62 protein-coding genes, 1 tRNA gene, 1 other RNA gene and 2 pseudogenes (2 of these 66 only partly in view) are annotated in these 54231 nt (G+C 51.9%); 46 read left to right on the top strand and 20 right to left on the bottom strand.

All coding sequences use genetic code 11. The features are described from left to right. From pepP to EP25_RS0110915, 4 genes are all read left to right on the top strand, one after another. Window positions 1–148 carry the end of a Xaa-Pro aminopeptidase gene (gene pepP / locus EP25_RS0110930; RefSeq protein ID WP_031433917.1) on the top strand. It extends 1172 nt beyond the left edge of the window, so only the last 148 of its 1320 coding nucleotides appear in the window; its start codon lies off the left edge, out of view; its stop codon occupies window positions 146–148. After that, window positions 138–1352, top strand: a complete 1215-nt coding sequence (ubiH, locus tag EP25_RS0110925) for a 2-octaprenyl-6-methoxyphenyl hydroxylase (protein WP_031433916.1) — start codon at window positions 138–140, stop codon at window positions 1350–1352. Before pepP ends, ubiH begins: the two co-directional genes overlap by 11 nt. 1 nt (window position 1353) lies before the next feature. Further along, window positions 1354–2571, top strand: coding sequence for a UbiH/UbiF/VisC/COQ6 family ubiquinone biosynthesis hydroxylase (locus EP25_RS0110920; protein WP_031433915.1), 1218 nt, complete (start codon window positions 1354–1356; stop codon window positions 2569–2571). Between the two features lie 230 nt (window positions 2572–2801). After that, window positions 2802–3263 (top strand): hypothetical protein, encoded by a 462-nt coding sequence (locus EP25_RS0110915; protein ID WP_031433914.1) that lies wholly within the window; start codon window positions 2802–2804, stop codon window positions 3261–3263. Window positions 3264–3646: 383 nt separating this feature from the next. On the opposite strand, the gene EP25_RS0110910 is transcribed toward EP25_RS0110915, so the two are convergent. Then, window positions 3647–4591: a homoserine kinase gene (locus EP25_RS0110910; protein ID WP_031433913.1), complete on the bottom strand. Its 945-nt coding sequence runs from the start codon at window positions 4589–4591 to the stop codon at window positions 3647–3649. 7 nt (window positions 4592–4598) lie between these two features. Next, entirely contained in the window at window positions 4599–4931 is a 333-nt protein-coding gene (locus EP25_RS0110905; RefSeq protein WP_031433912.1) for a DUF2782 domain-containing protein, read from the bottom strand. 85 nt (window positions 4932–5016) lie between these two features. On the opposite strand from EP25_RS0110905, the gene EP25_RS0110900 reads away from it, so the two are divergent. From EP25_RS0110900 to EP25_RS0110890, 3 genes are read left to right on the top strand one after another with little or no spacing between them, the layout of a single operon-like run. Beyond that, on the top strand, window positions 5017–5907 hold the full coding sequence (locus tag EP25_RS0110900; RefSeq protein ID WP_051906573.1) for an SPFH domain-containing protein: 891 nt from the start codon (window positions 5017–5019) through the stop codon (window positions 5905–5907). A gap of 15 nt (window positions 5908–5922) precedes the next feature. Further along, complete coding sequence (locus EP25_RS0110895) at window positions 5923–7224, top strand: NAD(P)/FAD-dependent oxidoreductase (protein ID WP_031433910.1); 1302 nt, start codon at window positions 5923–5925, stop codon at window positions 7222–7224. 48 nt (window positions 7225–7272) lie between these two features. Then, window positions 7273–7794: a YcxB family protein gene (locus tag EP25_RS0110890; protein ID WP_031433909.1), complete on the top strand. Its 522-nt coding sequence runs from the start codon at window positions 7273–7275 to the stop codon at window positions 7792–7794. Window positions 7795–7901: 107 nt separating this feature from the next. On the opposite strand, the gene EP25_RS0110885 is transcribed toward EP25_RS0110890, so the two are convergent. Then, entirely contained in the window at window positions 7902–8126 is a 225-nt protein-coding gene (locus EP25_RS0110885; RefSeq protein ID WP_031433908.1) for a hypothetical protein, read from the bottom strand. Window positions 8127–8144: 18 nt separating this feature from the next. Between EP25_RS0110885 and EP25_RS0110880 the strand changes: the two genes are divergently transcribed. The 10 genes and pseudogenes from EP25_RS0110880 (at window position 8145) to EP25_RS0110830 (ending at window position 15036) form a co-directional block, all read left to right on the top strand. Further along, entirely contained in the window at window positions 8145–10031 is a 1887-nt protein-coding gene (locus EP25_RS0110880) for an ATP-binding cassette domain-containing protein (protein WP_031433907.1), read from the top strand. Between the two features lie 2 nt (window positions 10032–10033). Further along, a complete protein-coding gene (locus EP25_RS0110875; protein WP_031433906.1) occupies window positions 10034–10543 on the top strand; it encodes a hypothetical protein in 510 nt (169 codons plus the stop codon). A gap of 12 nt (window positions 10544–10555) precedes the next feature. Next, the gene (locus tag EP25_RS0110870) at window positions 10556–10999 is read left to right on the top strand and encodes a universal stress protein (RefSeq protein ID WP_031433905.1); all 444 of its coding nucleotides are present in this window, start codon (window positions 10556–10558) and stop codon (window positions 10997–10999) included. Beyond that, on the top strand, window positions 10992–11531 hold the full coding sequence (cobU, locus tag EP25_RS0110865) for a bifunctional adenosylcobinamide kinase/adenosylcobinamide-phosphate guanylyltransferase (protein WP_031433904.1): 540 nt from the start codon (window positions 10992–10994) through the stop codon (window positions 11529–11531). Before EP25_RS0110870 ends, cobU begins: the two co-directional genes overlap by 8 nt. Before the next feature lie 4 nt (window positions 11532–11535). Further along, window positions 11536–12582, top strand: coding sequence for a nicotinate-nucleotide--dimethylbenzimidazole phosphoribosyltransferase (gene cobT / locus EP25_RS0110860; protein ID WP_031433903.1), 1047 nt, complete (start codon window positions 11536–11538; stop codon window positions 12580–12582). Window positions 12583–12618: 36 nt separating this feature from the next. Continuing rightward, the gene (locus EP25_RS0110855; RefSeq protein WP_031433902.1) at window positions 12619–13035 is read left to right on the top strand and encodes a TM2 domain-containing protein; all 417 of its coding nucleotides are present in this window, start codon (window positions 12619–12621) and stop codon (window positions 13033–13035) included. A gap of 25 nt (window positions 13036–13060) precedes the next feature. Beyond that, complete coding sequence (locus EP25_RS0110850) at window positions 13061–13771, top strand: adenosylcobinamide-GDP ribazoletransferase (protein ID WP_235185883.1); 711 nt, start codon at window positions 13061–13063, stop codon at window positions 13769–13771. Further along, a complete protein-coding gene (gene bluB / locus EP25_RS0110845; RefSeq protein ID WP_031433900.1) occupies window positions 13764–14411 on the top strand; it encodes a 5,6-dimethylbenzimidazole synthase in 648 nt (215 codons plus the stop codon). The genes EP25_RS0110850 and bluB overlap by 8 nt, the downstream gene beginning before the upstream one ends. Before the next feature lie 36 nt (window positions 14412–14447). After that, a pseudogene (locus EP25_RS23900) lies at window positions 14448–14888 on the top strand (cytochrome P450). Between the two features lie 71 nt (window positions 14889–14959). Further along, window positions 14960–15036: transfer RNA gene (locus EP25_RS0110830), tRNA-Arg, on the top strand. Between the two features lie 203 nt (window positions 15037–15239). Here EP25_RS0110830 and EP25_RS0110825 read toward each other — a convergent pair. The 4 genes from EP25_RS0110825 to EP25_RS23895 all read right to left on the bottom strand — a co-directional run bounded on the left by EP25_RS0110825 (window position 15240) and on the right by EP25_RS23895 (window position 16627). After that, complete coding sequence (locus EP25_RS0110825) at window positions 15240–15677, bottom strand: hypothetical protein (protein WP_152555633.1); 438 nt, start codon at window positions 15675–15677, stop codon at window positions 15240–15242. Next, entirely contained in the window at window positions 15643–15846 is a 204-nt protein-coding gene (locus EP25_RS23260) for a hypothetical protein (RefSeq protein WP_152555632.1), read from the bottom strand. Before EP25_RS23260 ends, EP25_RS0110825 begins: the two co-directional genes overlap by 35 nt. Window positions 15847–16089: 243 nt before the next feature. Continuing rightward, window positions 16090–16320 (bottom strand): DUF1902 domain-containing protein, encoded by a 231-nt coding sequence (locus EP25_RS0110820; RefSeq protein WP_031433896.1) that lies wholly within the window; start codon window positions 16318–16320, stop codon window positions 16090–16092. Window positions 16321–16495: 175 nt separating this feature from the next. Continuing rightward, on the bottom strand, window positions 16496–16627 hold the full coding sequence (locus EP25_RS23895) for a JAB domain-containing protein (protein WP_407661360.1): 132 nt from the start codon (window positions 16625–16627) through the stop codon (window positions 16496–16498). A 220-nt stretch (window positions 16628–16847) separates the two neighbouring features. Here EP25_RS23895 and EP25_RS0110810 point away from each other — a divergent pair, with 220 nt between their 5' ends. The 3 genes from EP25_RS0110810 (at window position 16848) to EP25_RS0110800 (ending at window position 19670) form a co-directional block, all read left to right on the top strand. After that, window positions 16848–17303, top strand: a complete 456-nt coding sequence (locus tag EP25_RS0110810) for a helix-turn-helix domain-containing protein (RefSeq protein WP_031433895.1) — start codon at window positions 16848–16850, stop codon at window positions 17301–17303. Continuing rightward, window positions 17303–17869: a PIN domain-containing protein gene (locus EP25_RS0110805; protein WP_031433894.1), complete on the top strand. Its 567-nt coding sequence runs from the start codon at window positions 17303–17305 to the stop codon at window positions 17867–17869. The genes EP25_RS0110810 and EP25_RS0110805 overlap by 1 nt, the downstream gene beginning before the upstream one ends. Before the next feature lie 586 nt (window positions 17870–18455). Next, the gene (locus EP25_RS0110800) at window positions 18456–19670 is read left to right on the top strand and encodes a M20 aminoacylase family protein (protein ID WP_051906569.1); all 1215 of its coding nucleotides are present in this window, start codon (window positions 18456–18458) and stop codon (window positions 19668–19670) included. Here the strand turns inward: EP25_RS0110800 and EP25_RS22955 are convergent. The 5 genes from EP25_RS22955 to EP25_RS0110775 are packed head-to-tail and all read right to left on the bottom strand — an operon-like array spanning window position 19663 to window position 23326. After that, the gene (locus EP25_RS22955; protein ID WP_084191015.1) at window positions 19663–19830 is read right to left on the bottom strand and encodes a DUF3012 domain-containing protein; all 168 of its coding nucleotides are present in this window, start codon (window positions 19828–19830) and stop codon (window positions 19663–19665) included. The genes EP25_RS0110800 and EP25_RS22955 overlap by 8 nt on opposite strands. Before the next feature lie 56 nt (window positions 19831–19886). Next, on the bottom strand, window positions 19887–20465 hold the full coding sequence (locus tag EP25_RS0110790) for a BON domain-containing protein (RefSeq protein WP_031433892.1): 579 nt from the start codon (window positions 20463–20465) through the stop codon (window positions 19887–19889). A gap of 1 nt (window position 20466) precedes the next feature. Next, window positions 20467–21054 (bottom strand): phosphoheptose isomerase, encoded by a 588-nt coding sequence (locus EP25_RS0110785; protein ID WP_031433891.1) that lies wholly within the window; start codon window positions 21052–21054, stop codon window positions 20467–20469. 3 nt (window positions 21055–21057) lie between these two features. Then, window positions 21058–21420: a YraN family protein gene (locus tag EP25_RS0110780; RefSeq protein ID WP_031433890.1), complete on the bottom strand. Its 363-nt coding sequence runs from the start codon at window positions 21418–21420 to the stop codon at window positions 21058–21060. Then, window positions 21410–23326: a penicillin-binding protein activator gene (locus EP25_RS0110775; protein ID WP_235185882.1), complete on the bottom strand. Its 1917-nt coding sequence runs from the start codon at window positions 23324–23326 to the stop codon at window positions 21410–21412. The genes EP25_RS0110780 and EP25_RS0110775 overlap by 11 nt, the downstream gene beginning before the upstream one ends. 49 nt (window positions 23327–23375) lie before the next feature. On the opposite strand from EP25_RS0110775, the gene rsmI reads away from it, so the two are divergent. Both rsmI and rnpB read left to right on the top strand, forming a co-directional pair. Next, the gene (rsmI, locus tag EP25_RS0110770; RefSeq protein WP_031433888.1) at window positions 23376–24221 is read left to right on the top strand and encodes a 16S rRNA (cytidine(1402)-2'-O)-methyltransferase; all 846 of its coding nucleotides are present in this window, start codon (window positions 23376–23378) and stop codon (window positions 24219–24221) included. A gap of 76 nt (window positions 24222–24297) precedes the next feature. Then, window positions 24298–24654, top strand: an RNA gene (gene rnpB / locus EP25_RS22740) — RNase P RNA component class A. A 283-nt stretch (window positions 24655–24937) separates the two neighbouring features. Here rnpB and EP25_RS23890 read toward each other — a convergent pair. Both EP25_RS23890 and EP25_RS23885 read right to left on the bottom strand, forming a co-directional pair. Next, on the bottom strand, window positions 24938–25354 hold the full coding sequence (locus EP25_RS23890) for a GGDEF domain-containing protein (RefSeq protein WP_051906567.1): 417 nt from the start codon (window positions 25352–25354) through the stop codon (window positions 24938–24940). Further along, window positions 25284–25676 (bottom strand): annotated as a pseudogene (locus tag EP25_RS23885) (protoglobin domain-containing protein). Before EP25_RS23885 ends, EP25_RS23890 begins: the two are co-directional and overlap by 71 nt. A 466-nt stretch (window positions 25677–26142) precedes the next feature. Between EP25_RS23885 and mraZ the strand changes: the two are divergent. The 17 genes from mraZ (at window position 26143) to lpxC (ending at window position 44496) form a co-directional block, all read left to right on the top strand. Beyond that, the gene (gene mraZ, locus EP25_RS0110760; RefSeq protein ID WP_031433887.1) at window positions 26143–26610 is read left to right on the top strand and encodes a division/cell wall cluster transcriptional repressor MraZ; all 468 of its coding nucleotides are present in this window, start codon (window positions 26143–26145) and stop codon (window positions 26608–26610) included. Window positions 26611–26621: 11 nt separating this feature from the next. After that, window positions 26622–27548, top strand: a complete 927-nt coding sequence (gene rsmH / locus EP25_RS0110755) for a 16S rRNA (cytosine(1402)-N(4))-methyltransferase RsmH (protein ID WP_031433886.1) — start codon at window positions 26622–26624, stop codon at window positions 27546–27548. Beyond that, complete coding sequence (ftsL, locus tag EP25_RS0110750) at window positions 27549–27821, top strand: cell division protein FtsL (RefSeq protein ID WP_031433885.1); 273 nt, start codon at window positions 27549–27551, stop codon at window positions 27819–27821. After that, a complete protein-coding gene (locus tag EP25_RS0110745; RefSeq protein WP_031433884.1) occupies window positions 27822–29543 on the top strand; it encodes a peptidoglycan D,D-transpeptidase FtsI family protein in 1722 nt (573 codons plus the stop codon). Between the two features lie 36 nt (window positions 29544–29579). Further along, window positions 29580–31052, top strand: coding sequence for a UDP-N-acetylmuramoyl-L-alanyl-D-glutamate--2,6-diaminopimelate ligase (locus EP25_RS0110740; protein WP_031433883.1), 1473 nt, complete (start codon window positions 29580–29582; stop codon window positions 31050–31052). After that, entirely contained in the window at window positions 31049–32410 is a 1362-nt protein-coding gene (locus tag EP25_RS0110735) for a UDP-N-acetylmuramoyl-tripeptide--D-alanyl-D-alanine ligase (protein ID WP_031433882.1), read from the top strand. The genes EP25_RS0110740 and EP25_RS0110735 overlap by 4 nt, the downstream gene beginning before the upstream one ends. A 2-nt stretch (window positions 32411–32412) precedes the next feature. Next, window positions 32413–33495: a phospho-N-acetylmuramoyl-pentapeptide-transferase gene (mraY, locus tag EP25_RS0110730; RefSeq protein WP_031433881.1), complete on the top strand. Its 1083-nt coding sequence runs from the start codon at window positions 32413–32415 to the stop codon at window positions 33493–33495. Window positions 33496–33497: 2 nt separating this feature from the next. Then, window positions 33498–34862 carry a UDP-N-acetylmuramoyl-L-alanine--D-glutamate ligase gene (gene murD, locus EP25_RS0110725; RefSeq protein ID WP_031433880.1) on the top strand — a complete coding sequence of 455 codons (1365 nt, stop codon included), beginning with the start codon at window positions 33498–33500 and terminating at the stop codon, window positions 34860–34862. Continuing rightward, a complete protein-coding gene (ftsW, locus tag EP25_RS0110720) occupies window positions 34859–36040 on the top strand; it encodes a putative lipid II flippase FtsW (RefSeq protein WP_031433879.1) in 1182 nt (393 codons plus the stop codon). Before murD ends, ftsW begins: the two co-directional genes overlap by 4 nt. Further along, window positions 36022–37077 (top strand): undecaprenyldiphospho-muramoylpentapeptide beta-N-acetylglucosaminyltransferase, encoded by a 1056-nt coding sequence (gene murG / locus EP25_RS0110715; protein WP_031433878.1) that lies wholly within the window; start codon window positions 36022–36024, stop codon window positions 37075–37077. Before ftsW ends, murG begins: the two co-directional genes overlap by 19 nt. Beyond that, a complete protein-coding gene (gene murC, locus EP25_RS0110710) occupies window positions 37074–38507 on the top strand; it encodes a UDP-N-acetylmuramate--L-alanine ligase (protein ID WP_031433877.1) in 1434 nt (477 codons plus the stop codon). The genes murG and murC overlap by 4 nt, the downstream gene beginning before the upstream one ends. Further along, window positions 38504–39394 (top strand): UDP-N-acetylmuramate dehydrogenase, encoded by an 891-nt coding sequence (murB, locus tag EP25_RS0110705; protein WP_031433876.1) that lies wholly within the window; start codon window positions 38504–38506, stop codon window positions 39392–39394. Before murC ends, murB begins: the two co-directional genes overlap by 4 nt. Continuing rightward, window positions 39391–40326, top strand: coding sequence for a D-alanine--D-alanine ligase (locus EP25_RS0110700; protein WP_031433875.1), 936 nt, complete (start codon window positions 39391–39393; stop codon window positions 40324–40326). Before murB ends, EP25_RS0110700 begins: the two co-directional genes overlap by 4 nt. Continuing rightward, window positions 40319–41071 carry a cell division protein FtsQ/DivIB gene (locus EP25_RS0110695; protein ID WP_031433874.1) on the top strand — a complete coding sequence of 251 codons (753 nt, stop codon included), beginning with the start codon at window positions 40319–40321 and terminating at the stop codon, window positions 41069–41071. The genes EP25_RS0110700 and EP25_RS0110695 overlap by 8 nt, the downstream gene beginning before the upstream one ends. Before the next feature lie 12 nt (window positions 41072–41083). After that, a complete protein-coding gene (ftsA, locus tag EP25_RS0110690; RefSeq protein WP_031433873.1) occupies window positions 41084–42310 on the top strand; it encodes a cell division protein FtsA in 1227 nt (408 codons plus the stop codon). A 30-nt stretch (window positions 42311–42340) separates the two neighbouring features. Beyond that, a complete protein-coding gene (gene ftsZ / locus EP25_RS0110685) occupies window positions 42341–43495 on the top strand; it encodes a cell division protein FtsZ (RefSeq protein WP_031433872.1) in 1155 nt (384 codons plus the stop codon). 71 nt (window positions 43496–43566) lie between these two features. After that, a complete protein-coding gene (gene lpxC, locus EP25_RS0110680) occupies window positions 43567–44496 on the top strand; it encodes a UDP-3-O-acyl-N-acetylglucosamine deacetylase (protein ID WP_031433871.1) in 930 nt (309 codons plus the stop codon). Between the two features lie 82 nt (window positions 44497–44578). On the opposite strand, the gene EP25_RS22470 is transcribed toward lpxC, so the two are convergent. Continuing rightward, the gene (locus EP25_RS22470; protein WP_051906563.1) at window positions 44579–45037 is read right to left on the bottom strand and encodes a DciA family protein; all 459 of its coding nucleotides are present in this window, start codon (window positions 45035–45037) and stop codon (window positions 44579–44581) included. 265 nt (window positions 45038–45302) lie between these two features. Here EP25_RS22470 and EP25_RS0110670 point away from each other — a divergent pair, with 265 nt between their 5' ends. From EP25_RS0110670 to EP25_RS0110650, 5 genes are read left to right on the top strand one after another with little or no spacing between them, the layout of a single operon-like run. After that, the gene (locus EP25_RS0110670; protein WP_031433869.1) at window positions 45303–47081 is read left to right on the top strand and encodes an NAD(P)H-dependent oxidoreductase subunit E; all 1779 of its coding nucleotides are present in this window, start codon (window positions 45303–45305) and stop codon (window positions 47079–47081) included. A 1-nt stretch (window position 47082) separates the two neighbouring features. Continuing rightward, window positions 47083–47802, top strand: a complete 720-nt coding sequence (locus tag EP25_RS0110665) for a 2Fe-2S iron-sulfur cluster-binding protein (RefSeq protein WP_031433868.1) — start codon at window positions 47083–47085, stop codon at window positions 47800–47802. Beyond that, a complete protein-coding gene (locus EP25_RS0110660; protein WP_031433867.1) occupies window positions 47792–48331 on the top strand; it encodes an NADH-quinone oxidoreductase subunit B family protein in 540 nt (179 codons plus the stop codon). Before EP25_RS0110665 ends, EP25_RS0110660 begins: the two co-directional genes overlap by 11 nt. Window positions 48332–48386: 55 nt before the next feature. Then, window positions 48387–49883 carry a Ni/Fe hydrogenase subunit alpha gene (locus EP25_RS0110655; protein ID WP_031433866.1) on the top strand — a complete coding sequence of 499 codons (1497 nt, stop codon included), beginning with the start codon at window positions 48387–48389 and terminating at the stop codon, window positions 49881–49883. Beyond that, window positions 49883–50383 carry a hydrogenase maturation protease gene (locus EP25_RS0110650; protein ID WP_031433865.1) on the top strand — a complete coding sequence of 167 codons (501 nt, stop codon included), beginning with the start codon at window positions 49883–49885 and terminating at the stop codon, window positions 50381–50383. The genes EP25_RS0110655 and EP25_RS0110650 overlap by 1 nt, the downstream gene beginning before the upstream one ends. A gap of 92 nt (window positions 50384–50475) precedes the next feature. On the opposite strand, the gene EP25_RS0110645 is transcribed toward EP25_RS0110650, so the two are convergent. The 5 genes from EP25_RS0110645 to EP25_RS0110625 all read right to left on the bottom strand — a co-directional run bounded on the left by EP25_RS0110645 (window position 50476) and on the right by EP25_RS0110625 (window position 53419). Next, a complete protein-coding gene (locus tag EP25_RS0110645; protein WP_031433864.1) occupies window positions 50476–50766 on the bottom strand; it encodes a DsrH/TusB family sulfur metabolism protein in 291 nt (96 codons plus the stop codon). A 245-nt stretch (window positions 50767–51011) separates the two neighbouring features. Then, window positions 51012–52013 carry an NAD(P)H-dependent glycerol-3-phosphate dehydrogenase gene (locus EP25_RS0110640; protein ID WP_031433863.1) on the bottom strand — a complete coding sequence of 334 codons (1002 nt, stop codon included), beginning with the start codon at window positions 52011–52013 and terminating at the stop codon, window positions 51012–51014. Between the two features lie 3 nt (window positions 52014–52016). After that, on the bottom strand, window positions 52017–52490 hold the full coding sequence (gene secB / locus EP25_RS0110635; RefSeq protein WP_031433862.1) for a protein-export chaperone SecB: 474 nt from the start codon (window positions 52488–52490) through the stop codon (window positions 52017–52019). 139 nt (window positions 52491–52629) lie between these two features. Then, entirely contained in the window at window positions 52630–53070 is a 441-nt protein-coding gene (locus EP25_RS0110630; RefSeq protein ID WP_031433861.1) for a rhodanese-like domain-containing protein, read from the bottom strand. 37 nt (window positions 53071–53107) lie between these two features. After that, window positions 53108–53419 carry an ArsR/SmtB family transcription factor gene (locus EP25_RS0110625; protein WP_031433860.1) on the bottom strand — a complete coding sequence of 104 codons (312 nt, stop codon included), beginning with the start codon at window positions 53417–53419 and terminating at the stop codon, window positions 53108–53110. A gap of 437 nt (window positions 53420–53856) precedes the next feature. On the opposite strand from EP25_RS0110625, the gene EP25_RS23450 reads away from it, so the two are divergent. Next, window positions 53857–54024, top strand: a complete 168-nt coding sequence (locus EP25_RS23450; protein WP_160172719.1) for a hypothetical protein — start codon at window positions 53857–53859, stop codon at window positions 54022–54024. A gap of 59 nt (window positions 54025–54083) precedes the next feature. Then, a protein-coding gene (locus tag EP25_RS0110615) for a murein hydrolase activator EnvC family protein (protein ID WP_235185881.1) crosses the window boundary here: on the top strand, window positions 54084–54231 show its 5' portion. The gene runs 980 nt beyond the window's last position; the window shows 148 of its 1128 coding nt (coding positions 1–148); its start codon is at window positions 54084–54086; its stop codon lies beyond the right edge, outside the window.

Here is a 54231-nt window from a genome sequence, read left to right as displayed (position 1 = left end):
AACGGTCGATGAAAAGTGGCGCGGAATCGGCATTCGTATCGAGGACGATGTATTGGTGACGCGCGATGGGCATGAAATACTGACCGGCGGCGTGCCGAAGAGCATCGAAGACATAGAATTGTTAATGCGGGAAAGCCATGCAGCATGATTACGATATCTTGATTGCCGGGGCCGGCTTGGCGGGCAATTGTTTGGCGCTGGCGCTAAAGGATTCGGGGCTGAAAGTCGCTATCGTCGAAACCTTTAGTCGCGAACAGGTGTATGTCTCGCCGGCCGGCGACCGGGCCTTGGCGCTGGCGGCGGGAACCGTTCACATGCTGGAGGCGTTGAATGTTTGGCAGGGCGTCGCCGATCGGGCGACCGCGATCACCGATATCCACATTTCCGATCGCGGCCATTTCGGCAAGGCCCGCCTGTCCGCGCAACGACAGGGTGTCGATGCGCTTGGTTATGTCATTCGTGCCCGCGATATCGAGGATCATGTCGCGGCATTGGTGGAGCAAGCCGATATCGAGCAATTTCGTCCAGCCCGGGTCGCCGGCCTGATGTCCGGGCTGCAGTCCGTCAATGTCAGTTTGAAGCAGGACGGCCATTCGGTGAATTTGGCGGCGGCGTTGCTGGTTGGCGCCGACGGCGGAAATTCATCGGTGCGTAAATTGCTCGACATTCCCCAACAGGTTACCGAATACGGCCAGACCGCCTTGGTGACGACAGTGCGCTCGTCACTCCCGCATCACAATACGGCTTACGAGCGTTTTACCGCTTCCGGCCCGTTGGCCTTGTTGCCGCAGGCGGACAATTTGTCGGCGGTGGTCTGGACGCGCAAGCATGAGGAAGCCGAAGCTTTGATGGCCGGCGGCGAGGCGGAATTCATCGAACAATTGCAGGACTGTTTCGGTTATCGTCTCGGCGAATTGACATTGGCCGCCCCGCGCCGGGCTTTTCCGTTAAGCCTGATTCGGGCGCAGACCATGGTGTCCGGGCGCACGGTCATCATTGGCAATGCCGTCCATCAGCTGCATCCGGTCGCCGGCCAGGGCTTCAATCTGGGGCTGCGCGATGTCGTGCAATTGGCGGAAATGGTATTGGATCGTTGGGAGCAAGGGCTGGATATCGGCGGAAGCGACCTGCTCGGGCGTTATGCCGAGCTCAGGCAGCAAGATCACGACCACACCATTGCTTTCACCGACAATGTCGTCAAGATTTTTTCCAGCGATTGGTTGGCGTTGGCGGCGCTAAGAAACAGTGCGTTGACGGTATTGGACCACATTCCTTTCGCCAAGACGCTATTGGCCCGGCATGCCATGGGCTTGGCGCAACGTTTGCCCCGCGTGGGCAGCAAGAGAGGCTGACATGGAAAAATTCGACGTCATCATCGTCGGCGGCGGCATGGTCGGAGCGACCGCCGCCTGCGCGCTGGCGCATGGCGGCATTCGAGTCGCCTTATTGGACCGACACGAGCCGCCTAGGCAGTGGCCCCAAGACACGGTCGATCTGCGCGTTTCCGCATTGACCCGTGCGTCGCAGAATATCCTGGAATGTATTGGCGCCTGGCCGTTGATGGAGGAACGGGGCGTTTGCGCTTACCGTGACATGCGGGTCTGGGACGGCAAGGCCGATGGCGAATTGCATTTCGATTGCTCGGCGACCGAATACAACGAATTGGGCCATATCGTCGAAAATCGCGTGACGGTGGCTGCCTTGTGGGATGAGCTGGAAACGTTGTCCGAGGCTGCCTGCATAACCGGTGTCATGGTGGCCGATCTGCAACTGCTGGAGCGGAGCGGACAATTAGTATTGGAGGATGGCCGCCGCCTCGAAGCCGATTTGATTGTCGCCGCCGACGGTCGGGAATCGTTCCTGCGCAACCGCGCCGGCATCACTGTGACCGGCTGGCCGTATCACCAGGATGGACTGGTGGCGACGATCACCACCGAACATAGCCATCAAGCCACTGCCTGGCAACGTTTTCTCGACGAGGGGCCGCTGGCTTTTTTACCCTTGGCGAACGGGCAATGCTCCATCGTTTGGACTCTGAAAACGGCGACCGCGCAGGCTTATCTGCAATTACCGGAGGATGAGTTCTTGCACGAATTGGAGCAGGCTTCCGCCGGTATTTTGGGCAGGATGTTGGCGACCGGGCCTAGGGCGGCATTTCCGCTCAAATTCCAATACGCCGATCGTTACACCGATCAACACTTCGCCTTGATCGGGGACGCCGCCCATGCCATGCATCCATTGGCCGGTCAGGGGGCCAATGCCGGGCTGCTGGATGCCGCCGCGTTGGCGGAATTGGTTATCAAGACCAAACAGGCGGGACGGCCATTGGCCGGGCATAAATATCTTCGCCAATACGAACGCTGGCGGAAAGGGGACAACTTGTTGATGATGGCGGGCATGGATGTCTTGAACAAGACTTTTGCCGTGCGAGCCTTGCCGTTTGTGTCGTTGCGCTCGGTCGGCATGAATTGGGTCGAGCATAGCGATTTGGTGAAAAATTATTTCAACAACCACGCCATGGGGTTGCGCGATGATTTGCCTTTGTTGGCGAACCGGCAGGTTTGTTGGTAAGGCAAGAAGGCAGTGGGTTTACCGTGCGGCGCTGGTTCTGGTATAGTCGGCCTTGAGCGCCGCCCATTGACAGGGCGGAGGCTATCGGCAATCGTTGGCGGGTTAAAAGGCGATGAATGCGCAACGAACAGGTAACGGAACGGGATCAGGCAATACCGTTTGTACACGAAACAAGATAGGGACGATTGTTTTCGGATGCTAACTAAAAAAATAATTAAAGGGGAATGGAAATGGCTGAGGTGCTTTTTATTTTGACCACGGTGTTTGTGGCGTATGTGGTCTTTGTCGTAGTTGAGTGTGAGAAAAGGAAAATAGAAGAAGCCAAACAGAAGGCAAAGCCGGCGGCCTCCAAACCGGCAGCCGCGGCAAAAGCCGAATCGGCCGTTAAAGCCGAGTCTGCCGCTAAAACGCCGGCGCCGTCCGAAAAGAAGCCCGCCTCCGCAGCAGCGAAACCGCAATCGCAACCGGCCAGCGCTGCCGGTTCGCTACCCGATACCTTGAAAAACCCCGAGACCGGGGAAGAGGTCAAGGTGCCGAATAATTACCGGTTTACCAAGCGCTGGATCAAGGAGGCCCTGGTCGCCGAAGGATTGCTCGACAAAATCTACAAAAACAACGAATTGGATGAAGAAGCGACAGCCAAAATCAAGGCCGCGATGGATCAATTGAAAATGATGGACAAATATCATTGACGGACGCATGGCATCTGCATCCGCTTTTTTTCTGACTGTATCGACGCCCGTTTATGACGGGCGTTGTTTTTCCTGGCAAGTGGTCGTAAGGCCATTATCTTCCTTATTTCGGTCCGGGATTAGCAGATATTGAAAATGTCCGTGCCGTCTTATCTTCTCCTGGAAGCGGCGATTCAGGCAAATCCGGCCGCGCGAAAAATCATGTTCCGATGCGGCACCGGAGTTTATACTCAACTTTAGAGAAATTTCGGCACGGGAGCTCTATCAGAGGACGCCATACATCCTTCCGTGGAAGCTTTGCGACAGCATCCCTGTTGTCGAAACCACTGCTAATAAACCCTGTGCCGTCTTGTGTAAATGCCGAAATTCGAAAGGCGAACAGTTTAAAACATCGCTGCGACGGCTGGTTCTAGCGTGCTATGTTGTTCCAGGATCCGGCGGAATTCGCCGGGGTCCTTCTGTTGCGTGATACTTCCGCTTCTACCCTCGATCCGGTGGGCTAATCTCGATAACCAGAAACGTAACGCCGCCCGGCGCAGAAACACCGGTAATAACTGCGATTCCAATGGTTCCAGCGGCCTGAGCGATTGATAGCCGCTTAATAAACTTGCCGTCCTGTCGGCGCAAACCGACGCTTGTTCCCGGCACCAGTCGTTAATGACGATGGCGATATCGTATAGCAGAAAGTCGTTGCAACTGCCGTAAAAATCCAGGACCGCGCTGATTTTATTGCCTACAAACAAGACATTATCCCGAAACAGATCGGCGTGTATGACGCCGCGCGGTATTTCGGCATCGTCATAGCATTGTTGGTAGGCAAGCTCGGCGGAGATTTTATCTCGCTCTTGCCGGCTTAAATGCTCTTTACACGCGTAGAACAGGGTTCGACAGGCCTTGAGGTCTCTGGGGTTTCTGCGGTGAAAGCCGGAATGGCGCGAGGCAATATGTAATTGGGCAAGCAGGCGCCCGATCCGGTAACAATGTTGCCGCGTAGGATTAAAGATCGATGCGCCGGGAAGGCGGTTGAACAGGGCGGCGGATTTAGGGCCGAGTTTGATAAGTTTACGGCCTTGGCTGTCCGACAAAGGAGCGGGGACGGGTAATGCTTGGCGGCCTAAGGCTTCCAGCAGGTTGAAAATAGGCCGGATCTGGGCATCCTCGAGTTCTTCGAATAGCGTCAAAACATAGTGGCCACGGTTGGTCTGGATTCGGTAATTGGTATTTTCGATGCCGTTTTCGATGCCTGAAAACGCGATCAATTCTCCGAGTCGATAATATTGTAAAAATGCGCGTAATTGCGCCGCGTCGATAAGGGTATAAACTGACACGGTCCGATTATTTCCATTCAAACAGTTTCCATTGATTGATATGCAGGCCTTTGTCCAAATCGCTGCGCCTGACATCCATGTTGCCGTCACCATCGGTATCGATCAGATAATAGGCAGGCCCGATATCGGGTTTGATCCTGACCATATACAATTGCCCGTTCTTGCGGAATTCCTGAATAGTCTTCTTTCCCTTGCGAATGATGGTAATATCGGGCTCTAACACTTCGCCGTCTTGCACCGGCAAGGGCAATTCCGGCGGTTCAGGGACAGGGGCAAGTTCCTGCTCGGCATGGGACAATGCCGGCAGCAGTAGCAGGGGGATGGTAATAAATCGGCGCATGAAATCGGGATCTCTTGGTATTTATCATCGGGAAAACATCATAGTACAGATTGCATGTTGATGGGTAAAAAAAGCGAGGAAAGTGATGGGTAAATTCAAATATTTCGGCTGGCTGAGCGCGGCGCTGTTGCTACTGATCCTGGTATTCAATTCCTATACGACCGTGGAGGCCGGCCATAACAAGGTCGCGACCCTGTTCGGAAAGGTTCAGCCCGAACCCTATTCGGAAGGGTTGCATATCGTCAATCCGTTGTTGAATTTCATCAGCTTCGACCTGCGACAACAGACCTATACCTGGGAGAAAGTGCATGTACCGTCGCAGGACAAGCTGAAGACTTCGATGGACATTTCCGTCACCTTCAGGCTGGACGGCTCGCGGACGCCGACGATCCTGCAGGAAAGCGGAACGCTTGAGGACGTGGTGTCCAAACACATCACGCCGAAAGTCCGTTCCTTATTGCGGGAAGCGGGCAAGACGGTCGAACAGTCGCAGGATTTTTACCTCGATAGCGTGCAGCAGCAATTGCAAAGTTATATGGAAAACGGTTTGCGCGAATATCTCGACACGAAAGGCGTGATCGTTACCGCGGTACTGTTCCGCGACATTACCCTGCCGCAGGTTGTTACCGATGCGGTGATTCAGACCAAGGAAAGACAGGAACAATTGGAGCGGGAAAAAGCGCAGCTGAAAATCGTCGAACAGCAGGCCCAACAGCAGGTTAAGCAGGCCGAAGCCCGGCAGATGGCGGCGGTTGCCGATGCCAATGCGAAAAAAATCCAGGCCGATGCCGAGGCTTACCGAATCAGTAAGGAAGCGGAAGCACAGGCTAAGGCCAACGAGTTGCTGGCAAAATCGGTGACGCCGGCATTGATCAGATATAATGCCGTACACAAGTGGAATGGCGAATATCCACGAACCTTATTGGGCGGTAAAAACGAAGGGTTGATCTTAAGCCTGCCGACTACTGGCAAATAAACGTACCGTGGCGATATGACTGATAATAATAACCATAAAATAGTGATTGTAGGTGGAGGGGCCGGCGGTTTGGAGCTGGCCACCCGCCTGGGTAATAAACTGGGCAAGTCGGGAGCGGCCGATGTGATGCTGTTGGATGCCTCTTCGACGCATATCTGGAAACCGTTATTGCATGAAGTGGCGGCCGGAACCCTGGCGGAAGCCGAGGAAACCGAATATCTGGCTCAGGCGCACCGCAACCATTTCCGCTTTCGCTTGGGGCGCATGGAAGGCCTGGATCGCACTAAAAAGGAAATTTATGTCAGCCCGACCCTTAACGATGAGGGGATCGAGCTGATTCCGCGGCGGACTTTCCGCTACGATACCTTGGTGATGGCGGTGGGCAGTGTCAGCAATACCTTCAATATTGCCGGCGTCGACAAACACTGTATGTTTCTGGATACGACGGCGCAAGCATTCCGCTTCCAGAAACGGTTGGTGGAAACCTATATCCGCTCCCATGCGGATATCGATAAAGATCATGACGAGCCCTTGTCCATCGTCATCGTCGGCGCCGGCGCCACGGGCGTCGAACTGTCCGCCGAGCTGCACGAAGTGACCAAGTTATTGGCTGTCTATGGCCTGGATATGCCGGGCAATGTCAAAATTACGATTATCGAGGCCGCCGAGCAGTTGTTGCCCGCTTTGCCGAGAAGATTGTCCCTGGCGACGCAACAGCAACTGGTGAAATTGGGCATCGAGTTAAAATTGGGGCGCAGGGTCATTGAAGTGAGCGAACAGTCCATCAAAACCCATGATGGCGAGGTATTTCAGGCCGATCTGAAGGTCTGGGCGGCGGGAATCAAGGCGCCGGACTGGATGAAAAATTTGGGCGGTCTGGAAACCAACAATATCAATCAATTGGTCGTCGACCGATATTTGCGCACGGCCGATGAGAATGTTTTCGCGATCGGCGATTGCGCGGCATGCCAATGGCCGGGCCATCAGGCCAATGTGCCGCCCCGCGCGCAAGCGGCGCATCAGCAGGCTTCCTGCCTGGCCAAATCGATTATCAACAGATTGAGCGGCGCGCAGCCGGTGGCCTTCGTTTACCATGATTACGGCTCGCTGGTGTCATTGGGCAAATATACGACCGTCGGCAATTTGATGGGCAATTTGATTGGCAGTGTGACGATCGGTGGTTTCATCGCCCGGGTGGTCTATCTGTCCTTATATAAAATGCATCAAGTGGCCGTGCATGGTTATTTCAGGACGGCGATGCTGACCTTGTCTAATTTATTTAGGCGTAGCACCCATGCCAAGATCAAAATGCATTAAAATGGCGATAATCCATTAATACTAAAACCATAACCATAAGAAATAACAATGTTTGAAATAGAATACGAATTCCGGGAAGAAGACTTGCTGCATTTTAATGAAATGCGCCTCAAAGATGACGTGGAGATGCAAAAGAACATCCGTAAAAACCGTTTGCTCGTCCCTGGCGTCATGCTGTTTTTTGGCCTGTTTTATTACGTATATTACGTAGACATGACGACGACCGCTTATATTACGGTTCTGGCGCTGGTTTGGGGCATAGTCTCGCCTTGGGTCATGAAGATGGACATGCGCCGGCAGATCATGAATAACTATACCGAGGATGAGAAAAAAGCCATTTTCGGCGTGCATAAACTGACTATCGAGCCGGAACACCTGAAAGAAGTATCGCCCGGCGGGACCCATAAAACGCCATGGTCGGAAATGCTGCGGGTCGATAATCTGAAAGACTATGTTCATATTTATATCGCCTTCGATTCGGCGATCGTGATTCCGAGGGAGACAGTCAAATCGGGCGATCTGAAAAAATTCGCCAAACAAGCTGAGAGTATGATCGAACGGTTGTCTTGATAGGATAACCGAACGCTTGCTTAATTAACGGCGTCTTCTGGAGCAAGCGACTGATGGAAAAGCATTTTTATGCTGATTAGTTACGAATAATGGAAATAGCGGGTTAATCAATCTGCCTGTCTGCCGATCGGAGTCGAGTCCGGCGAGGACGGGAAATAAACCCCGTCGCGCCATTGAATATAGGTCCGGCAGGCGTCCACGCAGTCCGCCTTGCTCGGGTAAGGGCCGCTGATCATGTCGACGGTATAAAACCACCAGCCCCGTTCATTGACATAATAGCGGTCTTGCGGTTTGAACAGCGGGTGCTTGGGTTTGCGGGGTCTTTGAATCATCCAAGTATTTTAAATTGAATGCTGAATTTTAAAAATATCTCTTTACGCCGCGGCGCCCGGGTGCTGTTTAGCGGCGCATCCTTGACCATCCACAAAGGACAGAAAGTCGGTTTGACCGGCGCCAACGGCGTCGGCAAGTCCAGCCTGTTCGCGATGCTGCGCGGCGAACTGCATGCCGATGAGGGCGAGTTCAGCATGCCGCCCAATCTGGAAATTGCCCATGTCGCCCAGGAAACACCGGCGCTGGCATGTTCGGCGCTCGACTTTGTGATCGACGGCGACCGTGAACTGAGACGCTTGCAGCAACAACTGCAGCAGGCGGAACAAGAAAACGATGGACTAAAATTGGCCGAGCTGCATGGCATGCTGGAACATATCGGCGGCTATGCCGCGCAGGCGCGGGCTTCGCGTTTGCTAAACGGCTTAGGGTTTGCCGCCGGGCAGGAGATCATGCCGGTTAACTCTTTCTCCGGCGGTTGGCGGATGCGACTCAATCTGGCGCAGGCGTTGATGTGCCGTTCCGATGTGTTGCTGTTGGACGAGCCGACCAACCATTTGGACCTGGATGCGGTGATCTGGTTGCAGGAGTGGCTGTGCAAATATCCCGGCACGCTGTTGCTGATTTCGCATGACCGCGATTTTCTCGATGCGATTGCCGATCACATCGTCCATATCGAGCAGAACAAAGCCGAAATCTATACCGGCAATTATTCCGCTTTCGAGCGCATGCGCGCGGAAAAACTGGCGCAACAGCAGTCGGCCTTTGAGCGGCAGCAGCGCGAAATCGCCCATATCCAAAGTTTCATCGACCGCTTCAAGGCCAAGGCAACCAAGGCCAAGCAGGCGCAAAGCCGGATCAAATCGTTGGAGCGCATGGAATTGATCGCCCAGGCCCATGTCGACTCGCCGTTCGGTTTTACCTTCCCTAAGCCGGATAAACTGCCGAACCCCTTATTGAAAATAGACGAGGTTGCGATCGGTTACAGCGATAAAACCGTGATCGGCGAGGCTTCGTTATCGATCTCGCCGGGCGACCGCATCGGTCTGTTGGGTCCGAACGGGGCCGGCAAGTCCAGCCTGATCAAGGTGCTGGCCGGCGAAATGGCGCCGTTGAGCGGCAAGCTGCAGACCGCCGAGGCATTGCATATCGGTTATTTCGCCCAGCATCAATTGGAGCAGTTGCGGCTCGAAGAAAGTCCGTTATGGCATTTGCAGAAACTCGACCAACAAGCCACTGAAAAAGACCTGCGCAATTTCCTCGGCGGTTTCGATTTCCGCGGCGATAAGGTCAACGATCCGGTCGGGCCGTTTTCCGGTGGTGAAAAGGCGCGTCTGGTTTTGGCGTTATTGGTTTATCAGAATCCAAATCTATTATTGCTGGACGAACCGACCAATCATCTGGACCTGGAGATGCGGCATGCCTTGAGTGTGGCCCTGCAGGAATACGAAGGCGCGATCGTGCTGGTGTCGCATGACCGCCATTTGCTGCGCTCGGTCACCGATCAGCTGCTGTTGGTGGCCGATGGCTCGGTGCGACCGTTCGACGGCGATTTGGACGATTATCGAAATTGGTTGAGCGAACAAAAAAAGGACGCGGAAACGGCGGTTGCCAGCGAAGCGCAGTCCGCTCTCTCGCGCAAGGACCAGCGCAAGCTGGAGGCGGAACGGCGTAAGCGCCTGAAGCCATTGCTCGATGCCTTGAAAAAAGCGGAGCAACGGGTAGAACAATATCATGATGAGCAGCAACACTTGGAACGGCAACTGGCTGATCCCGACATTTATCAAGACGCCAATAAGGAACAGCTGAAGCAATTGTTGGCTCGCAAGGCGGAGGTCGACGCCGCGCTGGAACAGGCGGAAGCCGAGTGGATGGAGGCGGAAGAGCAACTGGAACAAGTCGAATAGACATGTATGAACTGATCAAACTGTTTTATCAGATCGTCATTTTTCAAAAAGGTCCGCAGGACGTGCCGGCATCGCGTTGGCTGCTGCGCCTGTTGATTCTGGTTTATATGGCGATTAATTTCCTGATTGTCAATATCAGCACCGATACCTTCAATGCATTGCTGCAGGTGGGTGTCGAAGTGTTGCTGATCATCGCTTTTGCCTGGGTGCTGCTGGCTATAGCCGGCAAACCGGAACGTTTTCGGCAAACCGCTATGGCGTTGCTGGGCAGCGATGCAATGATCAGCCTGTTCGCTTTGCCGGCCATTGCCTCGTTGATCGGACAAGGCAACGTCCTGGCCTTAGTGGTGGTTGTGGCGATGATGTTGTGGCATTGGTTGGTGACCGGCCATATCCTGAGGCACGCCTTGTCCCAGCCGTTCATTTTCGCGCTGGGGGTGGCATTTTTGTATATACTGGCGTCCTATCAGGTGATGGCTTTTTTGTTTCCTGAACTGGCGAACAATCAATAGAGGAGAGGCAGGATGAGTATTTACCGGCATGTATTATTGGCGGCGGATTTTTCCGAGCACGGCAAGGAGGTCGCGCGCAGAGCGAAACAATTGGCGGAGCTGAACCAGGCACAATTAAGCCTGGTGCATGTCGTCGATAATTTGCCGATTACCGATGCCTCTTACGGCCCAATCATTCCTTTCGATGTCGATTTAACCGAGGAATTGATGGCGGCCGCCAAAAAACGCCTGGCGGAACTGGGCGAGGAGTTGGGCGTACCGGCTGAGCGGCAATGGCTGGAAATTGGCAGTCCTAAGCTGGAGGTCGTCAGGATTGCGGAAGAAAACGCCGTGGATTTATTGGTGATCGGTTCGCATGGACGGCACGGGTTGGCCTTGTTATTAGGGTCGACGGCTAACGGCGTATTGCATTACGCCAAATGCGACGTCTTGGCGGTGCGATTGAAGGATGATTGAACTGGTTCTGGGCGGCGCCCGCTCCGGTAAAAGCCGTTATGCCGAACAGCAGGCACAAGCCTCGGGCAAAAGTGTCGTTTATATTGCCACCGCCGAGGCTGGCGATGACGAAATGCGGGCGAGAATCGAACGCCATCGCGCGGATCGGGCGGAATCCTGGCAAACCGTGGAGGAACCGATCAGATTGGGCGAAACGATAAAACAGCATGCCGGCGAAGGCCATTGCCTGCTGATCGATTGTTTGACCCTATGGCTTAGCAACGTGTTGTTCGATAAACAGGGGGTTTTGCAATTATCCAGGTTTCAGCAGGAAAAAGACGCCTTATTACAGGCGCTGTCCGCACGTCCCGGCCGCATCGTCATGGTTAGTAACGAAGTGGGGCAGGGCGTCGTTTCCGTCCATAAAACGACACGGCGTTTCGTCGACGAAGCCGGACGCTTACACCAGGAAATCGCCGCGATCAGCGATAAGGTGGTGCTGGTCACCGCCGGCTTGCCCATGGTATTAAAAAGGAACGGCGTAAGGCGTTGAACGAATGGAAATGGATTGGTTGTTTGTCGCCATAGCGGAACCTGACAATAGTATTTTGCAAAAAGCGCGCGACAGACAACTGCGGCTGACAAAGCCGCCCGGTTCGTTGGGCAGGCTGGAAGAGGCGGCCGTTCGTTTGGCGGCGCTGCAAGGTAGCAGCACGCCCTCGATCGACCGGATCTGGGTGTCGGTCTTCGCCGCCGACCATGGCATAGCCGCAGAAGGCGTGTCGGCTTTTCCACAAGTCGTCACGGCGGAAATGGTTAGGAATTTTGCCCGGGGAGGCGCCGCGGTCAATGTACTGGCGCGTTATAGTGCGGCCGAATTCGAGGTAGTCGATGTCGGTTTGCTCGAACCGCTCGCCCTCGAATCGGTCGTTTGCGATCGAGCGGGCCAGGGCACCGCCAATTTCAGTCAGCAACCGGCGATGGTCGAAGCCCAGTTAGAGTTGGCGCTGAATGCCGGGAAAAAAGCCGTTGCGAGGGCTTTGGCCGGCGGCGCCGATTTATTCGTCGGTGGCGAAATGGGGATCGCCAATACCGCCAGCGCCACCGCCGTCGCCAGTGCGCTATTGAACATCGATGCGGCCGAATTGACCGGCGCGGGGACGGGATTGGATGCGGTGCAAATTGAACATAAAAGCCGGGTCATCCGAATGGCTTTGGAAAAGCATCGCAACCGACTTGTCTCGCCGCTCAATATCTTGCAAACTCTGGGCGGCTTTGAAATAGCGGCGTTGGTTGGCGCCTATCTATCCGCCGCCCAGCGGCGTTTGCCGGTCATGGTGGATGGTTTCATTGCCAGCGTCGCAGCGTTGTGTGTCATACATCTGAATCCGGCGGCGAAAGAATGGCTGTTTTTTGCCCATTGTTCCCATGAAAAAGGCCACCGGCGGCTTTTGCGGGAAATGGACGTTCGGCCGTTATTGGATTTGGATATGCGCTTGGGCGAAGGTAGCGGTGCGCTGGCCGCCGTGCCCTTGCTGCAGATGGCGTGCCGATTACATAACGAAATGGCGACTTTTGCCGAGGCAGAAATAACCACTAACTAATGACAAGAGCTGTGAAGCTTACAAGGTAAAGAATTAATGATTGGACACATAGAAAGTTACGATAACAAGATTCAGACCGGCATCATCAAGTTCGAGGACAAGTTTTACGAGTTTTACATCGACCAGTGGGAGCTCGAATCGCCGCCCCAGCCCGGCGATGACGTCGATTTCGATATCGATGAGGAAGGTAAGGTGATTGATGTCAGTCCGGTCGGCGCCTATTTGCGGGATACGAAACCAGTTAAAAGGAAATGGGTAGCTGTCGTATTGGGCTTGTTATTCGGCGCGGTGGGTTTGCATCGAATTTATTTAGGGTTTTACGGTTTGGGCATTGCGCAGATTTTAGTCACGTTGATTACTGGAGGTTATGGCGTGATGTGGGGATTTATCGAAGGTGTTCTGCTGATGACCGGGCATATATATAAAGATGCGAAAGGGCGTTTCCTCAAATAAGCCGCTGTCGACGTACTCTTTTGTATTGGCACTACAATTCCTGACCCGTCTTCCCGTTCCCTTTTCATTTTCGGCTACCGACCAGCAATTGGGTCGGTCGGTGCTGTTTTATCCCTTGGTGGGGCTGATTATCGGTTTGCTGTTGTCGTCAGCGGCAATTTCATTGCCAGCCGTTCATCCACCGTTACAAACGGCGTTGATTTTAACCTTTTGGGTGCTATTGACCGGCGGTTTGCATCTCGACGGTTTGGCAGATTGCGCCGATGCCTGGGCCGGCGGCCTGGGCGACAGGGATAAGAGTCTGCGGATCATGAAAGACCCTTCGGCGGGGCCGATTGCGGTTATCGTGTTGTTATTGACGTTGATGTTGAAATGGTCGGCGCTGCAGGCGTTAATGGAGGGGCGAATAGGAATGGCATTGTTGATGGCGCCCGTACTGGGGCGCACCGCCATTCTTGGCTTGATGGTTTCTGCTTCGTATGTCAGCAAAGGCGGCCTGGCGGAAAACCTGCTGAAAAATCTGCCGCTGAGGGAATCGCAAGCAATGATCGTCTTTATTGCGTTGGCCGCCATGTTATCGATTGGCATTTTGCCGGTTCTGTTGGCGATCGCCATGGCCGTCTGGATCAGAATGACGGGGCTGCGGCGATTGGGAGGTATGACCGGAGATGTTTATGGCGCCGCGGTCGAACTGGTCGAGGTCGCCGTGCTAATGGGATGTATTTCCTATGACTAAACGCCGATTTAGCGAGGAAGAAATCGCCGGCGTATACCGGGCGATTGCCGAACGTCGCGACATGCGGCATTTTTTGCCCGATCCGGTCGATCCCACCGTGCTTAAACGGTTGCTGCAGGCCGCGCATCAGGCTGGCAGTGTAGGCTTGATGCAGCCTTGGCGGTTTATCCGAATTACCGATCAGGCGCTTAGAGAGCGAGTACACGAGTTAGTTGAGGAGGAACGTCTGGAAACGGCCAAAGCGTTGGGCGAACGCCATGACGAGTTCATGAAATTGAAAGTGGAAGGTATCCTCGAGTGTGGTGAATTGCTGGTCGTAGCCATGCCGGATAAACGCGAGCAACATGTATTCGGCCGCCGTACTTTACCGGAAATGGATCTAGCCTCCACAGCCTGCGCCATCCAGAATTTGTGGCTGTCCGCGCGCGCCGAAGGGCTTGGCATGGGTTGGGTTTCTTTGTTCGATCCACGGGCGTTAGCGCATTTATTGTCCATGCCGGATGGCAGCCGTCCGGTGGCGATATTATGCCTCGGACATGTCGAGTCGTTTTACGCCAAACCGATGCTGGAGATGGAAAACTGGGCCGAAGCGCAACCCTTGGAAGCATTCGTTTATGAAAATAGTTGGCGCGATGATTAAATGGCGAGGTGAAATGGGTTTAGGGAGTCTGTTTCGATGTTGCCGATTGCCGTCTTGCTCGAGGCCTTGCGCATGCGCCCGCCAGCGGGTTTTTTGATACCTAAAATTACGCAGGATACCGAGCTCGATGGTTATCCGCTGCAAGCCGGCGCATTGGCTTTGATGAACATCTACAATATTCACCATCATCCACAGCTTTGGGCAAATCCTGAGTAGTTCGACTCCAGCTGGTTTATCGAAAAAATGCCTGCCAGGGCGACTTTCCTGCCGTTCGGTATCGGTGTCAGATTTTGTATCGGCATGCATTTCGCCTTGACCGAAGCGACACTGTCGTTAAGTATGCTGCTGCAACACTTTCGGTTCGTTCATGAAGGGGTGCCGCCCGAAATGGATATGGCCGTGACGATAAGACCTAAAGGCGGTATGAGCTTGATAATTACGCCGGTTGAGGAAGGTCAGCATTCTCTGATAAGTTGAGGGGCTGGATCAATACAAAATGAGAAATCAATAAGCATAGCTAATTTTGCTTATGTTAAAATATTCGCATTGTCCCGATAGCTCAGTAGGATAGAGCGGCCCCCTCCTAAGGGGCAGGCCGGGGGTTCGAATCCTCCTCGGGACGCCATTAAATCAATGGCTTAGTTGTTTTTTTATTATCAGAAATGGTCTGTGGCACACTCCTGGCACAGTTTTAAAAAAATATTAGTTTTAACCGGCATTCATGGCAGTCTGAGTCGCTAAGTTAATTTGCCCGATTTTGGCTGATCTGCGACTAAATTACCTCCAGGCATAAAAAAACCCGCTTAAGCGGGCTTCGTTTGAAACTTTTTATTCTGATGGAGGTTTAGTAAGTTTACTTAGCGCCCCCTTTCCTAGCATATAAACGGCAATCCCTCCCAGCGCGGTTATTGACTTTTCAAGCAATATGGAAGCTGTTTCAGCTTGGCTTTCAGTCCCAAAAAAAGACATACAAAGAAGCAAAACTATTATTGCTGCTAAAAAGGCGCTGCCTCCATAAATCAAGCGTTTGGCAACTTTTATTTGCTCTGATTGAAACTCTGTTTCTTTATCTAGCCGCGACATGTGAAAATCAAACATTCGTTTATCCGCAGCGTCGTTAGCTTCTATTGCCCGTCTTGCAATATCCGTTCTTTTATCAGCGCTTTTTATGCGCTCCCTTTCAAGTTCAAGCATTTCCTTGCCAGATAAAAATTCCCCTTCTACTGGTTGTTTAGAAGCAGATTGCTGTTCCTCTTGATTTTCCATTTTGAGTTGTACCAGATAAGTTATCAATCATAAGGTCAATTGGTACTAATTTAAGACGAAAACCGCCGTAAGGAGATTTTTCTATTTTTACCATGATGCCGTCTGCCGCATATTGGTGCTTTAATTGTTGCGAAGCCTCATAGGCTTCCGCATATGTTTTATAAAGCATGTTCCTACTCCTAATTATTAATTACTAGGCTGCTCCGACAGCTCTTATTATAGCCACTAAATTCTTTCTACTATTCCAGCGCACGAAAAAACCCCAGTACCATAATTGTTACTGAGGCTATTCGGTAGTTTCACTGTATCACTCCACTTTTACACAAGTCAATGAAACAAAATAAACTATATTAATCAGCAAGAGTAGACAACGAAAGTTTACAATAGATAAAAACCGCCTGCTCATAACCAATCATGCAATTGCAATATGGTTTTTAATGATTAATTCGGCTAGGGTTTTGCGTTTCTTGACGTGGTTGTCATGGTTCAGCAAATTAAGGATTGCTTCTTCTATCTCTTTGCGTAAATCGTGGAAGCTTTCCGCCTCCAAAATCAAGCCGGGCACGTCTTTGCTTGTGGCAATGAATACATTGGCATCGTCATCATAAATGACATCGATGTCTATGGCTAATGTCGCGCCCATTGCCGAAAATAGCCCGGATAACGGGCATCTTTTTGGGTATCCCATATCAACTTCAATAACGCGCTTGCGCTGTTCGGATTAAAAAGTATATCAAACAGCAATAGACCGCAAAAAACAACGTTTGATTAATCGGGCGATAAAAACCGGCATGTAGCCGGTTTTTATCGCCCAACGGTTACAGCCTACAACACCCCCGCGTAGAAAATGAGTACTGATCCCCGCCGCCAATAATGAAATGATCGAGCGTCCTAATATCAACCATGCTCAACGCTTCTTTTAATTTGGCTGTTATGCATTTGTCCGCCATTGCTTGGTACGGCTTCTCCGTTCGAGTGATTGAGGGCAAATATCACAGCCGACGCGTTCAATCCTAGGTGTTAAGCCGGTTGGAATTTCTAAATAGAAAGCTAAATTTCTACGCAAAAACTGCGAGGGCGAAGAAGAGTGCTGCACACCTTTTTATCTTATTTGCTGTTTCGTTTATTTCGTTTATACTGAGTAATAAACTACTATAATCAGGAGGCGAGATGTCTGGATCAAATGTTGCGCATCTGCCAACGAAAGAAGAGGCAGAAGCAGCTAAAGTCACAAGTAGAACCCTATCGAAATACGCTAATAGCGATAGGTTAAACTTGAAAGTCACACTTAATGGGGGAGAGACCGAAGATTTAATTCTTCCCGGGTTTGCTATAAACATGTTGCTTGATGTTTTGACGGAAATGTCAAAAGGCAATGCCGTTACGTTGATGCCGATTAATGCCGAGTTGTCCACTCAGCAAGCGGCCGAACTATTGAACGTGAGCCGCCCACACCTGGTTAGCTTGCTGGAACAAGGGGAATTGCCATATAGGAAAGTAGGGACGCATCGAAGAGTCATGGCAAAGGATGTCTTTGAGTATAAACAGCGCATTGATGAGGCGCGACAAACAACACTGGATGAGTTGGCGGCCCAATCTCAAGAACTGGGCATGGGATATGAATAGTGGCGAAGTTTTCTGTTATCTATGATGCTTGCGTATTGTATCCCGCACCATTAAGGGATCTATTAATGCGCCTGGCTTTAACCGATCTGTTTAAAGCCAGGTGGACTGATCAGATCCACGAAGAATGGATCAACGCTTTATTAAGGCGTGGGCAATATGACACGACTATTTTAGAAAGAACAAGGGATTTAATGGATGCCAATGTCCGCGATGCAAAAATTATCGGTTATGAGGGCTTAATCGTGGGCATTGAATTGCCCGATCCTGATGATAGGCACGTTTTGGCGGCAGCAATTAAAGCTGGTGCCGATGCTATCATAACGACCAATCTGAAAGACTTTCCTGAACAAACTCTGTCACGGTATGGGATTGAAGCGATCCATCCTGACGATTTTATTTATTATCAAATCGATTTGGCTCCAGCCGTTGCATGCGCCGCGATAAAACGACAGCGCCAATCACTGAGGAATCCGCCAAAGAGTATTGATGAGTTTTTGGCTATTCTTCAAAAACAACAGCTTCCCCAAACCGTATCAGCACTTAAGAAGTATATTGAGCTTCTGTAATTGGTTTTTACAAAAAACGTGTTGTTGATGGTACAAGTGATGGATAAATCTGGTTGGTTTGATAAAAAATCATGTAAAACCAATACGTTACTAAGATAATAAGAATCCCTCTCGGGACGCCAAGGTTTTGACATTCCGATAAAAAGACTAGTGAGGCATTCTCGGAAAAGGTTCTAAGCTAGAACAATCTGATGGGTTGCTCAAATTAGCTAAACATTCCAGTGAAGCGGGATATGCCGTTAAAAATGCTGGTTATAAAGAAAACGCTGTTGAGTTGACTTTTGTTTCATTTTAGAACAAGCCGGTCACTTCCTCTTCGTGCTTGTGTCTTTCTTGTGCCATTTCGTCATAATTCTTCTTTTCTTGTGACGTTATTTCTTCAAAGTGTTTCACTTTTAATGTTTCCAGGTGCCATCATTCCTTTTTGTTTGAATTGTTGGTTTTGGCTGTTTTTGCCTTTCTCGATTTATTCGTTGTTTGGATTTGAATTTTCTGGGAATCTAACGCGAAATGAATCTATTTCGGTAAAACAGCGAGGCCAATTCACAAGTGATCTATGCTGTAGGCTAATAGTTAGGAGCACGGTATGAACATCTATCCTGATATCGCAATGTTACATGAGGAAATGCGACAGTGGCGACGGCATTTTCATCAATATCCGGAAACGGCTTATGAAGAGCAACAGACTGCCGACTTTATTTGTCGGCAGTTGCAAAGTTTCGGTTTGGAGGTCGAGTGCGGGCTGGGTGTGACCGGGGTGGTGGGGATCTTGTCGGTCGGTCAAAGCAAGCGCAAAATTGCACTGCGCGCCGATATGGATGCGCTGTTCATCGAGGAGCGTAACGACGTGGAATATAAATCGCGCCATCCTGGCAAGATGCATGCTTGCGGCCATGACGGGCATAGCGCGATGCTGTTGGGGGCGGCAAAATATCTGGCGGAAAATCGCCATTTCGACGGCACGGTGTATTTTATTTTCCAGCCGGCCGAGGAAGGGCGGGCCGGGGCCAAGCGCATGATCGACGATGGCTTGTTCGAGCGATTTCCGGCCCAAGCCGTGTTCGGGCTGCATAATTTTCCGGATATTCCGGCCGGACATTTCGCCGTCAAGCCGGGGGCGATGATGGCGTCCTTCGATTGTTTCGAGATTCGGCTATGCGGCACGGCGACTCACGCGGCCATGCCGCATCTAGGCGATGATGTGATGCTGGCCGCCGCGCAAACGGTGACAGCATTGCAAGCCATTGTCAGCCGGCATGTTAACCCGGTCGAGGCAGCGGTGGTCAGTGTCACGCAGATTCATGGCGGCAATACCTGGAATGCGATTCCGGACGAAGTGGTGTTGCGGGGGACTTATCGCTGTTTCAATACCAACGTACAGGCGCTGATCGAGAACAAAATTCGTCACATCGCCGAGTCGGTTGCGCAATGTTTCGGTTTGCGGGCCGACGTCAAGATTAATCCGGAAAATCCGGGGTACCCGGTGACTTGGAACAGTGACGCGGAAACGGCAGCGGCGATAGCGGCAGCCCAAGCTGTGGTGGGGAGCGAAGCGGTCGATCTGCAACCGGTCGCAAGCATGGGGTCGGAGGATTTCGCCTTCATGTTGCAACAAAAGCCAGGCTGTTATCTGTGGTTGGGTAACGGGCCGGGAGCCGGCGGTTGCCTGCTACATAATCCTCATTACGATTTCAATGACGATATTTTACCGGTCGGTGCCAGTTATTGGGTGAAGCTGGTGGAGATGCAGTTGGCGCCAGTATCCTGTTGGAATACAGGCGCCGTGACGAGCGTTATTTGAATAAGCAATGTTTGGCAAAATCGGCCGCCTCGTTCGCGGTCCAATCGGCCTTCGGTTTTTCTTTCATGTCTTCGCACCAAGCCTCGCTGCCGATTTCAGGCGCGCAGGCGGTTAGCAGGGCTAGCAATACGGGGATCAGGAATAATGACAATTTGTTCATGGCGGCGATAAGTTAAGAAAAATTGTGAGTCTATAAAACGGGGTGGTTGCGGTCAATCATTCGATATATTCGAATACTTTTACCACCTGTTTAACGCCATCTTCGCGTCTGGCGATTTCGGTGGCGACATTGCCCTCGTTGCGGTGAAGCAGCCCCATCAGGTAGACGACGCCATTTTCGGTAACGACCTTGACGCGGGTGGCGTCGAAGCCGGGCAAGTTTCTAACCTCGCTCAACGCAGCCTTAATTTTGGTGGTGATCAGGGTGTCTTTCGAGCGGCTGCCCAGCGAGGTTGGTTCGGCGATGGCCAGTTCATTATGCACCAATTTGACTCCGGAGATAACCCGCACGATCCCGACGATTTTATCGCGTAGCTCGGCAGTGGGCGCCTCGCCCGTGATCAATACTTTGCCGTTGTAGGCCGTGACATTGACATGACAACGGTCGCGAATATCGTCGTGGGCATTGAGTTCGATACCGGCGTTGATTTCAATGCGTTCGTCGACTAACATCACTTCGCTGGTGCGGCGGTCGTGCAGCAACGACAGGCCGGTTACTTCGGCGCCGCCGGTAGCAATTGCCGAACAGCCGTTGGTAAGCATTGGAATCAACAGCAAAGGAAAAATTCGTTTCATATCAGCCGCCAAATAATTGGTGATCGATCAAGTCGCATAAACAATGGGAAATCAATAAGTGGACTTCCTGGATACGGGCGGTGGAGTCCGATGGCACCCTGATTTCGATATCCGCTTCGTTGAGTACGCCAGCAAGAATGCCGCCGTCCTTACCTGTCAGGGCGATCACCAGCATGTCTTTTTCATGGGCAACATTGACCGCCTTGACGATATTGGCCGAATTGCCGCTGGTGCTGTATGCCAACAGAATATCGCCGCTTTGTCCCAAGGCGCGCAGCTGTTTGGCGAACACCTCGTCGAAGTGATAGTCGTTGGCGATCGAGGTTAAGGTCGAGGTGTCGGTGGTCAAGGCGACGGCGGGGAGCGATGGACGTTCGCGCTCGAAGCGATTGAGCATTTCAGAGGAAAAATGCTGGGCGTCGCCGGCCGAACCGCCGTTACCGCAAGTCAGTACTTTCTTGTCGTTGACCAGTGCGTCGACGATGCGTTGCGAAGCGAAAGCAATGAGCTCGCACAGCGAGGCCATCGCATCCTGTTTGGTTTGAATGCTGTCGGAAAAATGATTGATTATTCTGTCTTGTAGACTCATAGGTTAGCTTTGAAAGGCGTTTTGAATCCATTCGATGCGTCGGTCGCCCGTGATGGCGACGACATCGAAACGGATGGCGCTGTTAATCTTGTGCTTCATCATATAGTGTTGCGTTGTCGCTATTATACGTGATTGTTTTCGTGAGGTAATGCTTTCCACCGCGCCGCCGTATTGAGCGCTGGTGCGGAAACGAACTTCCACCACGACCAAGGTGTGAGCATGTTGCATGATCAAGTCCAGTTCGCCGTTTTTACAGCGGTAGTTTCTATCGACCAATTGCAGTCCTTGTTCGATCAGGAAATCCAAGGCTTGTTGTTCGGCCTGATCGCCGCGCTGCAAATGTAACCGGCGTAATTTATCGAGCATCGGAGGCGGGAGAATCAGAGGGTGATGGAGATGGTTCGTCGGTCGCGATGCTTTGATAGTCCTCGCTGGCCGGATCGGTAAAACCCGTTACGACTGGAATGCCGTCCGTGAATTTTGCACAGATTAATTGGCGTGTAATGCGGTTTTCACCATTCAACAACAGGTCGCCGGTCGCGCCGTGGTATTTTGCCGTATCGAGTTTGTCGAGGTGTGATACCAGGTTGTAAGCGTCGATGCCGAGGGCGATCAGGCGCAAATAAACATTGGGAAATTGCTGCCAACTGTTGCGCAGGGCTTCCTGGTTGAGTTCTCCTTGATAAGCGGAGGGAAACAGCCAAGGGATATCGCAAAAAGTGATGTTATTGAGATCGATGTCCTGGGAGGGATTGGGGACGCCGCTATATAATTGGGGCATGGCGTAAACCGGCACATCGACGGCATGATAGAAACGCAATTGAGGATTCAATGAGCGGGCCGTGACCGGGTAGGCGTTGATGAAGATGGCATCGACATCGTGGCGTCTTCTTGGGGTATATTTCAGGTTTCTTCCCAATAGGTTGCGTAATTGCCGGTAACGCCTTTCGCTTTCGTCCAGATTAAGAATGTGTTGGATCGGATAGGAAAAGTCATGTTCGTTGGCATTGAAGGATTGTGTTGCCAGTACTGTGCCGTCCGCCTGTAGCCAGGCCTCCGCTAGATAATTGGCGATGCGTTCGCCTTGTTCTCCTCGTGGCGTCAGGATCAGGATTTTTTGGTGGCCCTCCTGCCAGGCTTTGGCGGCAAGTTGTCGGGCTTCATCAATGGGGCTCAAGCCGAATTGGAAAAGATTGCTCTTGCTGAGATTGTCGACATGATTCAGCGCTAGCACCGGGACGTTCAATTCGCTGCCGGCAGCCAACGCGGCAATGTTGTCTTTTTCCAAGGGGCCGATGATGAGTTCGGCGCCGTTGGCGACGGCCTGGTCGTAAAGCGTGATGGGGTGGCCTTGATGGCTATCGTAAAAGCGGATCGTCGGCTGCGGTGCATTGTTTTGTTGCTGATAGTAAGCCGCCATGAAGCCTTCGCGTATGGCTTTGCCGGCTTGTGCATACGGCCCTGATTCCGGTAGCAGAATGGCAATGGCGGAGGGTTGTTTAAAAGCATGGTGTGGTTTTTGCAGATAGGCTTGCAGGAAACCGCTGTTAGCCGGGTGAGTGGGGAAATTACGCCGCCAGCGAAGCAATTCATCGGAGAATTCGACGTTGTCGCTGGGGCGCTGTTGCAACAAATTGGCCAATGCCATCCATCCGCCCAAAATGTCTGGGGCTGGGGGTTGGTTTAATATCAGTGCTTGTCGAGGCAATAAGCTGAGGGTTTCTAGAATGGCGGCGTTGTTTTCGTTGATTTCTTGGGGGGCAGTCAGTAATTCGCTTAATTGTATGCGGGCTTTGGCGCTGGCCAACAGGTCGCCGGTCAAAGAATAGGCAAACGCTTCCGATTGATAAAAGCCTTTGCGGTCTTCGCTGTGCAACAGGTCGGGACGGACCAGTTGTAGTCGGTGCAAAGCCTGTTCCGCGTTGCCATGGCTTAGGTTGATTTGGGCATACACCAGGTTCAGTTGTTGCCGTTGTTGTTCCGACAAGCCGGCCGGGTCGATGCTGTCGGCATATTGTTTTGCCTTGTCATGGTCTCCCGAGCGGACCAGTGCCCGCGCCGCGAGCAGGCGAAATTGGTTTTGCCTGGTCGGCTGGCTTTCCGCCAGATTCTGATACAATCGGGCTGCCTGTTTGTGTTGGCCGGCGGACATCAAATTGTCCGCTTCCGCCGCTTGTTCGAGAAACAACTGGTTCTGTGTTGGAACGGGGGTGCAGGCAGATAACAGGGCGAGGCCGAAAAAGCAGCACGTCAAGCGATGGCGGGTCATCATGATGGTCGAACCTTTAAAAGTTAATTCACACAAGAGGGCGAAAACACAGATGCCGGGTAAATTATATGTTGTCGCAACACCAATAGGTAATTTAGCAGATTTTAGCCACAGAGCTGTGGAAATTTTACAACAGGCCGATTTGATCGCGGCCGAAGATACACGTCACGTTAAATTATTGTTGCAGCATTACGGTATTTCAAATCGGGTCGTTTCTCTGCATCAGCATAATGAGGACAAAGTGGCGCCCATGCTTGTGGAAAAAATACAACAGAGAGAGGTCATTGCGCTGGTTTCGGATGCCGGTACGCCGTTGGTGAGCGACCCCGGTATGCCGCTGGTTAAGTTGGCGAGGGATCAGGGGATCGAGGTTTCACCCGTGCCGGGCGCTTGTGCCCTGATCGCGGCGTTGTCGGTATCGGGTTTACCGGTAACCCGGTTTCTTTTCGAAGGGTTTTTGCCGCGCACGGCAGGAGCCCGTAAGGCATTTTTTGAGGAAAAATTGCAGGAGACCGCGACCTGGGTTTTTTATGAGTCTAGTCATCGGATCTTGGCGTCGCTGGAGGATATGCTTGCTGTTCTGCCACCTGATCGTGAAATCGTGGTCGCCAGGGAGCTGACCAAATTACATGAAACCATCGTCAAGGATCGATTGATGAATGTCGTCGAGCGGGTCAAGGCCGACGAAAATATGCGCAAAGGGGAATTTGTCGTGATCGTCGAAGGCGCCAAACCGGAAACGAAGGGCGAAGGTATCAGTACGGAAGAGCGTAGAATTTTACGGGTATTGTTGGGCCAATGTTCGATCAAGACCGCCGTCGCAATGGCGGTGGAAATTACCGGGCAGCGAAAAAAACTTTTGTATCAGGCTGCGCTGGAAATGGGACAGGAACGCTAAATCTTGATGAAAGCGTCCGCAGAAGAAGGCTTAAAATAACTGAATGTCAATCGTCTGGTTGAGGTATAATGCACGCCGAGTTGGCCGAACAGTCGCTGTTTCACCGAAAGGTGGAGCGGAGGAAAGTCCGGGCTCCACAGGGCAGGGTGCCAGGTAACGCCTGGGGGGTGTGAGCCTACGGAAAGTGCCACAGAAAATATACCGCCAGATCACTTCCGAGTGGGCTGGTAAGGGTGAAATGGTGTCGGTAAGAGCGCACCGCGCCGCTGGTAACAGCGGTGGCAGGGTAAACCCCATCCGGAGCAAGATCAAATAGAGGAGCATACGCGTGGCCCGCGCGGTTCCTGGGTAGATTGCTAGAGCTGCGGGGTGACTTGCAGCCCAGATGAATGACTGTTCACGACAGAACCCGGCTTACAGGCCAACTCGTTCCAATTCCATCTTATTGCTCAAAAACTGACTTGGTTAGTTAGAATTGTGACGGGTTTCTCATTTTGATTGTCGCTAACTGAGAGCGATGATAATCCTTTTTTTTGGCTCGATAAGCCCGTTCAAGCGCATATCCGAAAGCCGGTTCCCTTTTTTGCAAGATACATATTGCTGTCGGCTCTTCTTAACAATATTTCTTTTTCGCTAAATTCTTCCGGTCCTGTTTCGGCGATACCGAAACTGAGCGTCAGTTCGGGGAATCTTTTGCTGAATTCGTCGATGATTCGCTAGCAAATTTTGCGGCTCCCTGGGATATCGCATTCCGGCAAGATAATGCAGAATTCATCGCCTTGCAAATGGCCCTCCTTGTCATTAATGGTCATGAAATCGTCCACATCGAAATAAATGATGAAGAGCTTGTTTTGCCGCCTCTTGGTAATCAGTAATTCCCGTTTCAGATGTCCCTGCATGGCTCGATGATTGAATAAATTGGTCAGTAGATCGAGTTTGGTCAATTGTTCTAGGTGTCGGGTTCTTTCGGCAGCTTTTTCCTCCAGGTTTTGCGCATAAAGTTCGGTACGTTTTTTTCGCTTTCGATTTCGCCGATCAAGCTGGTGATATAGGTATTGAATATCAGGGTGGTGTCGAAATACAGTAATTTGTCCAGGGGGCTTGGTCCCGGCTGTTCGAAGCCAGGGTATCATTGGGAATTTGCTTTAGCGACCTGACCGCCGAAAGATAAAGTTTGGGGCTGACTTCAATGCGTTTGTGGATGGTGCCGATGCGCAAGCGATTGTTAACATAGTCGCTTTTGCATGAGCCTGAAAATAAATCGAGAACATAGCGATGTTGAGCCTGGGATTAACGGGCTAAAGTGTTGGCATCTCCGATGACGAGGGACATTTCATCGATATCGGTTTGCTTGTCATAAAATTCCTTGACGATCCGGTCGATATTTTCCTTGATGAGGAGTTTATGGTTGACCAGTAGGTTCAGCGCACGGGTGTCCAGGTTAAGCAATACCATTCTGAGTTCAATTTCCGCTTCACTGATCTGCATTTGTTCGATTAATGTTTTATCGGTTCTTTTCACTTGTCATTCCAATGAGCTGAAACAAATGGTTGAAATATAGACGGAAAGGGTGAGTGGGAAATACAAAAGTAATCCACAGAGTGAGGTAGAAAGATCTTCCCATTTGTAAGTTGAGAGGCAGGGTAAGTAGGTGTCAATGAATTAGCAATTCATCATATTTGACTGTTGTTTTATTTATAAATGGCATCAATAACATCAATTAACCTTATGAAAGGAATAAGTTTTTGATGTTGTAATTTTGCACTAAAAGAAAGGAGGTAAAAATGACCCTAAGTCATTGTAGAGAAAAAGGAAATTAAAAGTTCCTCGGCCTTGACTAAAAATAGTTTGCTATCTATAGTGGAACATAAATGAGATAAAGTGGAAAAAAATGGAATTTTTTGGATAGTCGGGGTCAATTTTGTTTCGTGGTATCAGCACAATCAATTTAGATACGAAAGGTCGTATCACGATTCCGACTCGCTATCGGCCGGAATTGCAGGATTGTTGCGAGCGGCAAATGGTCGTGACCGTGGCGGTCGATGAAAAATGCGTCGGTGAGCAAGGGTGTTTGTGGCTTTATCCGTTGCCGGAATGGGAGCGGTTGGAACATACCATCAGCAAGTTGCCGACGCTAAATAAAATGGCGGGTAAATTGCGCCGCTTTGTCATCGGCAATGCCTCCGAATGTGAAATGGACAATCAAGGACGCCTGTTGTTGCCTGAGAAATTAAGAAAATTTGCTTCCATGGATAAACATATCGTGCTGGTTGGGCAACTGAATAAATTCGAAATCTGGAACGAAGAAGCCTGGCAAGCCAAGGAAGACGAGTGGTTGAGTGGCGATGACAGCGAAGGTTTGGAAGACTTGGATTCATTGTCGTTTTAAGCAGGGACGTTATGGAGCATTTGCCGGTCTTATTTGAAGAAGCGTTGCATTTTCTAAAAATAGAAGCCGATGGCTGGTATCTGGACTGCACCTTTGGGCGAGGCGGTCATAGCCGCGGGATTCTACAGCAATTGGACGAGTCCGGCCGTTTGCTGGCAATCGACCGTGACGTCGAGGCGATTGAGTCGGTTAATGCGCAAGAATTGCAGAAAGACAAACGATTCGTGCTGTACCATGGCCGTTTTTCCGAATTGACCAAGGCTGTCGAACTGTATGACGCCGTTGGCAAGGTGAGGGGCGTCTTGATGGACTTGGGAGTGTCCTCGCCGCAATTGGACACCGCCGATCGGGGATTTAGTTTTTTACAGGATGGGCCGTTGGACATGCGCATGGACGGGAGCGCCGGCATGACTGCCGCGCAATGGTTGGCCGAAGTCGAGGAAAATGAATTAAGTAAAGTGTTGTTCGAGTACGGCGAGGAAAGGTTCGCCCGAAAAATAGCCCGGACGATTGTCGAAAGAAGACAGCGGGAGGCGTTAAGGACGACCCTGCAGTTAGCTAGGTTGATCGAGGATGTCATTCCCTATCGGGAAAAGCATAAGCATCCGGCAACCCGCACGTTTCAAGCGATCAGAATAGCACTTAACCAAGAATTGCAGGAGATTGAAGAAGGCCTCGAGCAAGCGGTACAAGTGTTGGCGCCGGGAGGGCGCTTGGTGGTGATTTCTTTTCATTCGCTGGAAGACAGGATCGTCAAGCGCTTTATTCGAGCCGAATCCGGGCGAAAATTCAACCCCGGCAGACTACCGGTTTTGGAGCGGGATATCGAACAGGGGCGATTGAAAACGATAGACAAGGCAATCCGCGCCGGACAGGAAGAGTTGCGGCGCAATCCGCGGGCGCGCAGCGCGGTAATGCGGGTGGCAGAGAAGCGTTAAATGGCGGTATCGAAAAAGACTCTGTTAGCCGGTTTGAGTCTGATTTTGTTGATGTCCGCGCTAGCGGTGATCTTCAGCAAATACCAGTCGCGCCGGATATTTATCGAAATACAGAAAATGGAGCGGGAGCTGGACCGCTACGAGGTTGAATGGGGGCGTCTGCAACTGGAATTGACCATGCTGACGGAAGAAAACCGGGTCGAGATCGAGGCGCGGAACAGGCTGAAACTGATCATGCCGGAACGGGACAAGATTATTTATATAAAACCGTAAATGCTGATTGACAAAGGGGCAAATAAAAACAGGAAACGGACAAGCGATTTTGCGGTAAGGCGAAAATTGTTATTGGGCATGATGCTTTGCGGCATGTTCGCGCTGGCGGTGAGGGCAGTGGATTTGCAAGTATTCAACAAGGAATTTTTGCAACAACAGGCCCAGCGCCAACATGTCGCTGCCGTCGTAGTGCCGGCGTATCGGGGGCAAATCAAGGACCGTCACGGCGAGCCGTTGGCGATCAGCACGCCGGTGCAATCGGTCTGGGCCAATCCTCGGCAAATCCGGGCCGATGATAACGAAAAAATAGCCCAAATCGGTAAGTTATTGGATTTGTCGGATAAAAAACTGCGTTCCTTGTTGAGCAAGAAATCGGGGCGGCGCTTTTTTTATTTAAAACGGCGCATCAATCCGGACCTGGCGATGCAAATCAAGGGATTGGAAGTCGATGGGATCTATTTTGAAAAAGAATTTAAGCGTTTCTATCCGGCCGGAGAGGTTTCCGGACATTTAGTCGGTTTTACCGACATCGACGATGTCGGCCAGGAAGGTATGGAACGTGTTTATGAAGCCAGTTTACGCGGCTTAGCAGGGAAAAAACATGTCATTAAGGACGGCAAAGGGCAGATCATCAAGGATGTGGAAAATATCGCCGAGCCAGTAACGGGGCAAGATTTGACGTTGACGATAGATCAACGGATTCAATACCTGGCTTATCGGGAATTGCAGGCCTCTTTTATCGAGCATCAGGCGCATGCGGCATCGTTGGTGGTTTTGGACGCCCGAAGCGGCGAGGTTTTGGCGGCGGTTAATCAGCCGGCATTCAATCCCAATACACGCAAGGGATTGAGCGGCCGTTTTTATCGCAATCGGGCGATTGTGGATGTTTTCGAGCCAGGGTCGACGGTCAAGCCATTCGTGATAGCGGCAGCGCTGGATGGGGGCTATGCCCGGTTGAACGAGGAGATCGAAACGCACGGTTTTTATCGCGTCGGGCGAAACCTGGTTCGCGACATACATAATTACGGGACGCTGGATTTGACCCATGTGCTGAAAAAATCCAGCAATGTTGCGGTGAGTAAGATCGCTCTGCGCATGCCGCCGGAATATTTCTGGACGGTTTACCACAAGTTGGGATTTGGATCGGCAGCCGGAGTCGGATTCCCGGGCGAGGCCAGCGGCTCGCTGCAGGATTTTCAGCAATGGAACAGTTTTGAGCAGGCCACGATGTCGTTCGGTTACGGCCTGTCGACATCGCTGTTGCAGTTGGCCAGGGCGTATACCGCGTTGGCGGATGACGGAGTCGTCCATTCGGCGACCTTGCTGCCACGGGATGAGGATTACGAAGCGCGCAGGGTGTTCAGCGCGGCCACCGCGAAACGAGTCAGGGAAATGCTGGAGCATGTCATAAAAAAAGATGGCACCGCTTATCGAGCGAGAGTCGACGGTTACCGGGTGGCCGGTAAGACCGGTACGGTCAAGAAAGCCGCCGCCGGTGGTTATGCCGATAATCGGTATTTGTCAGTGTTCGTCGGTTTGGCGCCGGTCAGCGACCCGCGCTTTGTGATCGCGGTGATGGTGGATGAACCTAGTGCCGGAGGTTATTACGGCGGCCTGGTGGCGGCCCCGGTGTTCTCCAAGGTCATGGCGGGCGCGTTGCGAGTGTATGGCGTAGCGCCGGATCAGGAGGACACGATGCCGGTATTGTTGACACAGAGATGATGGATTGGCGGACAGCCAATTAAAAAAGTAAGCAAAATGAAACTGGCTGAATTACTGGCGGGAATAGTGGAAGCCCCTGTCGAATTGGAGGTATCCGGACTGGCATTGGATAGCCGTTTGGTTAAGCCTGGATTTGCGTTTATTGCGGTCAATGGTGCATCGCAGCACGGTATGGCGCATGTGGATCAGGCAGTGCGCAATGGCGCCGCGGCCGTGATTTACGAGCCTGCCGGTGGCGGCAGGGAACGGGCCGAACGCTTGAGGCATGCGGTGTTGCTGCCGATTCCGGATTTATCGGAAAAATTGGGCTTGTTGGCGGCGCGTTTCTATCAGTGGCCGTCGCGAGCCATGACGATGATAGGCGTGACCGGCACCAACGGTAAAACCAGTTGCAGCCAGTTTTTAACTCAGGTGCTGCCGGAATGCGCTGTGATAGGTACGATGGGCTGGGGAAGCTGGGCTCGGTTGCGGGACACCCTCAACACCACACCGGATGCATTGACGTTACAGGATATCTTGCAGCAACTATGCGACGAAGGAAAAAAAACGGTGGTCATGGAAGTGTCATCGCATGGTTTGGAACAAGGGCGAGTCAATGGCATTACCTTCAATGGGGCGTTGTTTACCAACTTGAGCCGTGACCATCTGGATTACCATGGCTCGATGGAAGAATATTTGGCCGCCAAAATCCGCTTGTTTAAGTGGCCTGGATTGGAATTTGCCGTGTTGAATCTAGATGATGACTACACGGCTGAGATTTTAGGAGCGATTGGGCCCGATGTGGAAACCTGGGGCTTTACCACAAAAGCTGTCGATCAAACAGGGATGGAAGTGGTTCGGGCGCAGAATATCGTCCACAGGATGAACGGCATTCGTTTCGATGCGTGTTGGCGGGAACGGAAAGTACGGATCGTTACCTCGATTGCCGGCAGTTTTAATTTGGAAAATTTGCTGGCGGTATTGACGGTGTTGTTGGCCTTGAAGATGCCATTGGAGCAGGCGGCTAAGAGATTGGCGGAATTGCAACCGGTTTCCGGACGTATGGAAAATTTCGGTGGTTACGACAGGCCGGCGGTGTTCGTCGACTATGCCCATAGTCCTGATGCCTTGGAAAAATTACTGGCGGGATTGAAGCCGCATTGCCGGGGCAAGTTGCGTGTCGTGTTCGGCTGTGGCGGCGATCGGGATAAGGGAAAACGCGCGCAAATGGGGGCCGCGGCCGAACGGTGGGCTGATGATGTCGTACTGACCGACGACAATCCGCGCACGGAGAAGCCGGAGGCGATAGTAAATGATATTTTAGCCGGGTGCGGCAGCGATAAAGTGGCTGTCATCCATGATCGGAAGCAGGCAATAGAAACAGTGGTAAATCGGGCACAACAGGAAGATTGTATTGTCGTTGCCGGCAAGGGCCATGAACATTATCAGGAAGTCAAAGGTGTCCGGTTGCCGTTTAGTGATCAACAAGTGGTTAGGCAAGCGCTGGCCGGGTGGAATGGTAAACGATGAAGTTGATGTTAAGTGAGATAGCGGGCGCAGTCCAAGGTAGATTGGTTGGGGAAGACTGCTCCATTGACACCGTCAGCATCGACACCCGTACATTGCGGAAAAAAGACTTGTACGTCGCCATCAAGGGAGAACATTTCGACGGCCATGATTTCGTCGAAAAGGCGGAACAAGCCGGCGCAGCGGCTTTGATTGTCGGTCGGCGGATGGAGACGCAACTTCCGCAAGTGCTGGTGGCTGATAGCCGTTTGGCGTTGGCGGAAATGGCGGGATTTTGGCGTCGCCGCTTGCCAGTGAAAGTGGCAGGCGTGACCGGAAGTAACGGTAAAACGACGGTTAAGGAAATGATCGCCGCGATTTTGTCGCTGAATGACGAGGTGCTGTCTACTCAGGGAAATTTGAACAACGATATCGGTGTGCCGTTGACCTTGCTGAGATTGCACGAAAAACATCGTTACGCCGTGATCGAAATGGGCGCCAATCATCCAGGCGAGATCGGCTATACCAGCCGCTATGCCAAACCCGATGTGGCCGTCATTACCAATGTCGGTGCAGCGCATATCGAGGGCTTCGGCGATTTGCAAGGGGTCGCGGCGGCTAAAGGGGATATCGTCGAGAGTTTGGGCGACAAAGGAGTCGCCGTATTGAACCGGGACGATGAATATTTCCCCTATTGGCAACAGTTGGCGGGTAGCCGCCAGATCGTCTCGTTCGGTTTGCATGAAACCGCCGATGTGCGGGCCGACAACATCCGTACCGGGATCAACGGACACGAGTTCGAAACGACGTTCGATTTGTGGACTGCAACTGACAGACTGCCGCTGCGCTTGAAACTGGCGGGTACCCATAATGTGGTAAACGCTCTGGCTGCCGCTGCCGTTTGCATTCAGTTCGATATCGGTTTGCCGCAGATTAGGGATGGGCTGGCCGATATGCGACCGGTGACCGGTCGCTTGCAACCACTGGTCAGCCATTTGGGGAACATCGTCATCGACGATAGTTACAATGCTAATCCGACCTCATTGAAGGCGGCGTTGGAGGTGTTGGTTCAGTGTGGCGGCGAGCCTTGGCTGGTGCTGGGCGCGTTTGGCGAATTAGGTCCGGACAGCATCAGGTTGCATCGGGAAATCGGCGAACTGTGTAAAGCGATGAATATTGTACGCTTGCTTGCGACTGGCCCTGATGCCCGGCATTGTGTCGATGCCTTTGGCGAAGGGGCCACATTTTTTGTGACCCAGGAAGAATTGATCGCGGCATTGCAACAACAGCTGACCGGACGGGAAACACTCTTAATAAAAGGTTCGCGCGCGCGCAAGATGGAAAACGTAGCGGCTGCGCTGGTGGAGAATTTCAGAGCATAACGATGTTACTTTATTTAACCGATTATTTAATGCAATTCGATGGCGGCTTCAGGGTATTCCAGTACCTGACCTTCAGGGCTATCTTGGGCGCGCTGACGGCATTGATGATTTCCTTTATGGTTGGTCCGGTTATGATCAGAAAACTGACCCGCAACAAGATCGGTCAGAGTGTGCGGGAGGATGGACCGGAAAGCCATTATGGTAAAGCCGGTACGCCGACCATGGGCGGCGCCTTGATTCTAGTCGCCATCGCCGTCAGCACGCTGCTGTGGGGCGATCTGGAAAACCGCTATATCTGGGTGGTTTTATTCGTCACGATGAGCCACGGTTTGATCGGTTTTATCGACGATTACCGCAAGGTTGCGCTGGGCAATAGCGATGGTTTGTCGGCGCGGGCCAAGTATTTCTGGCAGTCGGTTGTCGCGCTCAGCGCCGCCGTTTTTTTGTTCCTGACGGCCCAGGTGCCGGCCGAAACGCAATTCATCGTGCCGTTTTTCAAAGACGTCATGCTCAATATGGGCTGGTTTTACATCGTTCTGACGTATTTCGTTATCGTCGGCAGCAGTAATGCGGTCAATCTGACCGACGGTCTGGACGGTTTGGCGATCATGCCCACCGTCATGATCGCGGCGGCCTTGGCGATTTTCGCCTATCTCTCCGGCCATGTCGATTTCGCCCAGTATTTGGCGATCCCTTATTTACCGGAATCCGGTGAATTGGTGGTTTTTTGCACGGCGCTGGTCGGGGCCGGCCTGGGTTTTTTGTGGTTCAACGCCTATCCCGCGATGGTGTTCATGGGCGATGTCGGCGCCCTGGCCTTGGGCGCGGCACTGGGCATCATGGCGGTGTTGGTGCGTCAGGAAATCGTATTGATGATCATGGGCGGCGTGTTCGTGGGAGAAACCGTTTCGGTCATCATTCAGGTGGTGTCCTACAAGATGCGCGGTAAACGGGTGTTTTTGATGGCGCCTATTCATCATCATTATGAATTGAAAGGCTGGCCCGAACCCAGAATCATCGTCCGTTTCTGGATTATCACGGTGATTCTGGTCTTGATCGGCCTGGCAACGTTGAAGCTGAGATGACGATGGATAGTGCAGTCCTGTTCACGACATTGGAACAACGCTTTGCTTTGAACCGGCAACAGTCCAAGGTACTGATCATCGGCCTTGGCGCAACCGGCTTTTCCGTCGCCGAGTTTTTGCACGATTTGGGTATCCGTTTTGCCGTGGTGGACAGTCGCGATAAACCGCCTTTGATCGATCGCCTGGCCGAAGCGATGCCGGACGTTCCGGTTTTTACCGGCGGTTTCGACCAAGCCGCGTTGGATGTCGCTACCCACCTGGTGGTCAGTCCCGGCGTGTCGTTGCAAGAAGATGCCATTCATAGGGCGGTCGCGTTGGGTGTCAGTATTATCAGCGATATCGACTTATTTGCTTGCGTTGCCGATAAACCGGTGGTGGCTATTACCGGATCGAACGGCAAAAGCACCGTTACCACGATGCTAGGCGCGATGGGTAATGCCGCGGGCGTGAAAACCGCCATCGGCGGCAACCTGGGCACGCCGGCCCTCGATTTGTTGCGGCAAGATGCGGATTTGTATGTATTGGAACTATCCAGTTTCCAGTTGGAAAGAACATCCCAGCTCAATGCCAAGGCGGCAACTGTATTGAACGTTTCGCCCGATCATCTCGACCGGCATCGAAACATCGCCGATTATGCGGCCGAAAAACAACGGATATTTCGCGGCGATGGCGTGATGGTGCTGAATGCGGACGATCCCGTCGTCTTGGCTATGCGCGATTCCGGCAGACACTGTTTGACCTTTTCGGTCAACAGGAAGGCGGATTTTTGGTTGGACGATGTGAGCGGTCATTTGATGAGGGACGAAACTCCCTTGTTGCAGCGGTCGGAATTGCTGCTGGAAGGCAAACATAACGTTGCCAACGCCCTGGCGGCGCTAGCCTTGGGAACGGCGGCGGGACTCAATGATGCGGCCATGTGTCGGGCGCTGAAAAGTTTTAAGGGCTTGGACCACCGCATGCAGAAAGTGGCCGAAAGTAAAGGCGTTAGCTGGGTCAACGACTCCAAGGCGACCAATATCGGCGCCTGTATCGCTGCGCTTCATGGGTATGAGCGTAAAGTCCTATTGATAGCGGGCGGCGATGCCAAAGGAGCGGATATGAAAGAGCTGGTTCCGGCGGTAACGGAAAAAACCAAGGCCGTCATCGTGATGGGTAAGGATGCTGGCATGATCGAAACGGTGCTGACCGGCTGCGTTCCCACTTATTCGGCGGCCAATATGAAAGAGGCGGTGCGGATTGCCGCCTCTCTGGCCGAGCCCGGCGATACCGTATTGCTTTCGCCGGCCTGCGCGAGCCTCGATCAATACAAAAATTATAGCGATCGAGGGAATAAATTCGCGGCCGCCGTCAGGGAGTTGGCGACATGATCAAGCGAGCGTTGCAAGCGAAAAGACAGATCCGCTTTCATGTCGATCAGCAATTGCTGATGGTTTGTCTCGGGTTGTTATCGATCGGTTATGTCATGGTGGCGTCTTCGTCATTGCACTTGGGCGTTAAAATGGCCGATGACTTCATGCATTACCCGTTACACCAGTTGATCCACATTGTCATGGGATTGATGGTTGCGGTCGTGATCGCCGCAGTGCCGCTTTCGGTCTGGGAGAAATCCGGCGCGTGGCTGTTTATTGGGGGCTTAGTGCTATTGGTCGTCGTGTTGATCCCTGGGATTGGGATCAAGGTAAACGGTAGCATGCGCTGGTTGTCCCTGGCTGGGTTGAGAATTCAGGTTTCCGAAGCCGTAAAATTTGTTTCGGTTATTTACATGGCCGGCTATGTGGTTAGGCACCGGGAGGATGTCACGCAGTCCGCTTATGGGTTGTTGCGGCCGCTGTTGTTGTTTTCGATCGCCTGCGGGCTGTTGTTGAAGGAGCCCGACTTCGGCTCGGCGGTGGTTATCTTGACGATTGCGATGGGCATCATGTATCTGGGCGGCGCCCGGTTGCAACAGTTCCTAATTTTGCTGGCCCTAGTCGCCCTATTGGCCGGATTGCTGGTTTGGATTTCGCCTTATCGGCTGGCGCGGGTGACGGCCTTCATCAACCCCTGGGCGGATGCCAGAAATACGGGTTTCCAATTGGTCCAGGCATTGATCTCATTCGGCCGCGGCGAAGTGTTCGGCGTCGGTCTGGGTAACGGCATACAGAAATTGTTTTATTTGCCCGAGGCGCATACCGATTTTCTTTTTTCGGTATTGGGTGAGGAACTGGGGTTGGCCGGCGTGTTGTCGGTGATCGCCTTGTTTACATTGTTGTTGCGGCGGGCCTTCCTGATTGCCGCGAAAGCCGAGCGAGCGGGCCAGCCTTTCGCCGCGTTTGTCGCCTACGGCTTGGGAATCTGGTTCGGCTTTCAGGCCTTCGTCAACATGGGCGTCAATATGGGCATGCTGCCAACCAAGGGGCTGACATTGCCGTTGATGAGTTATGGCGGCGGCAGCATGATCGTCATGTGCGCGGCGATGGCGGTGTTATTTCGGGTCAACAGCGAGGTGACCGAACGGTTGAAAAACGCGCCAAAAGGTAAAACGGAATGGGCAAGCGCATCGTGATCATGGCCGGCGGGACCGGCGGACATGTTTTTCCCGCACTGGCGGTCGCCCAGGAGTTACGGGAGCGAGGATGGCGGGTCAGTTGGCTCGGCACCCGTCGCGGTATCGAGAGCCGGGTTGTCCCTGAAAATGGGATCGACATCGATTGGTTGTCGGTCGAAGGCATTCGCGGTAAAGGAGGGTTCGGCAAAATGACGGGCGTGTTCAAACTGTTCAAGGCCTGTGGCGAAGCACTGCTTATTCTGCGCCGACGGCAACCCGATGTGGTGCTGGGCATGGGCGGATTTGTCGCCGGCCCTGGCGGATTGATGAGTAAAGTGCTGGGCGTGCCGTTGTTGATCCACGAGCAAAACCGGGTGCCGGGAACCACTAACCGTTTACTAGTAAAACGGGCGAAAAAGGTTATGGAGGCGTTTCCGGGAAGTTTCGGCCAGGAAGCCGAGGCGATTTGCACCGGCAATCCGTTACGGAAGGATTTTTTGGCATTGCCGGAGAAAGAGCCGTGGAACAGCGACAGCGGACGGCCCTTGAGGATCTTGGTGGTTGGCGGCAGTCAGGGGGCGCAAGTATTGAATGAAACGGTGCCGGCGGCATTGGCGCCGTTGAGCAATGTCGAGATCAGGCATCAAACCGGTCAGCCGATGTGTGAGCAGGTCAAGCAACATTATCGAGCGCTGCACTTACGGGCCATGACCGTGGCGTTTATCGACGACATGGCGGCTGCCTACCGCTGGGCCGATTTAGTGATTTGCCGAGCCGGGGCGATGACGGTCAGCGAGGTGGCCGCAGCCGGCTTGCCGGCGATCCTGGTGCCGTTGCCGCATGCGATCGATGACCACCAAAGTGCCAATGCCCGATATTTAACCGATGCCGGGGCCGGTATTTTATTGCCCCAGCAAGATTTGAACGAAAAAACATTGAAACAAGCAGTGGAAAAAATAATGGCCGACCAGGCCGAGATGAGCCGGATGGCCAGAAAGTTGGCGCGACCGGATGCTACCAAGATGGTGGCCGATTTCTGCGAGGCCGCTGTATGAACAGACCGGACCTTCATCCAGCCCAGTTGTTGAGCAATATCGACCGGATCCATTTCGTCGGTATCGGCGGCACCGGCATGTGCGGAATTGCCGAGGTTTTGTCGAATCTCGGTTATCGCGTTTCCGGTTCCGATGTCAAGGAAAGTGCCGTCACCCGTCGCCTGGAACAATTAGGCGTGTCGGTGTACTACGGCCACGACGAAAGTCATATCGACGGCGTCGACGTGGTGGTGACTTCAACGGCGGTGAACCGCGAAAATCCCGAGGTCAAGGGCGCCTACGAACGGCGCATACCTATCATTCCGCGGGCGGAGATGCTGGCGGAGTTGATGCGTTTCCGCTTCGGTATCGCTGTCGCCGGTACCCACGGCAAGACCACCACGACCAGTTTGACGGCGAGCATGCTGGCCGAGGGCGGTCTCGATCCGACATTCGTTATCGGCGGCAGGCTCAACAGCGCCGGCGCGAATGCCAGGTTGGGCCTGGGCCAATACCTGGTGGCGGAAGCGGATGAAAGCGATGCGTCCTTTCTCTATTTGCAACCGATGATCGCGGTCGTCACCAATATCGACCAGGATCACATGGAAACCTACGGCGGCGATTATCAGCGCCTGCAACAGACCTTTCTCGAATTTTTACATCATTTGCCTTTTTACGGACTGGCGGTGTTGTGCATGGACGATGAGGGTGTCAGGGAGATCTTGCCGCGCGTCTCGAAACCGGTGAAGACCTATGGCGTGCATGAGGAGGCCGATGTGCGTGCCGTCGATATCGTGCAGGACGGCATGCAAACGCGTTTTACCGTCTTGCGCGGCGAGGAACATGCGCCGCTGAAGGTCACATTGAACATGCCGGGGTGGCACAATATGTTGAATTCATTGGCGGCGATCGCGATCGCGACCAGCCTGGAGGTGGATGACCGGGCGATCATTTGTAGCCTGGGAGAATTCACCGGCATAGGCCGGCGTTTTCAAATTAACGGCGAGATCGATTATGCCGGCGGCAAGCTGACTCTGGTCGACGATTACGGCCATCACCCAAAGGAGGTGGCGGCAACCTTGGAGGCATTGCGTCAGGCTTGGCCCGACAGACGGTCGTTGGTGATATTCCAACCGCACCGTTATACCCGGACCCGGGATTTGTTCGAGGAGTTCGTCGAAGTTCTGTCGACGGTGGATGTGTTGCTGTTGCTGGATATTTATCCCGCCGGCGAGGAACCGATTAACGGCGCCGACAGCAAAACCCTGTGCCGCGCCATTAGAGTGCGGGGCCAGGTAGAACCGGTATTCGTCCTGAACCGGGACGAATTGCCGCGGATATTGGCGGCCATGGTGCAAAAAGACGATGTGATTCTGACCATGGGGGCCGGTAATGTCGGACAGATTGCCGCGGAATTACCCCAACAATTGGCGGAGGTTCTGCGCTCATGATTGCCGAAACGAGCAATAAAGCCAAATTATTGCGCAACGAGCCGTTGGCTAAGTACACCAGCTGGCGGGTCGGGGGGCCGGCGGATCAAATGTATTTGCCGGAGAACAAGGACGACTTGATTCGTTTTCTCGCCGGCCTGCCGGCAGGGCAGCCTATTTTCTGGCTGGGACTGGGCAGTAACTTGCTGGTGCGAGACGGCGGGATACGCGGCACGGTGGTCAACACCCGGAGCCGATTGAAGGACATGAAACTGATCGACTCCGCGCGGGTGTATGTCGAGGCCGGCGTGCCATGCGCACATGTCGCCAGGTTTTGTGGCGATCTGGGCCTGACCGGAGCCGAGTTCCTGGCCGGGATACCCGGAACGATGGGCGGTGCCTTGAAAATGAATGCCGGCGCGTTTGGCGGCGAAACCTGGAATATCGTCGATAAGGTTGAAGTCGTGAATCGGCATGGGCAGGTATGTAACAGGAATAAACAGGAATTTGCCGTGGCTTATCGCTCGGTGCAAGGGCCGGATCAGGAATGGTTTTTATCGGCGGAGTTGGTTCTGGAGAAGGGAGATGCGGAATTGAGTCAGCAGAAAATCAAGGCATTGCTGGAGCAGCGGGCGCTGACGCAACCGACCAATAAACCGACGTGCGGTTCCGTATTCAAGAACCCGCCAGGCGATTATGCGGCGCGCTTGATCGAGGATTGCGGGCTGAAAGGTTTTTGCGTCGGCGGCGCCTGCGTTTCCGAAAAGCATGCCAATTTTATCGAAAACAAGGGTGATGCCACGGCGGCGGAAATCGAGCAATTGATAGCTCGCATTCAGGAACGAGTACGGGGTAAGCACGGCATTCAGTTGGAAACCGAAGTTTGTATGGTGGGGGACCCGCTATGAGAGCTTTGCGCATTAAAAATGCTGCAGATTTCGGCAAGGTCGCGGTATTGATGGGAGGAACGGCGGCGGAACGGGAAATTTCACTGAATAGCGGCAACGCCGTTTTCTCGGCATTGCGTCGTTTGGGTGTCGATGCCGAAGTGATCGATGTCACCGGCAGTCCGATAGAAGCCTTGTCCGGACGGCAGTTCGACCGGGTATTCAATATCATCCACGGCCGAGGAGGTGAGGATGGTGTGTTGCAGGCAGTGTTGGAAGTATTGCATTTGCCCTGTACCGGTTCCGGCGTGATGGCCTCGGCGTTGGCGATGGATAAGTTGCGCACCAAGTTGTGCTGGCAAGGCATGGGGCTGAGCACACCGCAATGGAGATTATTGAAAGATGAGGCGGACATCGAAGCCTGCAGCGAGCAGTTGGGATTTCCGCTAATCGTCAAGCCGGCCCAGGAAGGTTCCAGTCTGGGCATGAGCAAGGCCAATGACGAGGCCGAACTGAGGCAGGCTTATCAACTGGCGGCGGGTTATGGTTGTGATGTCTATGCGGAACAATGGGTTCATGGACAGGAATTTACCATTGCCGTACTAGATGGCGAGGCCTTGCCGGTCATTCGCCTGCAGACGCCTAATCAGTTTTATGATTTCGAGGCAAAATACCGGGCCGATACCACCCAATACCATTGTCCTTGCGGTCTCGAGGCGAAGCGGGAGCAGGCTGTGCAACAATTGGCCGTTCAAGCCTGTGAAGGTTTGGCGATAAAAGGTTGGGCCAGAGTCGATGCCTTCATCGATCAAACCGATCAAATCCAGCTGATCGAAGTCAATACCGTGCCGGGTATGACCGATCACAGCCTGGTGCCGATGGCGGCAAAAGCGGCTGGAATCGGTTTCGATGAGTTGGTTTGGCGGATTTTGGAAAGCAGTTGCGATGGATAATGCAGCCGCCTTGAGGATATTGTCGCTGACCTTGGGGATGTTGGCGCTAATGACGATCGGTTGGCGGGAGATCAAGGCGCAAGGTGCCGATTGGATGCCGGTCAGATATGTCAGGGTGGAAGGGGCGTTTCAATACATTGCCAAAGATACCATTAAACGGGTATTGGCAAAGCAGGTCATGCATGGTTTCTACAATGCCGATCTGCAACAAATCCAGGCGGCCGTTGAAGAGCTGCCGTGGGCGGACCAGGTCGAGGTTCAGCGGATTTGGCCGGATGCCTTGAAGGTCACGGTCAGTGAGCAACGCCCGGTTGCACGCTGGGGCGAACGGAGCTTGCTGAATAACCAAGGCAATTTATTCGTGCCCGGCAATGTGGATCAGTTTGCTCGATTACCCTTGATTACGGGGCCCGAAGGACAGCAAAAAAAGTTGTTGGAAGTGATGAAGGGATTAAGCGTCGCATTGCGGGACCGGGCGATGCTGCTCAAGGAATTTGCCGTCAATGAAAGGCGGGCCTGGAAGGTGGTTTTGGCCAGTGGCTTGGAAATCAAATTGGGCAGGAAAACGCCGTTGGAAAATATCCAGCGATTTTTGCGAACCGTTGATTTATTGGGCGAGGAAAGGATAGCGATGATGGCTAGCGTGGACTTGAGGTACCCCAACGGTTATGCGGTGACATGGAAGGAGGATGCCGAACAAATCGATTGGAAAAAATTAATGAATACGAAGCCGAAGCGGGCGTGATAGAACTAAAAAATGGCTAAAAAAACAGATCGAAATATATTGGTGGGTTTGGATATCGGTACTTCCAAGGTGGCTGCCGTGGTCGGCGAATACCGAGGAGGCGACGACCTTGAGGTCATCGGTATCGGTACCTCGCCTTCGAAAGGCTTGAAAAAAGGCGTTGTGGTCAATCTCGAATCCACTGTGCACTCGATTCAGCGGGCGGTGGAAGAGGCGGAATTGATGGCGGGGTGCCACATCAAGTCGGTGTTTGCCGGCATTGCCGGCAGTCATATTAGAAGTCTGAATTCGCACGGTATTGTTGCCATCAAGGATAAGGAAGTCAATCAATCCGATATCGATCGGGTAATTGATTCTGCCAGGGCGGTGGCGATTCCGGCGGATCAAAAGATTTTACATATCTTGCCGCAGGAATTCGTGATCGATCAGCAGGATGGCATCAAGGAGCCAATCGGGATGTCCGGCATTCGCCTGGAAGCCAAAGTGCATATGGTTACCGGCAGCGTCAGCGCGGCGCAAAACATTATCAAATGTATCCGGCGTTGCGGCTTGGACGTCGAAGATATCGTCTTGGAGCAATTGGCTTCATGCACGTCGGTGTTGACCGAGGACGAAAAGGAATTAGGGGTGTGCCTGATCGATATCGGCGGCGGCACCACCGATATCGCGATATTTTCCGATGGCGCAATCAGGCATACCGCGGTGATTCCGATCGCCGGCGATCAGGTCACCAACGATATCGCCGTGGCCTTGAGGACGCCGACCAAAAACGCCGAGGAAATCAAAAAGGAGTATGCCTGCGCGTTGACCCAGCTGGCCGACGGCCAGCAAATGATCGATGTTCCCAGTATTGGAGACCGGGAACCGAGAAAAATTTCGGCGCAAAATCTGGCGGAAATCATAGAGCCGCGCTACGAGGAGTTGATGCTGTTGGTTCAGTCCGAATTACGCCGTAGCGGTTATGAGGAATTGATCGCCGCCGGCATGGTTTTGACCGGCGGTAGTTCAAAAGTGAAAGGATTGGTCGAATTGGCGGAGGAAGTTTTCCACATGCCGGTTCGCATGGGTTTGCCACAACATGTATCGGGATTGACCGATGTGGTACTAAACCCGATTTATTCCACGGGGGTGGGATTACTGATGTATGGGAAAGAACACCAGGGTAGAGCCGAGGGGCTGAGTGATGAGGGCACCGGTCTGTTGGCAAAAATGAAAAGCTGGTTTCAAGGTAATTTTTAAAAGAAACACTAGAGGTTAGAGGGCATGACAATGAAATATGAATTGATGGATATGTGTAGTGAGAATGCCGTCATTAAAGTCATCGGTGTCGGTGGCGGCGGCGGTAACGCGGTGGATCATATGGTCGATAGCCATATCGACGGGGTTCACTTTATTTGTGCGAATACCGATGCCCAGGCATTGCGCGGCCTGAAAGTGGAAACCAAAATCCAGCTGGGCGTCGAATTGACCAAGGGTTTGGGGGCAGGAACCAAGCCGGAAATCGGCCGACAAGCGGCGGAAGAAAATAAAGACCGCATCAAGGAAGAGATCGATGGATCAGACATGATTTTCCTGACCGCGGGCATGGGAGGCGGAACCGGCACCGGCGCGATTTCGGTAATCGCCGAAGTGGCTAAAGAGCTCGGTATTCTGACCGTTGCAGTAGTGACGAAACCATTCGAATTCGAGGGCAAAAAGAAAAAAGCCGTCGCGGAGGCAGGTATCAGGGATTTGGAAAAGCATGTTGATTCACTGATTATTATTCCCAACCAAAAATTATTGCCGGTGCTGGGTAACAACTTGTCGTTGACCAACGCGTTCAAGGCGGCCAATGATGTATTGTTGGATGCGGTCCAGGGTATTACCGAACTGATTACCCATCCGGGGCTGATCAACGTCGATTTCGCCGATGTCAAAACGGTGATGAGCAACATGGGGACCGCAATCATGGGGTCGGGAGTTGCCGATGGCGATAACCGGGCCAGGGAAGCGGCGGAAAAAGCGATCGCCTGCCCATTACTGGAAGACATCAGTTTGCAGGGGGCTAAGGGCATTCTGGTAAATATCTCCGCGGCGGAAATGGATCTGACCGAGTTTGACGAAATCGGCAGTATCATGCATGCCTTTGCCTCCGAAGATGCCGATATGAAAATCGGTACCGCTATTAATCCGGACATGGGCGATGCCATCAAGGTCACGGTCGTCGCGACAGGCATGGGTGAGAAAGCGGTGGCACCGGCGCCGGTTAAACTAGTGCAAAAAGCCGCGACCGGAGAACTGAATTACGATGTGTTGGATAAACCGACCGTGATCCGTAAAAATAGACAGGAAAATCGGGAGACCCGTTTTGGCGCGCAACCGAAAAATGACATGGATCTGGATTACTTGGATGTGCCTGCCTTTTTAAGACGGCAAGCGGACTGAGGTTTTCCTGGGGTCGTTGCGGTGAAAAAGTATGGTAAAATTGCCGCTTTGCCTTAAAAAGCAGCACTTTTATGATTAAACAGCGAACTTTAAAAAATACGATACGGGCTACCGGGGTAGGGCTTCACACCGGCGACAAGGTTTATCTGACCTTGCGTCCGGCCGAGCCCGATGCCGGGATCAGTTTTCGTCGTATCGATTTGCCGGAACCGGTGATAATTAGGGCGAAGCCGGAAAATGTCGGTGAAACGATGCTATCCACGACGCTGGTGGAAAACGGCGTTAAGGTCGCTACCGTCGAGCATTTGTTATCGGCCATGGCCGGCTTGGGTATCGACAATGCCGTTATCGATGTCAGTGCCCCCGAGGTGCCGATCATGGATGGCAGTGCCGGACCATTCGTGTTTTTATTGCAGTCCGCTGGCGTGATGGAACAGGAATCTCCTAAGCAGTATATAAAGATAAAAAAGCCAATTCGTGTCGAGGATAATGATAAATGGGCCGCTTTTGAACCGTTCGATGGATTTAAAGTGACTTTTACCATCGATTTCGAACATCCGGCTTTTTCCGATCATTTGAAAACGGCAGTGATGGATTTTTCCACGACTACCTTCGTTAAGGAAGTCGCTCGGGCAAGAACTTTCGGTTTCATGAAAGATATCGAATTCTTGCGCGAAAACAACCTCGCTTTAGGCGGCAGTTTGGACAATGCCATCGTGGTCGACGACGATAAGGTGTTGAACGAAGACGGCTTGCGTTATGCCGATGAATTCGTCAAACATAAAATCCTCGACGCCATCGGTGACCTTTATTTGCTCGGCCATAGTTTGATCGGCGAATTTAAAGGCTTCAAATCGGGGCACGCTTTGAACAACAAATTGTTATTGGCTTTGTTAGCCGACCCGGATGCGTGGGAAATGGTGACATTTGACAAAGACGAAGATGCGCCAATTTCCTTCATGCGTTCAGCGCAACCATCGGGCGCCTCCGCCTCTTCATAACATAGGCCGTCGAGCCAGCCGGCTGCTTGCCGGTTCACTACCGCATGGAAGCCGGAAAGGATTTTCCGGTTTCTTGTCGCAATCAATCATTTTCTCTGGAACGCTTTTCCAGCGTTCGCTTCAATTTTGCCAAGGCGCGTTGCAAGTCGCGATCTTGTTGTTGCGCCGCTTGCTTCCCGAGCAATTCGATAGTTTCCCGGGAAGGGATTCTGGCATGGGACGGTTTCTTTTCGCCGCGCAAGGGGGGCATGACTTTGAATTGTATTGTTTCCGTTTGCTTGAAGCCATGTTCATGGAGCGAATCGAGCATGGCTTGGTGAAAAAAACGTAACTGAGAGGACCAGGAAGCGGAGTCGGTATAAAGCAATAATTTTGTCTTTTTATCGACACAATAGAGCGCGTGACGGGCAAGTTCTGCCGGAAGTACCTTTTTGACCAGGGCGAGAAGTTGGTGTTGTTGGTTAATTTTATGTTGATAAATAGCAAACAATTTTTGCGGATAATTCAAAATAGACTGAAAGGAGCGGTATTTATCGGCCATTGAAGTGGATTCGGTGTTGAATTATGACGGTTTTGTAAACTTATCTTCATCAAGCTGTGCTAAATTTGATAACGATAGTTTAGCAAGATGCAAATTAGTATTGCATCGAGTTGTTAATGTTCTCCGTATCGGAGTAGTATTAACCAACAGGAACGCATTGGACCAGATCTTATGGCAAAAACGGGAGTGTTATCGCCATCGTTCCTCCAGGTTAGCCTTAACCATTCATTTCACAGGTTCATTCATATCGAGGCGTAGGGACAACATGAAACAATTTCTTGATCAAGTGCTGGAATCAGCCGAGCGCCAGTCTACCAGACTGATGCAGATTCTTCGGGCGGTGCAGGATGAATATCATTATATTCCTGAACAAGCCATCGATTATCTCGCCGAGCAACTGAATATCGCCCGAACCCAGATTATCAGCGTTGCCGAATTCTACAGTTTTTTTCATTTGCAACCGCAAGGGCACTATGAAATTTTAATCAGTGACTCGATAACCGATTTGATGTTGGGCAAGGCAAATATCATGGCTTATTTGTCCAAGGCCTTAAGAGTCGAAGTCGGCGCGGTACGTGAGGACGGGATCGTCAGCCTGAATAACACTTCCTGTACCGGCATGTGCGACCAGGGTCCGGCCGGATTGGTCAACGGTTATGCGATCACCAAACTGGACCGGCCCAAAATAGACCGAATGGCCGAGTTGATCGACAACCAGGTTCCATTGGCGGACTGGCCGGCGGAGTTTTTTCAGGTCGATGACAATATTCGTAAGCCGGGATTGTTGTTGCAACAGGAGATTGACCAAGGCGCCGGGCTGCGACAGGCCTTCGCCAGAGGTTTGCAGGAAACGTTGGCCGAGATCGATAAGTCCGGGCTGCGCGGGCGCGGCGGTGCCGGTTTCAATACCGCGATGAAATGGCGTTTTTGCGCCGAGGAGCAAAGCGATCGGCATTATGTCGTTTGTAACGCCGATGAGGGCGAACCGGGAACATTCAAAGACCGGGTGCTTCTGAACAGCTATGCTGATCAAGTCTTCGAAGGCATGACGCTGTGTGCCGCTATTATCGGCGCCGAACAAGGGTATTTATATTTACGCGGCGAATATCGTCATCTTGAGCAACAATTGCGGGATCTTTTGCAACAGCGCCGCGAAGCCGGTTTGCTAGGCGACAATATCCTTGGTCAAGGACTGAATTTCGATATCGAAATTTGTATGGGGGCGGGAGCTTACATTTGTGGCGAGGAATCGGCCTTGATCGAATCCCTGGAAGGCAAGCGCGGTATCCCGCGCAACCGGCCGCCATATCCGGTCAGTCACGGATACCTGAACAAACCCACCGTGGTCAATAATGTGGAAACCTTCATGGCCGCGGCGGCTATTTCGGCGAACGGCGGCGACTGGTTCAAGGGGGCCGGAACCGAAAAGTCGGCCGGCAGCAAGATTCTCAGCATTAGCGGGGACTGCGCCCTGCCCGGCATCTATGAGTATCCGTTTGGTACCACCATCGCGCAAATACTGCATGATTGCGGCGCCGTCGATGTTCTGGGTGTGCAAATTGGCGGCCCGTCGGGCACCTTTATTTCCAAACATGAGCTGGAACGCAAATTGGCGTTCGAGGACTTGGCCACCGGCGGATCGTTTATCATCCTGAACAACAGCCGCAACCTTTTCGCCATGGTGAAAAATTTCACCCATTTTTTCGCTCACGAAAGTTGTGGGTTCTGCACCCCTTGCCGGGTTGGAACGTCGTTACTGAAAAATCAGTTGGACAAGGTTTTGGACGGCCACGGCTCGGCCGGCGATGTGGTCGCGTTGGAGGAATTGTGTCAACTGGTCAAAAATTACAGCCATTGCGGTTTGGGACAAACGGCGGCTAATCCGATTCTGACCACGTTACAGCGTTACCCTGATTTATATCAAAATCAGTTGAAGGAAATTAGTTACGAACCCGGTTTCGATCTCGATGCGGCGTTGGAGACGGCCAGACGCATGGCGCATCGGGACGACGCCGCTGCCCATTTGACTCAGGTGGAGGACTGACATGAGTAAGACAATCACCATTGACGGTAAAAAAATCCCTTTTAGCGAAGGGCAAACGATCATGGAAGCGGCGACCGAGGCCGGCGTTTATATTCCGCATCTTTGCCACAATCCAGACTACGAACCGCATGGCAGCTGCAAACTCTGCACCGTTAGCGTTAACGGAAGAAACTGCACGGCCTGTACTTTCCCGGCCATGGATGGGCAGGAGGTTATCAGCGAAAGCCGGGAACTGGAACATGACCGGCAACGGATTACGCAGATGTTGTTCGTCGAAGGTAACCATTTTTGTCCCGGCTGCGAAAAAACCGGCAACTGCCAGTTGCAGGCGGTCGCCTATCATCTAAATATGCTGGATAATCATTTCCCGCATTTTTTTGCCGATAGAGAAGTCGATGCCTCGCATCCCGATATTTTGATCGACCACAATCGCTGTATATTCTGCACCCTTTGTGTCAGGGCCAGTCGCGAGAAAGACGGCAAGAATGTTTTTGCGATCAGCGGGCGCGGCATCAACAAGCATCTGATCGTCAATTCCGCCAGCGGTAAATTGGGCGATAGCGATATCGATGTCAATGATTGTGCCGCGCATATTTGTCCGACCGGTGCGATCCTGATCAAGCGACAGGGTTATCGGATACCGATCGGTCAGCGGATTTATGATCATAAGGAAATTAACGAAGTGGCGTTAGAGCAGGAGAGAGAAGGTCATGGCGGATAAAATCAGAGTAGCAACCACGTCGTTGGCAGGCTGTTTCGGCTGCCACATGTCCTTTCTCGATATCGATGAGCGCATGCTGCAGCTGGCTGAATCGGTCGAATTCGATCGCTCGCCGATTACCGACATCGAACATTGCACGAATTGCGATATCGGTTTGATCGAAGGGGGCGTCTGTAATTCGGAAAACGTCCATGTTTTGCGCGAGTTTCGCAAAAATTGCAAGATATTGGTTGCGGTCGGCGCCTGCGCTGTCAACGGCGGCTTGCCGGCCATGCGCAATCATATCGATTTGGAAGATTGTCTGAAGGAAGCCTATATCGACGGTATCGGCGTAGAAAATGCGCAAATCCCCAGTGACCCGGAGTTGCCGCTGTTATTGAATCAGGTTCATCCGATCCATGAAATCGTCAAGATCGATTATTTTCTGCCGGGATGTCCGCCGTCAGCCGACGTGTTTTGGAAATTCCTGACCGATTTGCTGGCGGGCCGGGAGCCGGAGTTGCCCTATGAATTGGTGCATTACGATTAATCGGCTCGATGGCGAGCAAATGACTTCCAGATAGCCTTTGTTAACGGAAACGAATATGTACGAACATTTAGAAACAGCTACACAAACAGAAAACCTGAAGCGGGTAATCGTCGATCCGGTTTCTCGGGTGGAAGGACATGGCAAGGTTTCCCTGTTGCTGGACGAAAACAATCAGGTCAAACAGGCGCGACTGCATATCGTCGAATTTCGCGGCTTCGAAAAATTCATTCAGGGACGGCCTTACTGGGAGTTGCCGGTGATGGTGCAGCGCTTGTGCGGAATCTGTCCGGTCAGCCATCACCTGGCCGCCGCCAAGGCCATAGATCAATTGGTCGGCGTCGATCCGGAGAATCTGCCGTCGGCGGCAGATAAATTAAGGCGTTTGCTGCATTTCGGCCAGGTGATGCAGTCTCACGCGTTGCATTTCTTCCATTTGTCCAGTCCCGATTTGTTGTTTGGTTTCGATAGCGATATCAGCAAGCGCAATATCATCGCCGTGTTGGGCGAATATCCGGACATCGGCGTTCAGGGAGTCAAGTTGCGTAAATACGGCCAGGAAGTCATACGCATGGTCTCCGGTAAGAGGATTCACGGTACCGGCGCCATTCCCGGTGGGATGAATAAAGCGCTAAGCAAGGAGGAAAGGGATTATCTGTTGCAGGATATCGACCAGATGATCGAGTGGGCGGTGGCGTCGGTAGCGTTGGTCAAAAAAGTGCATTGCTCCAATTTGCCGTATTACGATGAATTTGCGACGGTTCGCAGTAACTATCTCGGTCTGGTCAAGCCGAACGGCGCATTGGAACTGTATCACGGCGGACTCAGGGCAAAGAATGATCGTGGTGAGACGTTGCTGGATCATGTCGACTATTGCGAGTATAACCAATATATCCATGAGGAAGTCCGCTCCTGGAGTTATATGAAATTTCCTTATTTGACCGCTCTAGGCAAGGAGCAGGGCTGGTATAGGGTCGGGCCGCTGGCGCGGGTCAATAATTGCGATTTTATCGATACGCCGTTGGCCGAGGCAGAGCGGGCGGAATTCAAACAGCATAGTGGCGAGGAGATGGTGCACAGCACGTTGGCTTTCCACTGGGCGCGCCTGATCGAGTTGTTGCATTGCGCGGAAAGCATCAAGTTGTTGCTGAACGACGCCGACATCATGAGTTCCGATTTGTTGGCCGAAGGCGAGAAGCGTTACGAAGGTATCGGTGTGATCGAGGCGCCGCGAGGTACCTTGTTTCATCACTACCAGGTCGACGACAACAATATCGTGACCAAGGCCAATTTGATCGTCTCCACTACCAGCAACAACATGGGGATGAACGAGTCGGTCCGGCAGGTGGCCGCCGAATATTTGTCCGGCCAGGAATTGACCGAACCGTTGTTGAACAATCTCGAAGTGGCGATTCGCGCCTACGACCCCTGTTTGTCCTGCGCGACGCATGCCGTCGGCAAAATGCCGCTGCAATTGGAATTGTTCGATGCGGAAGGTAAGCTGCTCGACCGGATGATGAAGCATGGTGACGGCGAGATTGAGCAGGGAATTTGATGGGCAAACCGATACTGTTATTCGGTTACGGTAACTTGAGCCGCGGCGACGATGCGCTTGGACCTTTGCTGCTGGAATATGCCGAACGCAGCTTAAATCTTGATCGTATCGAGATACTCAGCGACTTTCAGTTGCAGGTCGAGCATGCCTTGGATTTAGAAGGTAGAGAACGGGTGTTGTTCGTCGATGCCGCGGTTAATCAGGGCAAGCCGTTTGTTTTCAGTCGTCTGCACCCGGAAAGGGATTTGAGCTACACCACTCATGCGATGAGTCCGTCCGCGGTGCTTCAGGTTTATCGAACCATTAGGGGCGAAATACCCCCGCCATCTTTTTTATTGAGCATCGCTGGAACACATTTTGAGTTGGGCGAAGCGCTCAGCGAAAAAGCGGCAGCGAATTTGACTGATGCATGCCGCTTTATCGAATATTTGCTGCTAGAGGAAGGCGGAGTAGACGATTGGGAACGACTCGCCGAGCAGGGACAAACTATCGCGGCCTGATAGAGAGATAAAACAAATCAATATTGCAGCGAATAATCAAAACCAGTTTGTCTTTTTAAACGATCGATAAATTGTCTCTATGAGCGCTTGACTCAATTCCACGATCTGACGGCGGGTTCCTGTTGCAAAGCAGACTGGTAGTCAGAATCGTCCAAGACTGCGACTCCCCGGAACAAATCGCGGTTGGATATGTTTCTTAGGAGCAAATCGGCTTTACGGACACACAAATTAATGTGGGTGTAGGTTTTCTCCAGCAGGGTCTTTTCAATATCGCTTTGCTTGACCGCATATACGGCGTTATCGGTAAAAATGACGGTATCGCCGGTTGTAGTATGGGCCAGTGTTTCCGGACTAATCGGAAATTGGTCGATGATATGCAGCATGGCGGGCCTCCTTCTTGCGAAGTTGTTTAGTAGGTGCTTTAGGTTATCGTTATAACTTTATAAAAACTAAGTATTATTTATACTAGTTCTAAAATAAAAAAGGTGCAAGTGCCGGCCGTGGCTTGCTGAGCCGGGAAAAACGATGTATGCAGAAAACTGGCTGTTTTTCTCTGAAATTAAAACACTTTAGAGGGGGGGAGACGTTGTGCGTAGGGGGGAATAGTGCGCGAGCAGATCCGAGAAAATTAGTTGAATTCGGCTTTTTGATCGCGATTCAGCAGATTTTGAACCGCGACGCGGGGATCTAGATTTTCATATAAGACCCGATAAGTTTGTTCGGTGATTGGCATTTCGATAGCCAATTTCTGCGATAGTTGAAAGGTCACTCGGGCCGCGGACACGCCCTCGATTTCCTGGCCAATTTCCATGACGGCTTGCTGTTTGCTTTTACCTTGGCCTAGCGCCAGGCCGAAACGGCGGTTTCTGGATTGGTTGTCGGTGCAGGTTAAAATCAGGTCTCCCAGGCCGGCCAGTCCCATGAAGGTATCCGGTTGGCCGCCTAGATGCGTGCCTAAGCGGATGATTTCATGCAGGCCCCGTGTGATCAATGCGGCCCGGGTATTAGCGCCAAACCCCAGTCCGTCGGCGATACCGGCGGCAATCGCCAGAACATTTTTTACAGCGCCGCCGACTTGAACGCCGATGATGTCGGAACTGGTATAGGTTCTGAAATGCTGGCTGTGGAAAATCTCAGTCAACTGTATGGCAAACAATGGGGATGAGGACGCAATGGTGATTGCGGTTGGTAATTCGGCAGCGACTTCTCCGGCGAAGGTCGGGCCCGACAGTGCGGCGGTTTCTATATTGTCGCCAAGTTTCCTTGTGACAACGGTATGCAGCAATGAGCCGTCTTCCGGGTTGAAGCCTTTGGTCGCCCAGGCAATTTGATTGCTTGACCCTAGAAATGGTTTGATTTTTAGTAATGTGTCTTTAAATGCATGGCTGGGAACAGCCAGCAAGATAATCGAACTGAACTTGACTGCTTGTTCCAGGTTGTCGGTGACATGCAATAAATCGGGAAAGCTTGTGTCCGGTAAGTAGCGCCGGTTTTTTCTGGATTGTTGCAAGTCGTGCATGTGTTCGGGTTTATGGCCCCAAAGCAGGGTGTTGCAACCGTTTCTGGCTGCCTGTATGGCAAGCGCCGTCCCCCATGAGCCGGCACCCAGAACACAAATCGACGTTGCCATAGATCAGTTTAATTTGTCAGAAGTCGCGGATTGTTGTTGCGACTGTTGCAAATGCTGGGCATAAAGGGCGTCGAAATTCACCGGCGCCAGCAATAATTGTGGGAAACCGCCTTTGCTGACTAAATCGGAAACGACCTCGCGGGCGTAAGGAAATAAAATATTAGGGCAAAAGCTGCCGAGCATGGGGCCCATTTCCTGTTCAGTGAAGCCGGACAAGGTGAAAATCCCTGCCTGTGTCGCTTCCACCAGGTAAGCGGTGGTGTCGGCGGTTTTTACCGTCACGGTTACGGTCAAAGAGACTTCGAACAGGTTGTTTTCCAGCGTCTCAACATTGGTGCCTAAATTAAAATCGACGGAAGGTTCCCATTTGGAAGTGAATACCTTTGGAGCATTAGGCGTCTCGAAAGAGATATCCTTGGTATAGATTTTTTGAATGGAAAATTGTTTCTCTTCCGTAGTTTTGGTTTCTTCAGCCATGATGATGTCCAATAATGATGTTATTTAGAGAAAATTTGAGTCCGTGTTGGCGGGAAACAATCTTAACATTTTTGCCGCATGGATGGGCAGTTGGTTAGAGCGTCTCGTCCGCACGTTTACAGATTAAAAAAACTGCAGTTTAGTCTTTATTTTTGCTAGTGATTTTCATCGGCAATTTGTTGTCTTCCCAAGATTGCATGCCGCCGGTGATATTGTATATTTCTTCGAAACCGGCCTTGGTCAATGTCTTGCAGGCCGGAACCGAGCGTGTGCCGCTTTGGCAGACAACGATAAGGGGATTTTTTTTATAGGCTTCGAGTGTGGGCAGCTGTTCGTCCAATTTGCCTAAAGGAATGTTGAGCGAGTTTTCAATATGCCCCTTAATGTATTCGTGAGGCTCCCTGACGTCGACGATAACGGTGTCGTCGCTGTTCATTTTGGTGACAGCAATCATCGGTGAAATGCTGGTGAATTTGTTGAAGGAACTTTCAACAAGGTCTTGAATGAGCAAAAAAGTGACGGCGGCAAGCGCCAAAACCAGTAGGTAATGATTGGAAATAAATTCTAAATATTGATCCATTGAACTGTTGTCGAAGTAAAGGTAAGTTATGTTGAGTTTATTCGCAGTTACAAAATACTTCCCGCATCATGCGGATAAGTTTAAGCATGCGTTCGTCGTCGATATAGTAATAGACGCAATTTGCTTTTTTATCGCATGCCAGAATGTCTTTTTCCCTGAGTATGGCCAAATGTTGTGAAATGTTACTTTGGCTAGTGCCGACCTCTTCTACGATTTCCTGAACTTTTTTTCTATTGTTGCCCAGCACACAAAGAATTTTTAACCGTAAAGGGTGGGACATTGCCTTGAGGCAGCGGGCTGCACGATTAATTTCGGCATCGTTATAAAGAATGAGTTCTTCTTTTTCCATGAGGGGGTGACCGTAATCAAGTAGGCGAGTCTTCATCAATTAGGGTAAAAACGCAAACAATTAGCCATTAACTACCGACGATAATACTCATGTATTGATATAATAGCTATCAAAAGTGAGTGATTTTATCGAATTGACAAAGAAAAGCGCCTAAATTTATCAGAGTAATGAATATTGTTCAATTGTTTTGTAGAAGGACTCCAAATAGAGCATATTCGCAAACAACGCTGGCGAAATGAATTTACAATGATAGTTGGTAGACATTGATCAATTTAATTTGGATGTTCAGAAAAGGCTGAGGCTTCCAATTTCTTGATGTTCTTTTTTAAGTCCTGCGGTTATCTAAATTAAAAGTGGAACGATGTTTTGATCTGGCCAGCACTCCATATTGGTTCGAATTACTCCAAACAGTTCGGCGATGCGTGTAAGAGATGCAAATGATTAAACTGGAAATTTGTCGTTTTGAAATGGCTATCCGCCTGGTTCGCCGGGTCGGGTTTTGGACAAATTATGTCTTGTGTAAAATCGTCGGTGCCTTGACTGTTGGGAATAGCCAAAAATTTGTCGTTCCTGGCATTCCGCTACCTGCGGGAAAGGTCGTTTGATTTCAGCTTGCCGAGCGAGTATGGCAAAAAAACGTAGACTAATCCGGGCAAGTGTTCTTGTGGCGGCCTGTTTCTCGATACTGGAAGGGCGTGCGCTGGCTGAGAATGAACAGGCCCGGCTCGAACAATTAAAGCGGCAGATAAAACAGGTCGATGAAGACGTTCACCGATTGCAGCAAGAAAAAAGACGCTTGTCCGAACAATTAA

The organism is Methylomarinum vadi, assembly GCF_000733935.1.
Classification (GTDB): domain Bacteria; phylum Pseudomonadota; class Gammaproteobacteria; order Methylococcales; family Methylomonadaceae; genus Methylomarinum; species Methylomarinum vadi.
This window is presented reverse-complemented; position numbering and strand designations above follow the sequence as displayed.

Coding starts and splice junctions, on each gene's coding strand:
- ubiH (WP_031433916.1), top strand. CDS start 138: ATGCAGCATGATTACGATATCTTGATTGCCGGGGCCGGCTTGGCGGGC.
- EP25_RS0110920 (WP_031433915.1), top strand. CDS start 1,354: ATGGAAAAATTCGACGTCATCATCGTCGGCGGCGGCATGGTCGGAGCG.
- EP25_RS0110915 (WP_031433914.1), top strand. CDS start 2,802: ATGGCTGAGGTGCTTTTTATTTTGACCACGGTGTTTGTGGCGTATGTG.
- EP25_RS0110905 (WP_031433912.1), bottom strand. CDS start 4,931: ATGCGCCGATTTATTACCATCCCCCTGCTACTGCTGCCGGCATTGTCC.
- EP25_RS0110900 (WP_051906573.1), top strand. CDS start 5,017: ATGGGTAAATTCAAATATTTCGGCTGGCTGAGCGCGGCGCTGTTGCTA.
- EP25_RS0110895 (WP_031433910.1), top strand. CDS start 5,923: ATGACTGATAATAATAACCATAAAATAGTGATTGTAGGTGGAGGGGCC.
- EP25_RS0110890 (WP_031433909.1), top strand. CDS start 7,273: ATGTTTGAAATAGAATACGAATTCCGGGAAGAAGACTTGCTGCATTTT.
- EP25_RS0110885 (WP_031433908.1), bottom strand. CDS start 8,126: ATGATTCAAAGACCCCGCAAACCCAAGCACCCGCTGTTCAAACCGCAA.
- EP25_RS0110880 (WP_031433907.1), top strand. CDS start 8,145: ATGCTGAATTTTAAAAATATCTCTTTACGCCGCGGCGCCCGGGTGCTG.
- EP25_RS0110875 (WP_031433906.1), top strand. CDS start 10,034: ATGTATGAACTGATCAAACTGTTTTATCAGATCGTCATTTTTCAAAAA.
- EP25_RS0110870 (WP_031433905.1), top strand. CDS start 10,556: ATGAGTATTTACCGGCATGTATTATTGGCGGCGGATTTTTCCGAGCAC.
- cobU (WP_031433904.1), top strand. CDS start 10,992: ATGATTGAACTGGTTCTGGGCGGCGCCCGCTCCGGTAAAAGCCGTTAT.
- cobT (WP_031433903.1), top strand. CDS start 11,536: ATGGAAATGGATTGGTTGTTTGTCGCCATAGCGGAACCTGACAATAGT.
- EP25_RS0110855 (WP_031433902.1), top strand. CDS start 12,619: ATGATTGGACACATAGAAAGTTACGATAACAAGATTCAGACCGGCATC.
- bluB (WP_031433900.1), top strand. CDS start 13,764: ATGACTAAACGCCGATTTAGCGAGGAAGAAATCGCCGGCGTATACCGG.
- EP25_RS0110825 (WP_152555633.1), bottom strand. CDS start 15,677: ATGGAAAATCAAGAGGAACAGCAATCTGCTTCTAAACAACCAGTAGAA.
- EP25_RS23260 (WP_152555632.1), bottom strand. CDS start 15,846: ATGCTTTATAAAACATATGCGGAAGCCTATGAGGCTTCGCAACAATTA.
- EP25_RS0110820 (WP_031433896.1), bottom strand. CDS start 16,320: ATGGGCGCGACATTAGCCATAGACATCGATGTCATTTATGATGACGAT.
- EP25_RS23895 (WP_407661360.1), bottom strand. CDS start 16,627: ATGGCGGACAAATGCATAACAGCCAAATTAAAAGAAGCGTTGAGCATG.
- EP25_RS0110810 (WP_031433895.1), top strand. CDS start 16,848: ATGTCTGGATCAAATGTTGCGCATCTGCCAACGAAAGAAGAGGCAGAA.
- EP25_RS0110800 (WP_051906569.1), top strand. CDS start 18,456: ATGAACATCTATCCTGATATCGCAATGTTACATGAGGAAATGCGACAG.
- EP25_RS22955 (WP_084191015.1), bottom strand. CDS start 19,830: ATGAACAAATTGTCATTATTCCTGATCCCCGTATTGCTAGCCCTGCTA.
- EP25_RS0110790 (WP_031433892.1), bottom strand. CDS start 20,465: ATGAAACGAATTTTTCCTTTGCTGTTGATTCCAATGCTTACCAACGGC.
- EP25_RS0110785 (WP_031433891.1), bottom strand. CDS start 21,054: ATGAGTCTACAAGACAGAATAATCAATCATTTTTCCGACAGCATTCAA.
- EP25_RS0110780 (WP_031433890.1), bottom strand. CDS start 21,420: ATGCTCGATAAATTACGCCGGTTACATTTGCAGCGCGGCGATCAGGCC.
- EP25_RS0110775 (WP_235185882.1), bottom strand. CDS start 23,326: ATGATGACCCGCCATCGCTTGACGTGCTGCTTTTTCGGCCTCGCCCTG.
- rsmI (WP_031433888.1), top strand. CDS start 23,376: ATGCCGGGTAAATTATATGTTGTCGCAACACCAATAGGTAATTTAGCA.
- EP25_RS23890 (WP_051906567.1), bottom strand. CDS start 25,354: ATGATACCCTGGCTTCGAACAGCCGGGACCAAGCCCCCTGGACAAATT.
- rsmH (WP_031433886.1), top strand. CDS start 26,622: ATGGAGCATTTGCCGGTCTTATTTGAAGAAGCGTTGCATTTTCTAAAA.
- ftsL (WP_031433885.1), top strand. CDS start 27,549: ATGGCGGTATCGAAAAAGACTCTGTTAGCCGGTTTGAGTCTGATTTTG.
- EP25_RS0110745 (WP_031433884.1), top strand. CDS start 27,822: ATGCTGATTGACAAAGGGGCAAATAAAAACAGGAAACGGACAAGCGAT.
- EP25_RS0110740 (WP_031433883.1), top strand. CDS start 29,580: ATGAAACTGGCTGAATTACTGGCGGGAATAGTGGAAGCCCCTGTCGAA.
- EP25_RS0110735 (WP_031433882.1), top strand. CDS start 31,049: ATGAAGTTGATGTTAAGTGAGATAGCGGGCGCAGTCCAAGGTAGATTG.
- mraY (WP_031433881.1), top strand. CDS start 32,413: ATGTTACTTTATTTAACCGATTATTTAATGCAATTCGATGGCGGCTTC.
- murD (WP_031433880.1), top strand. CDS start 33,498: ATGGATAGTGCAGTCCTGTTCACGACATTGGAACAACGCTTTGCTTTG.
- ftsW (WP_031433879.1), top strand. CDS start 34,859: ATGATCAAGCGAGCGTTGCAAGCGAAAAGACAGATCCGCTTTCATGTC.
- murG (WP_031433878.1), top strand. CDS start 36,022: ATGGGCAAGCGCATCGTGATCATGGCCGGCGGGACCGGCGGACATGTT.
- murC (WP_031433877.1), top strand. CDS start 37,074: ATGAACAGACCGGACCTTCATCCAGCCCAGTTGTTGAGCAATATCGAC.
- murB (WP_031433876.1), top strand. CDS start 38,504: ATGATTGCCGAAACGAGCAATAAAGCCAAATTATTGCGCAACGAGCCG.
- EP25_RS0110700 (WP_031433875.1), top strand. CDS start 39,391: ATGAGAGCTTTGCGCATTAAAAATGCTGCAGATTTCGGCAAGGTCGCG.
- EP25_RS0110695 (WP_031433874.1), top strand. CDS start 40,319: ATGGATAATGCAGCCGCCTTGAGGATATTGTCGCTGACCTTGGGGATG.
- ftsA (WP_031433873.1), top strand. CDS start 41,084: ATGGCTAAAAAAACAGATCGAAATATATTGGTGGGTTTGGATATCGGT.
- ftsZ (WP_031433872.1), top strand. CDS start 42,341: ATGAAATATGAATTGATGGATATGTGTAGTGAGAATGCCGTCATTAAA.
- lpxC (WP_031433871.1), top strand. CDS start 43,567: ATGATTAAACAGCGAACTTTAAAAAATACGATACGGGCTACCGGGGTA.
- EP25_RS22470 (WP_051906563.1), bottom strand. CDS start 45,037: ATGGCCGATAAATACCGCTCCTTTCAGTCTATTTTGAATTATCCGCAA.
- EP25_RS0110670 (WP_031433869.1), top strand. CDS start 45,303: ATGAAACAATTTCTTGATCAAGTGCTGGAATCAGCCGAGCGCCAGTCT.
- EP25_RS0110665 (WP_031433868.1), top strand. CDS start 47,083: ATGAGTAAGACAATCACCATTGACGGTAAAAAAATCCCTTTTAGCGAA.
- EP25_RS0110660 (WP_031433867.1), top strand. CDS start 47,792: ATGGCGGATAAAATCAGAGTAGCAACCACGTCGTTGGCAGGCTGTTTC.
- EP25_RS0110655 (WP_031433866.1), top strand. CDS start 48,387: ATGTACGAACATTTAGAAACAGCTACACAAACAGAAAACCTGAAGCGG.
- EP25_RS0110650 (WP_031433865.1), top strand. CDS start 49,883: ATGGGCAAACCGATACTGTTATTCGGTTACGGTAACTTGAGCCGCGGC.
- EP25_RS0110645 (WP_031433864.1), bottom strand. CDS start 50,766: ATGCTGCATATCATCGACCAATTTCCGATTAGTCCGGAAACACTGGCC.
- EP25_RS0110640 (WP_031433863.1), bottom strand. CDS start 52,013: ATGGCAACGTCGATTTGTGTTCTGGGTGCCGGCTCATGGGGGACGGCG.
- secB (WP_031433862.1), bottom strand. CDS start 52,490: ATGGCTGAAGAAACCAAAACTACGGAAGAGAAACAATTTTCCATTCAA.
- EP25_RS0110630 (WP_031433861.1), bottom strand. CDS start 53,070: ATGGATCAATATTTAGAATTTATTTCCAATCATTACCTACTGGTTTTG.
- EP25_RS0110625 (WP_031433860.1), bottom strand. CDS start 53,419: ATGGAAAAAGAAGAACTCATTCTTTATAACGATGCCGAAATTAATCGT.
- EP25_RS23450 (WP_160172719.1), top strand. CDS start 53,857: ATGATTAAACTGGAAATTTGTCGTTTTGAAATGGCTATCCGCCTGGTT.